Consider the following 57,671-nt stretch of genomic DNA (forward strand, 5'->3'; position numbering starts at 1 on the left):
TCCAGGAGCCCGCGCAGCATCGCGACGATGAGCGCCGAGCGGACCCCGTGGCCCATCACGTCGCAGATCAGCATGCCCACGGAATCATCGGAAATGCGCAGCACCTCGAAGAAATCCCCCGCCAGCCCGGAGATCGGCAGATAGCGCGCGCCGAAGTGCAGGGACGCCCGCTCGGTGGAGACCTCCGGAAAGGACGAGCCCGCGAGCGCGTGCTGGATCTCCCGGGCGAGTTGCAGTTCCTCCTCATACGCTTGGTTGCGTATCTGGAGCTCGCCCGCCAGATCGGTCGCGGCCTGCTTCGCGGTCACCAGCTCGGTCACGTCGCTGGACACGCCGAAGGTGCCCTTCACCCGGCCCGTGCGGTCGAACCACGGGAACTTCGACGTCAGCACCCAGGTCACCTTGCCGTCCTCGCGCACCTCGCGCTCCACCTTTTCCATGACCGCATTCCCGCTGGCCATGATCTCCTTTTCATCCGCCTCGGCCTCCTGCCAGTGGGCGGAGGCGAAGAAATCCCGGTCGTGCTTCCCTATCACCGACTCCGGGCTTGGCTGGCCGTTCCACTCGGCCATCTGGCCGTTCACCAGCACGAAGCGCGAGTCGAGGTCCTTGAAATAGACCTGCAGCGGCACGCAGTCGATGAGCGAGCGCAGGATGTGGCGCTCGTCCTCGATCTGCGCCTCGGCCTGCTTGCGCAGGGAGATGTCGATCATCGAGCCCGCGATGCGCTGAGCCTCGCCATTCCGTCCGCGGACCACGGTGCCGCGGATGCGCAGCCAGCGCCAATGCCCGCCGCCGGTCTGGAGCCGGCAGTCGATCGCGAAGAGCTCCGGGCCGGACGGGCTGAGCACATTTACCAGCGCGCGGGAGAAGCGGTCCCGGTCGTCCGCATGGATCTCCGCGTGCGGGGTGAGGAAGATATTCGGCGCGGTGCCCTCGCTGCACTCGAGGAATTCCAGGATGCGGCGCGAGTAGTGGATCTCCGTCTTACCGACCCACCAGTCCCAGATTCCCTCGTTCGAGGCCTTCAGGGCGAGCCACAGGCGCTCATTGTCCTCGGGGGTGAATCCGCTGCTATCCGGCGAGGTCATGGACCCTCAGAAAAGCACCCGTATAGTCCGGGAGCAACCTGTTTTCACGCCCGCTTGCTTTCCCGGGAGGGGGTTTCATGGTCACGGATCATGAGAGCTGCCGCCCTGCTTTGCCTGCTCGCGCTGCCCCTGTCCGCCGGGGAGACGCCGGAGGTGGTCGTGCCGCCCTGCTGCGCGGGGAACAGCCGCGCCGCTGCCATCCCGAGCGACCTCTTCACCGATCCCGCGAAGTGGACCTTCGCCGACCCGCAGGCGTGGAAATGGCGCGGCGAGGGGACTGACCGCGTGCTCCAACTCGTCGCCCAGTCGTCCGTAAAGCCGAAGTATCGCAGCCCGCTCAATCTCGCCTGGTACGAGGGCAGGGAGTGGAAGGACTTCACCCTGACCGTAGAGGTGCGGCTGACGAAATTCGACGAGGGGAACAACGACCTCTGCATCGCCTTCGGCCGCGCCGGGGAGAGCCGCTTCTACTACGCCCACCTCGGCGAAAAGGCGGATGAGCCGCACCACCAGATCCACCTCGTGGACGATGCCGACCGCAAGCCCGTCACCAGCTTCCGCACCGCCGGCACGCCGTGGAAGGAGGGCGCTTGGCACACGGTGAAGATCGTTCGCAATACCGCCACCGGCGACATCGGCGTGTGGTTCGACGACATGGAAAAGCCGGTCCTGACCGCCCGGGACAAGACGCTCGACTGGGGCAAGATCGGCCTCGGCTCCTTCGACGACCTAGGTGAATTCCGGAACGTGAAAGTGAAGGGGACGTCGAGGTGAAGCCGGGATCTCCGGGAGGCGCGGCTTTCACCCCGGCCTCAACAGCCGACCCTCAGCCCTGATGTGCTGCGGGAGACCGCGGCCGATCACGGCAGGATCATGAACAGGCCGCCGGAGCTGGCCCAGTTCGCGACGGGTGCGGGGACCCAGCGACGCTCGTAGCTGGCACCCCAGGAGTCGGAGACGGCCAGCTCGTTGGTCGCCTCGTTGTAGCCGACGATCATGCAGATGTGGTGATTGTCGTTGATGGACTCGGTCTTGAGCAGGGCCTCGGTCTCGACGGCGATGTCCTGGGTCCACTTCGTCCAGTCCTTGATGCTCTTGCGCTTCGAGGTGTTGGCGTTGGCGATCTTGTTGTAGCCTTCCAGCGAGCGCATGGTCCACATGACCGGCACGCCCTGGTCGATGTAGCGCTTCACGTCGCGCACGCGGAGTTCCTTCACGCGCTCGTCCTTCGTGCGGCGGCCCTTGCTGCGGACCTGCTGGCGCACTTCCTCGAGGAGGAATTCCACGGAGGTGCCGCCGCCCATGCCGCTCTTGCCGACCATGGCGAGGAGATACATGTCCGCCTCGATGCCCGCGGCGCGCATGGCCCGCTCGAAGGTGGCGGGCACGCAGTAGCCCTTCGGCCCCTGGTTCACCATCGGGATCTGGCCGAGGTAAACGTCGCCGTTGCTCTCCTTCACCACGTCATTGAGCATGCGCTTGCGGAGGTCTCCGTCGCGCACCTTGGCGGTCTTGCCACCGGCGTCGGCGAGTTCCAGCGGCACGATGGACAGGGAGACGTATTCGCCTTCCTGGCTGGAGAGGATCAGCGAGTGGCCGTTCCAGTCCCAGCGGCTCACCTTACGGCGGGTCGCCCGCGAGTCGCCGAAGCGTTGCGAGGTGGGCTGGCCGAGCGCGCCGGTGATGGCGGAGAGGACGGCCTTTTCATCCGCGTCCATCGCCTTGGCGAGGCTTTCGGCGTCCGCGGTCGATTTGCCCTCGAAGTGCGACTCACCTTGGCCGACGCCGCTCTTGAAGTCGCCCTTGTTCGAGTAAACGGCGGACAGCACGCTCGCGTTGCCATCCTGGTCCGCGTAAAGCGCCACCGAGTAGGGGCGGGCGCCAAAGAGCCGGTAGGAATCGCCCGTGTAGTTCCGCCAGCTCGCGCTGTGTGATGTCTTCGACTCTTGGCCGAGGCCGAGGGCGGAGGCGATCTCGTTCGCATTCCGGACTTCGAAAGGAGTGCCGGAGAAAAGCTTGTGGCCGGCCATCTTGTCCAACTTCCGCAGCTCGTCGGAGAGCGCCCACGCCTGCTTGTCAAAGCTGGTGCGATCCTCGCCCTGCAGCATGCCCGGCGCCACCTCGAAAAGCTTCCCATCCGACTCACGGCGAAGGAGATAGCGCTCGCTCTTGATGCCCTCGAAGCGTGCCCGGATCGAGCCACCCTCGCCATCCTTCAGGACCCGCCATTCGCCGATGGCGGCGTGGAGATTCAGGGAGAGTGCCAGGGGAAGGCAGACGAGCATGGATTTCATTCCGCGGAGGCAAGCCGGTTTCACGGGGATTTCAACCCCATACCTCGGTGTTAGGTTGCAGCCTCGGAGAGAAGTTTTTGCAAGTCCAGTGGACGGGTGAACATCGCGAGGCCGCCGTCGGGCTGCCGTGGCCACTCGTCTTGCGGTCGGTCGCGGTAGAGTTCCACGCCATTCTGGTCCGGGTCGCGCAGGTAGATCGCCTCGCTCACGCCGTGGTCCGCGGCCCCGTCCAGCGGGATGCCGGCCTCCAGCACGCGGCGCAGCACTTTCCCCAATTCCGGCCGGTCGGGGAAGAGGATGGCGGTGTGGTAGAGGCCCGTGCGGCCCGGCGGCGGCGGGCTGCCCCCGAGGCTTTCCCAAGTATTCAGCCCGATGTGGTGGTGATACCCGCCTGCGGAAAGGAAGGCCGCCGCGTCGCCGAAGCGCTGCATCACCTGGAAGCCGAGGACATCGCGGTAGAAGCGGATCGAGCGCTCGAGGTCGGAGACCTTCAGGTGCACGTGGCCGATGCGGACGCGCGGATCGAGGACGGTGTCATTCATGGGCACAGCCTACCGCGGCGGCCTGCCTCCCGGCCAATGCCGTCTGCTCAGGGTGAGCATGCCCGGACGGTCACGCTGGATGCGTTGACACCCGTGGCGGATTTGCTAGCGACAGCATATGATTTTGAAATCGGCAGCACTTCTCTCCCTGATAACTGGTCTGTCCCTCGCCACCGCGCATGCCCGCACCTGGACGGATACCACGGGCCGGAAGATCGAGGCGGACATCGTGCGGGTGGAGGGCGAGCAGGTGGTGCTGCAATTCAAGGGCAAGGAGGTGAAGCTCGCGCTGTCCAAGCTGAGCGAGGACGACCGGAAATTCGTCGTGGAGTGGAAGGAAACCGCGCCCGAGACGCCGGCGGCGGCACCCGCGGGCGCGCTCACCCTGTGCGGCACCGCGCTGACGGCGGGCGGCACCGTGACCACCGTGCAGGAGCCGCTTTCCGCCGCCACGCTGAAGAAATTCGCAAAGGCGGATGCCAAGCCGACGCAGTTGAAGATTGCCATCGCGCTTCCTGCCGGATTCGACCCCGCCAAGCCCCAGCACGTCATGTGGGTGAGCGCGCCAATCAACAACGAGGGCGAGCGGAAGAGCGGCAACATCGGGGCCATGGGCGGCTATGCCGAGGCCGCCACGCAGGCGGGCTGGGTGATCATCGCAGCCGACACCGACCAAGGGAATGCCCGCCTGGAGGACAACCAGCGCAGCGAGGGCGGCGACCTCGCCGTGCACAAGCAGGCCATCGAAGCGCTGGTGAAGGCATGGCCTGCCGCGAAGACATGGAAATACGCCTGCTGCGGTTTTTCCGGCGGGGCGAAGGCCAGCTTCTACCGCGTGGGCCAGTTGCTCGACTCGGACCTCGCGGTGACGGGGCTTTTCCTCGGTGGCTGCAATCAGGACCTGACGAACAGCGCGCGCGAGGAATCTGGCCTCCGCAAGTCCGGCCTGAAGAAGATCCGTGTCTATATCAGCAACGGGAAAACCGACGACATCTCCACCGTGGCGCACGCGACCAGTGTGAAGGACAGCGTGGAAGCGCAGGGATACGGCGAGGCGAAGCTGGAGGTCTTCGAAGGCGGCCACAGCATGAACCGCGAGAATTTCGTCAGCGCCATGGCTTGGTTCAAGGAAGCCCCGGCGAAGTGAATGCCGCGGCGGACGGCGGCGGGATCCTCCTTGCGCCGTCATGCATGTGGTGTCTTGGTAGCGGATAAATGAAGACCATCGCCGCCATCCTGCTCACGCTGTCCGTGCCGGTGCTCGCGCAGACACCGGCACCCGCGCCACCACCCGTGGCGAAGCCCGCCGCGAGCCCATCGCTGAAGGCTCAGCTAGCGAAGTCACCGCTTTCCGGCATCATCATCCCCGAGGTCGTCTTCGACAAGGCGACGGTGGACGACGCGATCACCGCGCTGACGAACCTGGTGGACACGCAGACGAAAGGCGGCGTGAAGCTCCAGTGGATCGACAAGGCATTCGACCGCAAGAAGTGGTCGCCTACCGTGACCATCACCGCGAAGGGCTTCTCCGCCGGCAAGCTGATGACCGAGATCCTCGATCAGGCCGGTCTGGAGGCCCGCCTCGAAGAGCACGCCATCGTCCTCAGCCCGAAGACCCGCGTCGTCGAGCGCCGGGTCATCCCCGCGGAGAAGACCGAGGCTCCGAAGCTCGACGGCGGGTCCACCCACCGCGACCAATTCCGCGATCCGCTCAAGCGGAAGTGAAAGCGTCTGGCGAAAAGGAGCCCGCGCATTCCCTCATTCACCGCTCGCCACGGGGGCTCTAGGCGGGCAGGGTCGGGGTGTCCCTGCGCCGGCGGTTCCCGGTGGCGCGGACATTTTCACCGTGAGCACGTTCCAACAACTCGGCATCCCCGCCGACCTCATCCAGGGTCTTGAAGAGCTCGGCATCACCACGCCGACGGAAGTCCAGCAGAAGGCCATCCCCTTCCTCATGCAGGATGGCGGCGATCTGGTCGCGCAGGCGCAGACCGGCACCGGGAAGACCGCGGCATTCGGCCTGCCGCTGCTGACGAAGGTGGATCCGAAGTCGAAGGAGATCCAGGGCCTCGTCATCGCGCCGACCCGCGAGCTGGCGAAGCAGATCGGCAAGCAGCTCTTCCGCTTCACGAAGCACTCGGCGAAGATCTTCACCGAGGTCGTCAGCGGCGGGGACAAGATGGACCGCCAGATCGCCGCGCTGCAGCGGCCGACCCACATCGTGGTCGCCACGCCCGGCCGGCTGGTCGAGCTGGTGAAGCAGAAGGCGCTCTCGCTGGATGCCGTGCGCCACCTGGTGCTGGATGAGGCGGACGAGATGCTGAGCATGGGCTTCAAGAAGGAGCTGGAGCAGATCATCGCCTGGACGCGCGGCCGTCGGAGCACGTGGCTCTTTTCCGCCACCTTCCCGGATGCCATCCACCAGCTCGTGCAGGGCTGCATGACCGGCACGCCGCAGCGGCTGACCATCGACCGCGCGCACGTGGTGAACCGCGATATCGACCACCGCTTCGCTGTCTGCCCGCGGGACGAGAAGGCGGAGTTCATCGCCAGCTATCTGGAGAGCCGCGGTGAAGAGCGCGGCCTCGTCTTCTGCCGCACGAAGGCCGGGGCGATCACGCTCGGCAAGGTGCTGGCAAAGCACGGCGTGCCGGTGGACGTGCTGCAGGGCGACCTGACCCAGCCGGAGCGGGACAAGGTGATGCGCTCCTTCAAGAAGGGCCGCACCCGCGTGCTCGTCGCCACGGACGTCGTCGCGCGCGGCATCGATGTCGATGGCCTCGCCTTCGTCTTCCACCACCAGCCGCCGGACCAGCTCGAGTACTATACCCACCGTAGCGGACGCACCGCGCGCGCGGGGAAGAAGGGGGTCTCCATCACGCTCATCGAGCCCCGCGAGCGGGCAAAGCTGGAGCGCATTGGCCGGGAGCTCGGCGTGCACTTCCGCGAGATGCGTTGAAGGCAGCCGCTCCATCCGGATACGAAAAGGGGCCGCACACTCATGCGGCCCCAATGAATTTCGTCATGAAATTTTCATACCCTCATGGGCCGGAGCCCCTTCGGATGAGCAGAAGGTGACCGAAAACGACGGTTTTGTCATGTCCCCAAGATTTGGGACACGGCGGGGAGGTGCCGTGGCTGCGGCATCTTGCCGCAAGCCTGCACGCTCCTAGGCCATGGGCCTCAATCTCCCAACTCTTCCAGCCACTCCAGCCGGAAGCGCAGCCGCTCCTGCCGCTCCGGGGAGGGGGCCGGGTAGAGGATGGGATACCACGCCGTCATCACCGCCGCGCGGGCGATCATGCTTTGCCACAGGGCCTTGCGATCCAGGCTGCCGCCCGCCGACTGGTAGGCCTCGAGAATGCGGTCCGCGGTATCGTCGTCCTTATCAATGATGCGGGCGTTCCAGATGATCGATCCCAGGTCCCACTCGACCGGGCCGGCGAAGGTATCCTCCCAATCCGTCCACAGCAGGCCATCGGTCGTGTTCATCAGGTTGCCGGCATGCGCGTCGCCGTGCAGCGGCCGATGAGGAAGAGGCGCGAGGACATTCACCGAGTGCGTGAGGTGACGGTCCAGCATTTCCAAGGTCGGCCTCGGGAACACGCCCCGGTGCTCCAAGGTCTCCAGCAGGTGGATCGCTTCCGTGATGATGGCAAGCTGGGGCAGCGGTTCTGCGAAGGTATCCAGCACCTTGTGGCAGTGGAAGAGGGTGCGTCCCACGGCTTCCGGCTCCGGCGCTTCATCGACGCGCGTGACGAAGCGCCAGAAATTGATCGGGTAGCCGAGATGCTCGTGCGGCCCCGGCGGAATGTCCGGGTGCATCGGGATCACCGGTGCGCCGCCCTTTGCCAGATGCTGCGCCACCGCATTCTCCCGCGCGAACCACGCCGTCCCCTGCCGCGGCCCGTCGCAATCCTGCACCACCCGCGCGACCAGCGTCTCCGTCAGGCGGAGCACCAGCGTATTCGCATCCTGCAGGATCTCACAGCGGTCCGGCACGATGCCATGGGCGATCGCCGTCTCGGTCGCGGCGCGGATGGGGAGGTCGGTGGCGGGCATGGCGTGTTGACTTGTTGCCCATCCCCTCCCAACCGTCGATTGCGATCCGACGGAATGATGGCGTCCAAATCCGTCGCTTCCTAGACGGTCGGACTATCGACGGTGCGGTAGCGGAAATTACCTTAGCCAAGCTGGAGAAAAATCGGATGGCTTCCAGTGTTGGCTACTCCCTTTTCCGCGGAACAGTGAGGCAAGCCAAACCTGTAAGGGCGCTGGTCACCAACAGTCCGGCGACATATCGAGGCCAATCCATCATAGCAGGAGTGGTCCTGAAGGTGGCAATAACATCCGGCATTCCCTCGGGTGTTGGGACAGGTTGACTATCCTCGTAAAAACCGCCGCGGAATATGAACGCTCGGTCCATTTGGGATCGTGGGAGGTTAGGAGTGCAACGGGGAGCGTACATACTTTGGAAGATCACCAACAGCAGACCCGCGATTAACACATTTTTCGTTCGTCGATCCATTGTTCATCTAACCAAGTTGATGGTGAAGAAATTTGCCATGTTTTTCGACTCGCTGTCACAAACTGCCCGCCTGCCCCGTCATCCCGGGTGTATGGAAACCAATACCACTCCCGACACGACGAAGGCCCGACTTGAACATTGGAAGGCGGCGCCGGAGGTCATGAAGGCGATGCTTGCGCTGGAGCAGACCGTGCGCGGCGCGGGGATCAATCCGGTGCAGCTCGAGTTCATCAAGCTCCGCGCCTCGCAGATCAATGGCTGCGCCTTCTGCATGAACCTGCATTTCAACGATGCGGTGAAGGCGGGCGTGAGCGCGCAGCGCCTGCATCTGCTGCCGGTGTGGCGCGAGGCGGCGCATCTCTACTCGCCGGCGGAGCGCGCGGTGCTGGCGTGGACGGAGCAGCTCACGCGCTTGCCCGGCGGCCATGTGAGCGACGGGGATTTTGCGGGGATCAAGGAGCACTTCGACGACGAGCAAGTCACCCGGATCACCCTCGCCATCGCCGCAATCAATGCGTGGAATCGCTTCGGAGTGGGATTCCGCCTGCCGGTGGAGGCTGTTGTTTGATGAATGGACGGAGCGTCATTTCTTCGCTCCCGGATCCTGAGCGTGGACGAATACGACTGAGAAGGGGATCTTCTCCTTCTCAAGTGCCATGATGGATTTGACCAAGACAGCAGACCCTTCTGGCGAAGGATTTTCACCGGCGGTCATCACCAGACGTGGAAACATTTTCTTCCGGGCAAGTTCACGAGCGAATACCAGAAAGGACTTGGTGTCCTTGAATATCCGACCTGAATCACTTTCGAGGGATCCGGTTGCCGAGATTTCAACGAGGTAGCCTTCGCCTCTCTGGTCGAGATCGGGATCCAACAACACCGCGCTGGCAAAATGAGCCGAGACAAAAAGCAGTGAAGCAAATCGGAGGATCGTGTTTTTCATGATTGGAGAGATGAAGGGATCACATTGCCTTGTCGCTATCAAAAACGACGACTTCACATGTCACGGATCGTCGCCGATTCCCGTGCCTCAGTGGTGTCACCACCACGACCACGGCGGGTGATGAGCGCCGCTCTGCATTTCCTGACCCCCGGCCCCTGAATCCCGACCCCTCGCCTTTCCCACCCATGAGCGATCCCGAGAATCACCGCCGCCTGCTCTTCCACATCGCCTACCGCATGCTCGGCCGGGTGGCGGAGGCGGAGGACATGGTGCAGGAGACGATGCTGCGTTGGCATCGCGCGGACACCTCGGCGGTCCGCGAGCCACAGGCATGGCTGACCACCACCATCACCCGCCTGTGCATCGACCAGCTCCGGCTCGCCCGTCGCCAGCGCGAAGAATACGTCGGCGTGTGGCTGCCGGAGCCGCTGCTGGAGGATCAGGCGGGCGATCCCTCGGATGACTCCGCGCTGGCGGATTCACTGGGCATCGCCTTCATGCTCATGCTGGAGGAGCTGGCCCCGGTGGACCGCGCCGTCTTCCTGCTGCGCGAGGCCTTCGGCCACGACTACGAAGCCATCGCCGCCATTGTGGGGAAGTCCGAGGCGAGCTGCCGCCAGATCGTATCGCGGGCGAAGGCGCGCATGGCCCGCAGCACGAATCCCACGCCGACGGCGACGGAGGAGGCCGAGCGGCTCGTGCGGGAATTCGTGCAGGCCACCCAGACCGGCGAGCTCGCCGACCTGATCGCGCTGCTGACTGACGATGCCGTGCTCTACAGCGACGGCGGGGGAAAGGTGCGCGCCGCCTTGTTGCCCATCCTCGGGCCGGATCGCATCGCCCGCATGTTCATCGGCCTGCGTCGCTTTCAGCCGGATGGTCCGCCGCCCGCGCGCTTCGTCATGATCAATGGCTCGCCCGGCGTGCTCGCCCGCGGCGGCGACGGGAATCTCAGCGCGATGACCTTCGCGCTCGAGGGCGGCAGGGTGAAGGCTGTCTATGTCGTGCGGAATCCCGACAAGCTCGCCGGCGTGCAGCTCTGATCGCGACGGCATCGCTTTCGTTGGACATCGTGAAATTCCGCGGCTCCTTGTAGGGTGGCCTCCATTCACCGGTGGCTGCACAACCTTGCAAACCCTCGGCCATGAACTCGATCCACCAGCAGCAACCGGAAGACACCCGCGATGACCTCCATGGCCTCGACGCGGTGGCGAAGATCCAGGAAATCGTCGGCAAGTCTCCGAATTGCTTCTTCTCCACGATGGCCGCGAACGGCACCACCGACACGCGCCCGATGAACGTGCGTCAGGTGGATGCGGAGGGGAACCTGTGGTTCCTCAGCTCCTGCGACAGCCTGAAGAACGAGGAGATCAGGCGCTTGCCCGTGGTGGAGCTGTATTTCCAAGGATCGACGCACTCCGACTTCATGCACCTGAAGGGCGAGGCCACCGTCTCCCGGGATCAGGCGAAAATCGAGGAGCTGTGGGAACCCGTCATCCGCACCTGGTTCACGGAGGGCAAGGACGACCCGCGCATCACCGTGATCAAGGTGGAGCCGGTCGATGGCTACTATTGGGATACCAAGCATGGCAATGCCATCGCGGGCATCAAGATGCTCATCGGCGCGGCGATCCAGAAGACGCTGGATGACTCGGTGGAGGGAACGCTGCGGGTGTGATTGATTTACTATTTGTCTAGTAAGTGTGTGTGAGATCCTGCCGGCCCATCGTGGCCGGCAGGCTTTTTCGTTCCGGCTTCGCGAACCTTGTCATGATTTGAAATGCGGGAGAGGTTTGGAAAAATCACGCCCGGTTCCTCGTATACCCGCGCACCGAAAACGGCACCGAACGCCTGCTGCATCCCATGAATCTCGTACATCGTCTGATCGTCCTGGCGGTCACCGTCACTTCCACGGCCTGTGCCGCGCCGCTGCGTTTCAGCCCGCTCTTTTCCCCGGGCATGGTTTTGCAGCGGGACGCGGCGATCGTCGTGACCGGCATGGGGCCGGAGAATGGCTCGGTGACCGTATCGCTCGGGAAATTTTCCCAGCCCGCAAAGGTCGGGGCGGACGGCGTCTGGCGTGTGGAATTCGCCGGGCAACCCGCGGGCGGCCCGTACGTCATGGAAGTCTCGGACGGCACGCTGACGGCCACCATCGACGACCTGCTGATGGGCGACGTATGGGTGTGCTCCGGCCAGTCGAACATGCAGATGGGTCTGGATGAAGCTGCCGGTGGTGATGCGATGCTGGCGAAGGCCGCAGCCGATCCCCGCCTGCGTCTTCTCACCGTCTCGAAGTCCGGCGCGGACAAACCGGAGACCGACCCCGGCGCGAAGTGGAGCCACGCCACCCCGCATTCGCTGAAGAAATTTTCCGCGGTCGCCGCCAGCTTCGCGCTCCACCTGCGTGACGATCCGAAGCTGAGGGACGTGCCGCTCGGCATCATCGACAGCTCCTTCGGCGGCACGTCCATCGAGGCATGGACCCCGGTGGGGACGCTGCCCCCGATTCAGGAGAGCCAGATCAGCGGCTCGATGTTCGGCATCCAGCCGGGGCATCTCTACAACCGCATGATCGCCCCGCTGACCGCCACGCCGGTGAAGGGTGCGCTGTGGTACCAGGGCGAGGCAAACGGCGGCCAGCCCGCGGTGTATTCGCAGTTGCTCGCAAACCTCGCCACGCAATGGCGCGCGCAGTGGAAGCAGCCGGAGATGCCATTCCTCATCGTGCAGCTTCCCGCATTCTCCGGCACGATGGGCGGGCTGGATTTCAGTTGGGTGCGCGAGGCGCAGGCAAAGGCCGCGGAGGCCTCGCGGCACAATCTGCTCGCCGTGAGCTACGACACCACGAATGGCTTCGACCTTCATCCCGTGGAGAAGGAAGAGATCGGCCGTCGTCTCTCGCTGCTCGCGCGGAAGGAAGTCTATGGCTCGGACATCGTGGCCACCGGGCCGCAGGTGAAGGAAGTGAGGGCAGAGGGCGGCCGCGTCGTCGTCACCTTCGAGGAGCCGGTGAAGAGTTCCGATGGGAATGCCCTGCTCGGTTTTGCCATCGCCGGTGAGGATGGCGACTACCACTACGCGGACGCCACCGTGAGCGGCAGCCGCGTCACGCTCACTTCCGGGGATGTAGCCGCGCCGAAGACGGTGCGCTTCGGCTGGGGCGGCATGCCGCAGACGAATGTGGTGAATGCCGCCGGGTTGCCACCCGTGCCATTCCGCACCGACAAGCTCGCACCGGATGCGCCCGGCTTCCAGCCTCTGCCGCAGATCTACCGGCTCTCCGGAGCGGGCTACCAGATCCAGACCGGTGAGCTCGGTCACGTCACCAGCCTCATCGTGGGCGGGAAGCAATTCCTCTCCGCGGAGCCGGGCGGTGGCACTTCTATCCCCGGTGGCTTCGGCCCGCGCGGCCTGCCGCTGGTGAAGATGACCGGGCCGAACCGCGTCGAGTGCCGTGACAATGAGGCCGCACTGGAGATCGCGTGCAAGGACGAGACCATGGAGTGGACGCTGACGAACAAGGGAAGCGGCGAGTTTTCCTACCAGATCGCCCTCTCCGACAAGGTGACCGTCACCGGCAGCGCGCCTGCGGTGGAGCTGGTCCGCGACCAGGTGAAGCTCCGCGTGGAAGGCATCGACCGGATCGAGCCCGGCAAGCTGGTCGCAAAGGTGGGTGGCAAGTCGAAGCTCAAGCTGAGGTGGACCGTGGTGGCGAAGTAGCCATCGTTCACGCGAGCGCGTCCCACAGCAGCTTCGCCGTCATGGCGAAGACGACTGCGAGGAAAACGGGGCGGATGAGCTTCGAGCCCTTCTTCACCACCAGACCCGCGCCGAGCCTCGCCCCGAGGAGCTGCCCGCCGATCATCGCGCCCGCCGCGCTGTAGTGGACGGATCCGTAGGGGAGGAAGATCGCCAGCGAGCCCAGGTTGCTCGCGAGATTCGCCGCCTTCGTGTAGCCGGTCGCGCCTCGCAAGTCGAGGCCGAGCAGGGCCACCGTCGCCAGCGTCCAGAAGGACCCCGTGCCCGGGCCGAAGAAGCCGTCGTAGAATCCGATCACGATGCCGAAGACGATCGCGAAGAGCACCGCGGGCATCTTCTGCTTGCCCGCCTCGATGCCGAAGCGGCGGTTCAGCGCGGTGTAGATCGCCACCGCCGCCAGCAGCCACGGGATGAGCTGCTTCAGCAGATCCTTGTCCAGCACGCTCACGGCCTGCGCTCCGGCCATGCTCGCGAGGAATGCCAGCACGACCGCCAGCCACAGCCCCGGAGCCTTCGTCAGGCCGGCCTGCGAGTAGCGCCACACGGCGATCGCCGTGCCGCACGAGGACTGCAGCTTGTTCGTCCCCAGCGCCACCTGCGGCGGCATGCCGGTGGCCAGCAGCGTGGGCAGCGTGACGAGGCCGCCACCGCCCGCGATGGCATCGATGAAGCCACCCGCGAATCCCGCGAGGAAGAGGAGGCCATGGGCCAGCGGCGAGATCCCGTTCATCAATCCTCCGGCTTCTTCTTTTCCTTTTCCTGCGGCGGAGTCTCGTCGTGCTTCTTCGGCAGGGTCCCGAAATTCAGCAGCTCCGAGGCGAATTCGATGTCCTCCTTCGTGACGATCTTCCCGCCCGGCGCGCCAAGTGCCGAGGGATCGATGCCCGAGGCATTCCGCAGGAGCTGGCTTTCCACGCTTCCGTCGTCCTCGGGGAAGTCCGCCAGTCCCGGCAGGTGCAGCGGCTCGGGGTCCGGCTCGCGGAAGATGTCCGCGACCGCCTCGCGATTTTCGCGGAAGCTGAAGAAGGTGATCGCCGCCACCGCGAAGATCACCAGCGAGACGCGGGTGACCTTGCTGCCGAGCCGGTTTTGCTCAGCGGCTTGTACTTCCTCGCGCTCCTCCAGCATCGACCGGAGCTCGTCCTCGGTCGGTTCGGAGGGATGATCGGGCCTTTCCTCCACGCCATTCCAGATGCCTGAAAGGCACGGAGGTGTCAAACTTCAACCCCCGGCCCGGGCGGACGCGGAGGGGGCCATCGATTTCCGCTGGCACGGATTCGGAACGTGAATTATCTGTTAGTGCTGCGGGCAGGTCCATCGGGGGCGTGTCCGGCAGCATCCAGCATTTCGAGAATCCCGGACCCCTTCCTGCCATGCGTGCCATCGCCTTCCTCCTGCCTGTCCTCTTCGCCAGTTGCGGAAACCTCGTAACCCAGCGTGAGATCCTGATCCGCGCGAAGGCCGAGGTGGCCTCGCGTGAGCCGTGGTCGGACAGCGCCGTCATCCTCGTCGAGCAAAAGCCATCCGGGGAGGAAGGCTGGTTCACCTACGACGGCCTTTATGCCTGGACCGTGAGCGCTGGCGAGTGGGACTACTCCGAGTACCCGAGCTACAAGGGGATCAACATGGTCCCCGGCACGGAGCGCCAGTTGAAGTTCACCCGCGATGGCTGCCTTATCGGCTACTTCGACAAGGGCAGTCGCTGCCCTCGCCCGGACCACGCGGCCCCGGCTCCCGTTTACACGGAGGCGGCTCCGGCGGACAAGTGAGCCCGCTCAGTTGCCGCCGGCCTCCTTCAGGCTCTTGGCCAGTTCTTCTTCGTGGGTGATGATCTCGAGGAGCACGTGCACGCCTTCCCCGGCTGCCGTGCCCTTGAGCATGTTCCGCAAGGCGGTCGCCGTTTCCCCGTTCTGACCTACGAGGATCTTCTGGTCGCCCTTCGTGACCACCAGGCGGAAGCGGATCACGCCGGAGGAAATTTCGTGCACTTGGAAGTGGGCGCGCTCGGGATCGTCGATCAGGTTCACCGAGACGTACTGGATGAAGCCCTTCAGGCGGGTCACCAGTGCATCGATGTCCGCGGGTTCCGGCTCCTTTTCAGGAGCTTTCGCTGCGATCTCGGGCAGCGGCATGTTGTCGTCCGCCAGCTTCAGGGCGTCGCGGAAGTCCCACTCCATCACCTTGTAGCTGGCGACGCGCTTTACCCAGCCGATGACGTCCACCTCCTGGTGGGCGAACTTGTGGACCGCGGGCATGGACTTCTCGATGTCCCACTTCAGCACCCTCTTGTTTCCGAGGCGGCGGAGGGATGCGGCGATTTCCAGGTCCTTGAGGTCCGTATTCAGCAGCTCGATGAAGCCGCGCTCGGTGGAGGAATCTTCCTCCGGCTCGGGTTGTCCGGTCGAGTCGCTGTCTTCGGATGGGCGCTGCGACATGGGATCTGGTAGGGTCCGGTCCGTCATGGAGGGTCGTTCAGGGGGAGAGAACTTTAGGGCAGATTAAGCTGAATGGCCGCTGGAAGGCAAGCTTGCCCGTGGGGGTCGGAAGTCCTCCGCGGCCGATGGCGTGGCTTTCGCGATTGCTCAAAAGTCTTGGATCGGCGGGCTCGTTGGGCCTAGTTGGCCACTCAACTGTCACATGAGTCACGATCCCAGCCTGAAGCCCCCACATCCGGCCGCCTCTTTCTCCCGAATCCCTGCAACCGCGGGCAATGCCGGGAGCATGCGCTCATGCGATGCCGTATCTCCGTGGTGTCGGAGGTCGATCTTCTCTTCCGCGGCGGCGGTGTTGCTCGCGCTGGCATCCACATCCTCCGCGCAGGAGGCATCCACGGGGACACGCGTGTGGACGAATACGGCGGGGAAGACGATCACCGCCGAATACCTCGGCATCCGCGGGAACGAGGTGGTCCTGGGAATGCAGGGCGGGAAGATTTCCTTCATCCCCTTGGCCAGCCTGTCCACGGCGGACAATGACTTCGTGAGGGCGAACCGCCTCGACTACCACGCGCGGTGGCGCGGATGGCCGGTGGATGCGAGCCAGGCGATGCCGGGCCTGACCGTGGCGGAGGAGGCGGGTGGCGCGCGCGAATTCGTCTATACCACGAAGAACTTCCGCTTCCACTGCGACGTGGAACTCGGGACCACCCTCATGAAGGACCTCGCCCGGACCTTCGAGCTCACGCTCCAGCTTCACTCGAAGTCCCCCTTCGGCGTCCTCGCGAAGCCGGAGAAGGACCGCTTCGAGGCGCAGCTCTTCGGCACGCTGGCCGACTACCGCAGCGCCGGCGCGCCCTCGCACTCGGCAGGCGTTTACATGCCGAAGAAGAAAATCTTCCTCGCGCCGCTGGAACTCATGGGCATCCGCCCCGGACCGGCAGGCCATCGCAAGGTCAGCGATGAGTACGACATCTCGACCATCGTCCACGAGCTGACCCACATGCTCACCCATGACATGCTGGCGAATCTGCCGCTCTGGGTGAACGAGGGCTACGCGGAGTACATCGCCACCATCCCGATCCAGGCCGGGACCTTCAGGACGGACCGGGAAAAGATCCGCGAGGGCGTGCGCGATTCCTTCGTCACCACCCATCTCAAGAGAATCACCCGGCCCGACAAGGAGCTGCCGAAATGGGGGAAGGCCCAGCGCGAGACCTTCCTGAAGACCGGAGCCCTGCCCGGGCTCCGCCGCGTGGCGGACATGCTCCAGATGACCGACGAGGAGTGGACCTCCGGCAGTCGGCAGTCGGTGCGGACACCCTTCGGCACGCAGTTCACTCCGCCGACGCCGCACGATCTGCCTCAGCTCTACCGGACCGCCCACCTGATCATCTACTACTTCATCGAGATCGAGGGGGAAAAGGGCGTGGAAAAGCTCCGCAAGTTCCTGGAGGAAAACCGCCGGAACATGGACCGCTACGAGCAATACTTCCAGGACGTGGAGGACTACGAGAAGGCGATGGTCGGCTTCCTCGCCCTGCCCGGGGTGACGAAGCTCCCCGACGGCAAATTCAGGTATCCTTCCCACCTGAAGCCACCGAAGGCCCCGGAGGGCTCCCCACCCGACCTCAAGGCGCTGAAGCTGGGTGGATTGCCCGCGTTGCTCAATGGCGAGTCCGCCGAAGCGGTGGGCAGCCGGATTGAGGAGGCCCTCCGCAAGGACCTGAATATGAACCTGCAATTCAACTGAGGTTCCGAATCGGGTCGGGGGCGGGAGTTCCGGTCTCAGCGGGGCGTTACAGAATAATCCCACCCCCGGGCTTGCGCGGGGTCGGCTGTGGTGCGATGGAAGCCGCGCGTTCAAACGGGCGCTTGAATTTCTATGGATTCCGCGCCCCGCGTTTCCGAACGCAACCTGCTGCTCCTGCTGGCCGCCGTCCAGTTCACCCACATCATGGACTTCATGGTGATGATGCCGCTGGGCCCCCAGCTCATGCGGGAGCTGGACCTCACCGCCACGCAATTCGGCCACATCATCTCCGCCTTCGCGCTGACGGCCGGGGTGGTGGGGCTGGCGATGGCACCTTTCGCCGACCGCTTTGACCGGCGGAGGCTGCTGCTGATTTGCTATGCGGGCTTTGCCCTCGGGACTCTGGCCTGCGGTCTCGCGACCACGCCGGAGATGCTGATCGTGGCCCGGGCGGTGTGCGGGGCATTCGGTGGCGTGAGCAGTGCGACCATCCTGACCATCGTGGCGGATGTCGTCCCGCCTGAACGCCGGGCGCGCGGCATGGGCATCATCATGACGGCCTTCTCCGCGGCTGCCGCGCTGGGAGTGCCGCTGGGGCTGAAGCTCGCGCAGTGGTGGAAGTGGGAGGCTCCCTTCCTGGTCATCGCCGCCATCGCCGCCGGGGTGTGGGTGCTGCTGGCGCGCGTGCTGCCGCCGGTGCGCGGTCACCTCGACCTCGTGGGCGCGGATCCGCGGAAGGACTTCCTGTCCCTGCTGAGGGACCGCAATGCCTGGACGGGCATCCTGCTCATGATGGTCTGCATCATGGGGCACTTCATGATCATTCCTTACCTCTCGCCTTACCTCGTGGGAAATGTGGGGCTGGCAGAGGAGAATCTCTTCCTCGTCTATCTCGTCGGTGGCGCGGTCACGATCTTCACCGGCCCCTATGTCGGGAAGCTGGCCGACCGGCATGGCCGCTTCCGCGTCTTCACGATCATGATCGTCATCGCGAGCGCCGTCATCCTGCACATGGCCACCTCCGGCCCGCTGCCGCTGTGGCACATCCTGCTGAATGCCGCGCTGTTCTTCGTATTCGCAAGCGGGCGCTTCATCCCCGCGCAGGCGACCATCTCGCTGGCCGTGCCGCCCGCGCGCCGGGGTGCCTACATGAGCCTGGTCTCCTGCTCGCGCGATCTCGCCTCCGGCGTCACCGCGGCCGTCGCCGGGATGGTGGTGACGCGCGCGCCCGGCGGGGCGATGCTCCACTTCGACCGCCTCGGCTTCATCGCCGTCGCCTTCAGCATCGTCAGCCTCTTCGTCTTCCGCCTGGTGAAAGTGGCGGAGTAGCCCGCGGGCATCGTCAGCCCGCGGACCGTTGGTCTAACAGATGGCTGGCATCTTCAAGCGGCCAGCACGTCGTAAACGACGACCTTGCTCCACAGGCCGGAGCATTCCTCGACGAACTTCACGTGGAGCGGATCGACCTGATAGGCGTTCTGGCCTTCCACGTCGTCAAAGCACAGCAGCTCGGAAACGTGGTAGCTCGACTCCACGACATCGCGCTTCTCCGTGGAAGCGGGCACGCCCACGTGGATGGCGCGGACCGTCTTGATCGCGCCGAGCTTCTTGATGCCCGCGATCAGCTTGGCGCGGTCTTCCTCCGACTCCGGATTCTTCAGCCAGAAGAAGACGTGGTGGAGCAGCTTTGGCAGGGCATCATTCTTCTTCTCCCCGCCTGCGGCAGCCGGTGCGGTCTCGGCGGCGGTGGCCGTGGCGGCGGAGATTCCCAGCAGCGCGCTGCCGGCGATGAATTGCCTGCGTGATTTGTGGTTCATGATGGTGGCGACCCTAGGCGGACTTCTCCCGGGCGCAACCTCGTGAGGGAAATTACCGCCGGGAGATCTACGCAGGCCGCCCCCGCTCACATCACTTCGCGCGCGACTCGATGAATTCCTGCACTTTCACCGGGACATCGGTGCAGATGGCGTCCACGCCGAGACCCAGGCCGAGGAAGTAGTCGTTGAGATCGCGGCCCGGCCATCCCGTGACGATGAAGCCCTTCTTCTGCGCATCCTTCACGACGAGGCGCGTGGTGCCTTCCATCTTGCAGGCGATGCGGCGCGCGCCGATCTCCGTGGCGGCCTTCATGAGCTCGTCATCGAGCGGGCCTCCCTTGATGAACATGATCTCGGCATTCGCATCGATCTTCTTGATCGCCTTCAGCGGACGCGCGTCGAAGGAGGTGAAGACCCAGGTGGAGCCCTCGGGGCGACGCTCCATCACCTGCTTGTAGATCTGCTTTGCATAAGCCTCGATCCGCTCGTCCGGGTAGAGCTCCTTGTTGCTCGTCTTCATCTCGAATTCGACGTAGAGACCCGGCTTGTCGGCGAGGTAGTCGAGCAGGGTGTCGAGGAAGAGCAGAGGCTCGGCCTGCTTCTTCGTGGTGATGACCTTGGCCGCCTCGGCATCGAGTGCCTCGACCGGTCCGGTGCCATTGTGGGTGCGGTCCAGCGAGTCATCGTGCAGCACCACGAGCTGGCCGTCCTTCGTCATGCGGATGTCCGTCTCGAAGCCGCGTAGGCCCTTGTCGTAGCTGCTGCGGAAGGCGAAGAGCGTGTTTTCCTCGAACTCGAAGGCCCCGCCGCGGTGGGCGAAGTGGAAGGGCTTCTTCGGCTGCGCGCCGAGCGGCGGGCAGAGGAGCGGGGCCAGCACGGTGGCGGCGAGGAGGGTGGGCGAAAACAAGCGCTTCATCGGGGTCAGCGTGGAGGATGGCATCGCGCGCGCCCGGCTCCGAGCGGCAACGATTTCGCCACCATTTTGTCTTTTGGCGATCATCCGGCCTCCTTCTGGCTGGCGCGGAAACGGTCGAAGAATGACTGGTGCGCGGCCACGATCCGGCGCGCGGCATCAGGGTCGGGCGTGGGGTCCGCCTGGCCGCGCAGGTAGGTGCCGCCGAGCACGATGCCATCGGTGCGGGGGAACATGTAGTAGTCCCCGTGGATCAGATTGTAGTCCACGCCGGGCTGGGGCATCAGGATGGAGAGCTGGCCCTTCACCGGCACCAGCGAGGTGTCACCCGTGAGGGGCGCGGCACCGAGCCCGGTGCAGTTGAAGATCATGTCGTGCGGCAGCGCGAGCATGGCCTCGCGGCTGGAGATGTCGCGGATGTCGATCGTTCCCCCGGCGACCTGCACGTCGGACAGCAGCGTTGCGAGGTAGATCGATGGCTCGATCATCATCGTGTGAAAGCGGCGCACGTGGGGCATGGGGAAGACGTGTTCGCCCGGGCCGAAGTCGCGGAAGGAAATCTGGAAGTCATGCAGCGCGCTGCCCGGTCCGCTGAGCCAGCCGTTCGCGTGGGGATTCTGGCTCAGGTAGTAGTTCGGCAGCCAGCGCACGCCCCAGCGCGGGCCGACGAGCGGCTGGAAGGCCTCAAAGGAAAGCCGCGCCGCCTCGACGAATTGCCGGCCGAAGTCCTCGGTCCTGCGCCCGCCGTCGAAAACCGAGAAGGGCCACCACTGTGCCCCGGCGACATTCGACGTGGTGTCCGGTGGCAGTGCCTTCGTGTAGATGGTCACGCGTGCGCCGCGGAGCTGGAGCAGGCGCGCGGTGCTCAGACCCATCACGCCGCCACCGACCACCGCGCAGTGCAGGCCGGAGACGGTCCCGGCGAGCCGTACCGCCTGCATGGAGCTGCCCCATGAGAGTGTCATGCCGCCGCCGCCGTGGCCGTAATTGTGGATCAGCACCTTTTGCCCCGCCTCCTCGCGCCGCACCACATAGCCCTCCGGGCGATAGGGACGCAGCCCGCCGATGGTGCGGATCACGCGCGCGGGGTCCGCATGCACGGGCATCAGCGATGCGCCCTCCAGCGGCTCGCGTGGAGCGGATGGCTCTGGCGGGGCAGGCGCGGGCTCCGGGGCGGAGGGGGCCTCGGCCGAAGGCTTGGGCTTGGGCCGGCAGCCGCCGGTCATGGCGAGGGCGGCGAGTGCTAGGGCGTGTCGGCGATCCATGGGTGTCCTTCTTGTTACGTGGCAGGTGCCGCCGGGTGTTTCCGGAAAGATGTGTCACCTGCGCCGGATTCGCGGTTGCACCGAGGCTATCGCCGGGGAAGTTGCGCCGTCATGCGCATTTCCCGCTTCATCCCGATTTTCGCGACAGCGGCGCTGGCCCTGTCGGCCTCCGCGCAGGATCAGGCCTCCGCAATGGACAAGTTTCCAGCGCTGGATGCCGGTCTAACAGATTATCGCTATCCCTTCGAGGTCCGTGAGCTGGCGATCAAGGAACAAGGCCACGACCTGAAGCTCGCCTACATGGACGTGAAGCCCGTCGGGGACGCGAACGGCCGCACGATACTGCTGCTCCACGGGAAGAATTTCTCCGGAGCCTACTGGGAGCGCACCGCAAGGGACCTCGCCGGACGGGGCTACCGCGTGGTGCTGCCGGACCAGATCGGATTTGGCAAATCCTCGAAGCCCACCGACATCCAATACTCCTTCCAGATGATGGCCGCGCACACGAAGGCGCTGCTGGATCACCTGGAGATCGGGAAGGCATCGGTGGTCGCCCACTCCATGGGAGGCATGGTCGGCACGCGCTTCGCCCTCATGTATCCCGCCTCCGCGGAGAAGCTGGTGCTGGTGAATCCCATCGGCCTCGAGGATTGGAAGCGCAAGGTGCCTTACCAGAGCATCGATGCTGCCACCGCCGCCGAGCTGAAGAAGGCACCCTCCGCGGTGAAGGACTACATGCAGACGGTGTATTTCGATGGGCAATGGAAGGAGGAATACGATCCTCTGTTAGAGATCCAGGTCGGATGGATGAAGGGGCCGGACAAGGAGCGGATGGCCCGCGTCACCGCCATCACCTCGGACATGGTGATGACCCAGCCGGTGCTCTACGAATTCCCGGATCTCAAGGTGCCCACGCTGCTCATCATCGGCGAGCGTGACCGCACGGCCATCGGGAAGAATCTTGTGTCAAAGGACATCGCGGCGACCATGGGCCAGTATCAGGATCTCGGGAAAGCCGCGGCCGTCGCGATCCCGGGCGCGAAGCTGGTGGCGCTGCCGGGAGTCGGTCACGCGCCGCAGGCCGAGGCGTATGACGACTACCTGAGGGCGCTGGTGGACTTCTTGTGAAGGCCTGGGAGCGCCGGTCATTAGACCGGCGCGAATCATCCCTCGGGCCGGTCTAATGACCGGCGCTCCCAGGGATGGCTCCCAGGGTTTACTCCGTCTTCCACTGAAGCGGGGTGCCGATGGGCAGCAGCTTCACGGCGCGGGCGATGTCCCAGTTCGTCATGCGGAATCCGCCGATGCCTTCCTGCGACTTCATCCGCGCGGGGATGCCTGTGCCGTGCAGGCCGTAGGGCAGGGGATCGGTGGTTTTTGACTTCGCGAGATTGATCCAGGCGATGCCCACGGGATTGTTCGGACCCGCGGGCAGATGCTGCGCGGCGGGCAGTGCTTCTCCCTCTGCGGGCGTTGCGGCGGGTGCCTCTCGCGGCTCGCGCGTGGTGGCCAGGCGAGGCTTGGGGATCGCTTCCAGCATCGTCCACGTCCCGCGACCTGTTAGGCCCGGGCGGGCGGAGGCGACGGGCAGCACGGCGAGGAGTTCGTCGCCGCGGGAAATTTCCAGCCGCGAGAGATTCACCACCGCCGCCGTGACCGGCTTCTCCGGATCGGCCACCGGTTGCAGCGGCTCGGCGAAGGCGCTCTCGATCTCGAAGGGGATCACATTCGGCACCTGGAAGATGGTTCCGACCTCGGGCATCTCCTTCAGCTTGGAATTCAGCTCGCGCAGGAAGCCCTCGTCGCAGTGGAAGCGCTCGGCGACGAATTCCCACGCGCTCGCATAGGCGAGGAAATCCGCGGCGACCATCTCGTCATAGGTGAGCGGAGGGATCTGCGGCGTGCCTTTCACCGGGCTGGGGGCGCCTCGCTTCGCCGGAGCTTTCTTAGCGCCCGGTGCCGCTGCCACTTCGCCGGGCTTGCGCGGCGTGATGAATTTGAAGTCCTCCGCGCGCAACACGTAGTTCGTGTAGGGCTGCTTCACCACCTCGATCGCCTTTGCCTTCAGCCGTGCGGGCTCGGAGGCGTCCGGGTGGGTGGCCTGATAGATCTGGCTCACTTTCTTGAAAGTCGGGCCGCTCTTTCCATCGATGGCTCCGGGCGAGAACATCTCGCGGTCGAGGAAGACCTGGATGAGCACCGTCTCCATCACGAGCTGCTCGTAGGTCATCGGCTCGGAGTCAAAGGAGTGCTCCGGCTTCACCTCGCCATCCTTGCCCTTGTCGCCATCCTTCTTCGCATCCGGCGGCGGTGGCGGCGGGGCCATGGCCAGCAGTTCCGCAGGGGTGGGGATGCGCAGCGATTGGCCGATGACGATGCGGTCGTTCTTCAGCTCGTTGAATTGCTTGAGCTGGTCCACGGACATGAAGAATTTCCCCGCGATCCGGGTAAGCGTGTCGCCCTTCTGGATCTCGTAGCTCGTCGGTCGCTCGGCCACCGCCGGTGCGGGCTTCGCGGGATCGTCGCCCGCCTTTGGTGCCAGTTCCTCCGGCAGCGGCATGCCCCATGCGCTGGTGGCGGAGGGCACGGCGCTCCATTTCCACTTCACGGCCTCCTCCAGACCGGGCTCTATTTTCACCGGCGCGGGCTTTGACGAGGGTTCCATCGGATTCCCCGTCACCTGGGCGAAAGCGCCGCCACAGGCGAGGAAGAGCGGGGCGATGCGCAGGAGCGGATGCACGATCGGGCAGCACATAAATCGCAACCTACCCTCCGCCGCCCGCCCGGCAACGACGAATCGCTGCGACGCCGCTCCAGCGGTGGATCTAACAGATTCGGGATTTGCGATGACATGCGCACCTTGATGGTTAGCTTGCGACGCATGAACTCCCCCGGCTTTCCTCCCCGCCGCCTGACGATCCGCCTCTGGAAAGGCGTCGTTGCCCTCGGGCTGCCGGTCCTCGCCCATGCCGAGCCGCGATTGGTGGCGGGAGCACCGTCAGGGGGAAACATCCCGCTTATATGGTCGTCCACTCCCGGGCGGATCTACCGCGTGCAGACATCGGATTCCCTCCAGACATGGAGCGCGCTGCCACCGGCGGTGGAAACTCTCCAGCCACTGCTCGCATCATCCACCACGATGTCCCTCAGCGCCCCCGCCGCGGGACCGCGGGGCTTCTACCGGGTGAGCGAGGATCTCTACATCGATCCCCCGTGGGCGGATGCGAAGCCGCTGCGGACCATCTTCCTGAGCTACAATTCCACGCAGACCGCATTGGTAAATGGAGCCACGCTGCGCACCGCGATGCTTGCTCTCATCCCGGGCGACCAACTGGTGATCGCACCGGGCACTTACTCGATCTCCAGCCTGACCGATCTGGTTCTCAATGGCACCGCGCAGAATCCCATCCGCATCGTCGCGGGCAGCGGTGGTAGCGTCGTCATCACCCGGCCGGATGCGAACCAGAATGTCCTGAACATCGGCACCGCGGCTAACGCTTCCTACCTCTCGCTGGAGGGCCTGGAGATCACCGGCGGTTCTTCCGGCCTGCGGTTTGGTACCTGTAGCAATGTCCGCGTGGACCGCTGCAAGATCCACCACACCGGGAATGACGGCATCCAGGCGAACAGTCGCCCGATCGAGAAGGCCTACTTCACCCGCAACCAGATCCACGATATCGGTGCGCCGGATGCCGGTGGAGCCGGGATCTATCTCGGCGGTGTTTCCACCGTGGCGAAGCAGTCCGTGATAGCGATGAACCGCATCGCCCGCGCGAATGGCTCGAGCCTCGGCTATGGCATCTTCGTCCGCGATGGCTCGTGGGGAAATCTGATCGCGGGAAACGTGGTGGAAGATTGCGAGCTTCCCGGCATCACCGTCTTCGGCACGGCGGGGAATCCGGTGAACGTGGTGGAGCACAATGTCTGCCTGCCCGGCGATGACTACGGGCTGCACGTGCAGAAGGAATGCATCGTGCGGAACAACGTCGTCTTCGGCGGAGAGGTCGGTGCCTTCGCCAGTATCCCCCTCAGCGGACAGAATCCCACGAAGATGACGGTGGTGAACAATACCTTCATCGCCGAGTGGCGTGCCGTGCGCCTCGGCTCTTGGTCCGCGGGCACCGACAATCTCTTCGCAAACAACGCGTGCTACTCGCAGACCGCGGATGCCATCTTCCTCGCCGGGTCCGCCGGGGCGACCGTGTTCTCGGGCTTGGTCACCTTTGGCACGAGGCCTTCCGGCGTCAGCTCCATCCCGGGCACGGGGCTCGGAGATTTCACGAATGTCACGTGGAATGGCGCGAGCCATGACGTCACGCCGACGGCAACCTCACCGCTGCGTGGCGCGGCGACTGCCAGCCACGCCTCCATGCTCGATCTCGGCTACCGGCTTCGCACGGCCCCGCATGTCACCGGGGCGTCCCGCTGATGGCGACGACTCAGTCTTTCTTCACGTCCACGCGGTAGAATCCACGTGCGGCATGCGGGCTGGTGTCCGTCACCGTTCGCTCGCTTCCCGTGGTGGTGGTCGGCGGATTGACAAGCGCTTGCCATGCCCCCGGTGTCAGCGCGGCATTCCGCTGCACGGTATAGGTGCGGCCCGTGAGGATGGGGCTGAAATGGATCTGGTATTGCCCTGCCTGCGACGGATGAGGGCGAATGCGGATGTGGAAGGTGGACAGCGGATCCACCGGGATGAGCCCCGCGTGGTATTCGAAGAGATTGTCGTAGCCGTCGCCATCCGGATCCCGGAAGGGCGCGGCATCGAAATTGTAGAGCCCGAAGTGGAGCTCCTGCCACGCGTCGTCGAGCCCGTCTCCGGCGTATCCCGGGAAGTTGTCGATGTCGCTGTTCCGCACCGTCACGGGCACCGTGGCATTGAAGCTCTTGTAACTCGCCACCACCTGGGCCGCGGCATCCTGATAGATGATGTCCGCGATGAAGCTACCATGGACTGATGGCTGCAGCGGTCCGCTGAAGACGTGCCACAGAAGGTCCTCCGCCGGCAGCGGCGTCCAGCTCTCATCATCCATCATCAGGCGGCTGGTGAAGGTGATCGTCTCCGTTTCGTTTACGAATGCCGGAGTAGGGCCGACCGAAATCGCGACCGGCTCCGTGAGCATCGCCGCGTAGCCGGTGCGCGTCACCGAGCTCTCGGCTTCCGCTTCGGCGCCGCTCGTGATCGCGGTGTCGATCGTATAGTTCCCGCTGCTGCTGCGACCGCCCGCCACCTGTGAGGAGGGTGCCTGCGAGTAGCCGGGATTTCCACTGGCGAGGACGACGCCCGCCGAGAGTGGAAGCAGCAGCGTGATGGTGAGTTTCATGACGCGGGAAGAGGGATGCTTGTTTACGGCTCGCCGGTGCCGGACTTCAGCACGGCTTTTTCCAGTGCTTCGAGGCGCGCTTCCATCGCCTTGTTCCGCTCGCGCAGCGACTCGATCTCCCGGTCCCTTTCCTCCAGCTTTTCATTCAGCCCCTTGATCGCGGCGAGCGCCACGCCGTCCGCATCCACGGTGGCGATGTGCTTGTCATCCGCACCCGCGCGGAAGGCCGCGTGGAAATCCTGAGCCATCGGTCCGATGTGATCGCTGTCCGGGTCGTCGAGATAGTTCCACCGGCTCACCGGCATGGAGACCACCTTGTCGAGCACGTCGCGGGCATTCACCTCGCGGATGTTCTCCTTCATGTGGCGGTCGCTGCTGCTGACGAAGGTGCCGCGCACGGTGAGGCCGCCGCTGTTCAGTCGCATCAGCTCCTCGCCGCCGCCGGCGTTGTACTGGCTGTCATTGTGGATGCCGCCGCGATACCACGCGAAGCCGCCCGCGGCGGTCCCGCCGATGGTGCGGAAGTAGGTGGTCCAGGCCTGCACGCCGATCGCATGCTCGTTGTTCCAGAGATTTACCATCTGGCGCAGCCCGGTATTCGTGAGGAAATTCAGGTTCCGCGTGAGCGTCGCGTTCCCCTGATGCTCCAGCGAGAGGACGTTCGCGTTCCCATTGTAGATATTCATCACGGGGGCCGCTCCCGCACTCAGCGCGATGTCCCACGCCGGGCCATCCGACTTCATCCGGATGCGCGACCAATCTCCCGCGGTCGTCTGGTTCAGCGTGAGCTGCGGATTGTCGAAGTTCCCACCGGCATTGATGGCCACTCCGGCAGTGGTTCCGGTCCCGATCTTGAGCACCTCGTTGCCGCCCGGAGCGTCGAGGAAGGAGAAGCGAGCGCCGGGAGCGCCCACATGGAAATACATCTGGGACGACCCCATCCCGATGCCGTAGTCCGCCGTGCTATTCGGCTGGTCCCACAGCGCGATCTTGGTGCCGGTGGTGTTTCCGAAGGAGAGGGGGTAAGCCGGGGCGGAAGTTCCGATGCCGACATTGCCGGTGGCGATGGACAGATTGTTACCACTCTGTGTCCATGTTCCGAGTCCACGGGTCGTGGTCCATCCGTCCGAGCCATAGACGAGCTCGACCGTCCCCGGCTGGGTCGTGGAGTGAAAGGCTCCCCCCGATGAAGTCCAGAACTGGGTGCCGCTGATAGAGTGAGCGGCGAATGCACTGCCGTCCGCAGAGCAGGTGGCTGAGGTCCATTGCCGCTGGGGGCCGGAGTAGAGCCACGTCTGTCCCCGGTCGCGGGAGATCATGAGAGGAGAGTCCGAGCGCAAACCGATCATCGTGGAGCCATTTGCCGAGATGGCCACCTTGCCCGGCCAGATAGTGGTTGGCGCCCAGGTCACGCCGCCATCCCGCGAGACGAGGGCATAGCCATCCACGGCGGCGATCACGGTGGTCCCGTCCGCCGAGCATGCCACATCATGGACGGCCGAGGTGCCGGTCGGGTGGGTCGCCCACGTCACGCCACCGTCGGTCGATACGGTGATGGAGGCATGGGGTGAGCCGGGCAGGCCGGCCACGAGTTTCATCCCGTCCGCCGAGCAGCTCAGTTTCTTCCACGGTCTGCTGGCCCCGATGGCAGCCCACGTCACGCCACCGTCGGCCGACACGTGCAGTTGGCCGGTATCTTCTGCAGCATACAGGCGGGTGCCATCGGACGAACACGCGAAATGTCTCCAGTCCCTCTGCTCCGCCGGGCCTCTCTGGACCCATGACGATCCTCCATTGCGAGTGACATTCAGCAAACGGGCCGGCGTGGTCGTGGAGATGGCCGTATTGCCATCAGCGGAGCATGCGAAGGCCACAATGTGCTGGCCACTGAATCCCACTTGATTCCACAAAGCTCCGCGATTCTCCGTGCGATGCAAGGTCAGTGAAGGACTCGACGATCCGGTATTCCGGGCAAATGCCCAATAGATCATGCCATTCCCGGTGCCGTAGAGGTCGTAGATGCCGTGCGACGGTGGGCTGAAGGAGGAGAAACCCCACACTCCACCGCCCGGGTCGGAGATCGTAATTCCGCCACCGCCTGTGCGGTCGATACGAATGACGTCTCCCAGTTGACCTCCGGATGGCAGTTGGAAACTCGTGTTGCCAGTCGCGACGTAATGCTGGTTCCCAGACATCGGGTAGCTGCCGAAGCTGCTCGTCACATGAATCGCCGGTGACTCCGCCCCCCTCGCCAGCTTCGCCGCGCTGATGCTGCCGTCCGGCAGGTAGCCATTCGGGGCGAGGCGCTGGTCGGGCGCGAGCTTCTGGTAGCCCTGCGTGCCGTCGTTGAACCAGATGCGTAGCCGCAGGTCGGCATTGGCATACACGGTCAGCGGTAGGGCAGTCATGCCGGGCACCGTGGTATCGCCCAGCATCACGGAGTAGAGGCCCTTTGTCACCGGCAGGGTGATGCCGGACAGCGGCTCGGCCCCGCCGGCGCTGCTGCCGTCATTGCTCCAGTAGGTGATGTTCCCACCACCATTCACCAGGGCGAATTTGAAATGCCCCGTTCCCGTGAAGTTCTCCCCGTTTACCGCCACCCGGCCTTGCTGCGGTACCAGGTTCGGCACCTGGGCGCGGAGCGCGGCGTGGGGGAGGAAAAGGAGAGCGAGCAGTGTGGCGACGCCGGTTCTCATGCTCATGTGTCTAACGTACCAGACGCATACGTCACCACCGGAGATCGAGATATCCTCCCGTCGTCGCCACACCTTTACTTACTCCCCCCGGAGAAATCCTCAGGCCGACCTCCGGCGGCGGACCATCAGGAGGGTGCCCAGACCTCCCAGCAGGCTCATCGCAGTCGATGGCTCGGGAATGACCGTGACAAGAACGCCTCCGCCGGTCTCCACGACATTGAAGGCTGTCGGCGCGATGGCACCCTCATACTGGATGGTGCCGTTCGTCATGAAACCGTCGCTCGTGAGATCAGCGATAGAGTAGTTCCGGAAGTAGAGCTGGCCGGAGGAGCCGGAGCTGAAGTCCAGCGCCTTCGCTCCGCCGCCGCCGTAGAAACCGCCGTAGGGACCGGCCCCGTTGACGGAGATCCGGCCTCCTTCGAAGAACAATGTGCCATCTCCGTCGGAAAACGAGACCAGCGCGGCATTCAGCTCGCCCCCGGTCATCGTGAAGGTCTCGATCGGCTTGAATTCACCGCCGAGATTGATCGTGCCGCCGGTGAAATTGAAATTACCCGCAGCGGGATCGGTGGTCAGGTCGCCGGTGAAATTCGCCACGCCCGAAGTGACCGTGATGGTCGTGCCGCTGTGGCGGGCGATGTTGCCCGAGGTCCCTTGGTTGAAGGTGCCGCCCGCGACGATCAGCGATCCGCCCGCAAGCTGGAGCCATGAGTTCGCGCCGACCTGTGTCCAGCTCCCGCCGGCGATGACGAGCTGGCCTCCATTGCTGACCGTGAGGTCGCTGCCCGCCGTGTAGATCACATCGCCGGACGTGATGAGCGCGGTGTCGCCAGCCGCGGTATTTGGCAAGACGCCGCCCACCCAATTTTCAGGAGTGAGATACTGGCCGTCAGCGCCGCTCCAGACCACGGTCGCGGCTTGGGTGGCGGCGGGAAGGAGGGTCAGCGAGACGAGTACAGCACGGAGCGCCGGGGAGGCTGATGATTTCATGGGTCGGGACTCGGGTAAGGGGAAGTCAGCGCTTCCATCTATTACACGAGTCCGGAATGTTAGCCAGAGATCACCTGTAGTTAATACTTATCCTGCGATAAACGATCTCGTACGCGCCGCTCAGGCGCTGGGGGCCGTGCTGTCTGTGAAGGTCGGGCCACCCTCGCCGTAGGTCCACGTGATCTCCTTGTAGGTGAACATCACCTCCTGGAGATCCCCCGCGCGGTCGGCGGAGAGATCGCGGGCATTCGGCTTCCAGTCGCGGACCTCGATGATGAAGCAGTCCTTCATGGAGATCGTGTAGTACTGTGTCTTCTTCCCGGTCTTCGGATCATTCCGCCAGAATTTCAGGATGATCTCGTCGCACTTCGAATTCCGGGCGAAAAGCTGGTGGATCATCGGCGTGGCCTTGTCGATGGCCTTCACGATCGACATCGGGCGATGCATCCGGCGGCCCGTTGGCAGACCCGAGGCGGGGTCACGCGGGGTGGTGATCTCGTGTTGGTAGCCCAGCACCTCGATGGCCCCGCCTTCCAGCTCTCCCTCGATCTTCGTGCCGCCACGGTCGATGGTCATGTGGATGGACTCCGCGGCGCGGACGCTGGAGAGGGCCAGCAGGCAGACGCCGGCCAGCAGGGTGAAGAGGTGTTTCATGGTGGGTCTGGGGTGGGGTATCAGGTTGGTTCTTCTCGAGTCGGTATCAGGATTGGGATCGGCGATCAGATCGGTGCAATCACGGGGCCGGGGTGATCTCGGCCTTGATGTAGTAGAAGCTCTTGTCCCCCGTCATCGGGAAATCCCGCACCAGCCGCGCGCGGGCGCTGACCGTGATGTCGCGGGAGACGATCTGCGGGGCGATGGACAGCGAGGTGAATCTCCAGATGGTGTAGGTGCGGCCCGGCATGGCCAGCCAGCCGAGGCGGACGGTCTCCGGGTCCACCTGCGCGATCTCCACGGTGAAGCGCGAGCGCGGGTCGCGGGGGTCCGTGTCCGCCTCGTATTCCTGGAAGTTCGTGAATCCGTCGCCATCGCTGTCCTCGTTCGAGTCGGTCAGCAGCGGGTTCAGCCCGTGCGCGATCTCCCAGGCGTCGGGCATGCCGTCGTTGTCATCGTCCGGGTCCGCATTGTCGCCGATGCCATCGCCATCGTGGTCGGAGTGCTCCGTCGGGTCTCCGGGGAAATCGTCCTCCTCGTCCGGGATGCCGTCCATGTCGTAGTCCGGCGGCCCGCCCGGCGTCACGCCCAGCGGATCTACCGGGTTTTCGAATGGATTCATCGAATTGCTCAGGCCCGCGTAGCGCGCCGGGGACATCTCCTCGCCCGCCGGCCAAGCGTAGTCCGCCGGTGCCGTGCGCAGCGCCCGGGCCATCGGCACGCCTGTCGTGGCGTCAAAGGCCCCCGTTAGCTCCACCGCCCAACGCACCTTCCCCGGCGGGACGAAATACCGGTCGCTCGGCCCCGCCGTCAGCGCCAGCACCGGCGCCGACACCGGATTCAGGCCCACCACCACGCCCCCGCTCGCCTGCCGGGCATAGCCCGATACCACGAATCTCTCCGCGCCCGCCAACGGCGTCGCGATGCCCAGCAACAGACAAGCGGCCCCCCCGGCAAGGCCCGGGAATCGCACGAGAGAAGACCGGAAGGGGAGCTTCATGGAAGGAGGAAGACCCCCGCCTCTACCACCCCGCCGCCCCCCGATCAAGACCGTTCAAAACATCGGGCAGGATGCACTAGCGCGCATGGGAGGTCTTACAACATCCAGCTATTAAACTCGAGGCTGAACTTGGACTTTCTCCGTAGTCGCCTTGAAGACACTGCGGGAGAGTTGAAGTTTGTCTTTGTCGAGTAACATTTACTACGATCAGAAGATCACGATCGATTTCATTATATTTTGAGGTTAAATCATGGATCAGGTTATTCAAGTGTGTTGATCTGGTGAATATTGCATTATTCCTGAATAAACGGGCGTGGTAGAGCTCCCGATGTGCTACAAATTAATTCTGTAGGCGTAAATTTTACCATTGCTGCTATGAATGTAAAACATATCTTCATCGGTGGTCAGGTGGGAATTCAATGGGGCGGCATCTTGGTTTTCCCATTTCGCAGAGTGATGGACATACTGTTCTTTAATAGAGAGAGTCTCGCTTTGTTCTTCCCCAGGAAGAATTTTCCACAAATAAACCCCTGTTTCGGCGTCGATCGCGTGTACATAGCCATCGAAACGAGGTACTAGGATAAGGCCTTTGGTGTAGTCAGGGCTGCCGTATTGGGGGAAAAACGGGGTTCCACTTTCGGCAATCCATTTCACATCTCCACTCTCATTAATACATGCGACCTCATTGCCGTAACTAATTGGTAAATATGCGCACTGATTAGCTATGCATGGGGTGGCCCTGATGTTTCCATATTGGCGCTCCATCTCAGATGGAAGCTTTGGGCTGTTCCACTTTTCCAAAATATTATTTTTGTCTATTCCGATGACGGGTAGCCCACTGTAAGTGGTTTGTCTTACATAGGGCGCAATAATTGTATCACCTAAGATAACTGGATCCCCCCAGAACTCACACTCGGATAATCCGAGTTCGGAGTATTCATCTTCAAAGTAGAAGCGATGTAACTCCTTGTGGCGGCTTTTGGAATCACTAAAAAGAGCAATTTCTGAGAATTCGTAGCACAACCCAAAAGTAGTAAATATCAATATTTTCCCATCAATTTTAAGTGGATTAGATGCTACGGGGGCATGGATTATTTCAGATTTAATGTGATGCCCACTACTAATCGCTATAATGGCGAGTTCTCCATCCATGGTGCATACCAAAACTCGATCGGAAAAGAAAAGTGGCTTCGTGATTATTGCGGATCGAAATGTATTAGTCCATTCTTCGATTCCGGTCTCTAGGTCGAAGCAGTGAATTCTTCCTCGGTCTGTGCCTACGATAACTTTAGAATCGGATATGGAAACGGCGTTAGCATCACCTTCTGTCGGGGATCTCCAAATCGTTTCTCCAGTGGCTTTCGACAAGCAAAATACCCCGTCGAACGGATCCTCCAAATTGTGAAATCTTCCTGATGATGGGATGACTAATTTTTCGCCGCTTACTATTGGCTTGTTTTTCCAAGACCCTATCCCGACATCCGCTTCCCACACGAGAAGGCACTGAGATTGATGAACAGCTTGGTTTCTTCTAGCCTCTTGTTGAGCGAGAAAATCTTTAAGTGAAGAATGCTTTATCGATTGAGTCGGTGATTGATATTTAGGTTGTGTGAGGTCGGAAGAGATCTGATCAAGCTTCGAAGGAGTATCGATTGTCTTATGATCGAAATTCATTCTTTCCAGTAGGCCTTGAATGCTGTCCTCCCATTTTATGGATCTGCTATATTCTTTTTTGAAAAAAGAAACCGAATCCAATGCCAATATAGGGTTGTCGAGAATCCATTTTATAGCTGATGCCCAAGTGAGCTTATCGGATATTTCGTCATCAACAACCGGGACCAAGAAACGATCGAATTTATCGCCAAATCGATTTCTAACTAATTCAGCGAAGCCACTGGTTTTAGAGGCTAGAAACGGAACGCCTGCTCCGAGGGCTTCTAGCGCAACTAACCCAAATCCCTCGGCGCGTGATGGCATAAGAGCGAGTACTGCTCTCTGTAGGTCATCATTTACGCGCTTATCGTCTGGAGAGTATTCTCTTACTCTTATGTCTAATCCAGGAATGCCAGCCCATTTAATTAGTTCGTTCCTTAGCTGATCGGAGGCATGTGGTAAAGCTCCTCTGACGACTAATACAGGCCTGGGTGTCCGCTCTTTCACAGCCTCGGCAAATGCGCGAGCTGCGATATCAAGGCCTTTTAAGATGGCGTCTTCGGCTCTGCCAATCAACAGGCACTGTTCTCCAGGTGGGGGGCGGCGAATTGCGGTGCTTGTTATATTTAATCCGGGATCTAGTTGATATATTCTGTCTTCTTTTTCATGGAGAAGATTGGATATTTCACGTTTTAGCAATGGCCCAACCGCTACGACTAGATCTGCCCGCGATGCTAATGTGACCTCAAGTCTCTCCCTGATTTCGGCCTTGGCGGCTGCGCGAGTTCCTTCCGAAGTAGATTTAAACCATTCGGTTGCTCCTGGAGCGACATGTACGAAATGCGCGAGTCTGGAATTCTTGAAATTGCTAAATTTTTGGATCAGGGCTGCTGGTCCTGTTACGTGGCCATGTCCAAAAATCCAATCAATTTTTACATCCGACGAAATTGTTGGAGGGAGAGAAAGGAGGGATTTATCGTCCAGTGGGGAATCCACGAATGAGTCTCCAGGGTGAAGAAGATTTACATCTGCTTCGGAAGCCGATTTGTTTTCGCGATCAGACGCCTTCCTAGGAAGGAAGCAATAAACAATCCAGCCAGCGCCCGCAATATAGCGGCATAGCGTTCTGTTGAAGCTTGAAATTCCTCCATGGCTGGATTCCCATTCTGTGGCTAACACTAAAACGGAGGGCATTTAAAAGACGTCTAAGTGGTTTTATAATGTTGCCAAGCCTGATCTAGACGCATTGAGAAAAATTTGTTAACTTTTTGTCTGGTCCGATTAGTGTTTTTAGCTATGCTATTGCATCCGTTTAGCCTCTTGTCTGGGGAGATGGTCTGTGACGATCTTTCAATTATTGGGATAGAGGTTGGAGCACACTTCCTTTGCTCACAATTTGGAACACTTGTCTCGGTGTCTTGCCTAGCGCTCGTGCTTGCCCTCCTACTCCGGCCTGGCGCGGATGCGGAAGAAGAGGCGCGCGGTTTGCTCCGGTGGGAGGTAGGTGACGGTCACGGTTTCATAGTCCGTGTCCGCGAGGGGCGTGCGGGTGACGCTGGTGATGTCGGGATCGGCGGCGGTCCAGCCGGTGAGGTCGTCGCCGACTTGCACTTGGTAGATCGCCCCGGCGGGTGCGCGGCGGGCCCGGTAGCTGAGCGTGACCGTGCCGTCCGCGGCGCGGTTGAGCGGGACGGGGAAGACGCCGGGCGAGAGCGGGTCGCCGCCGAAGGCGAATTCGCCGAAGTTCCCGGTGCCATCGTGATCCGGGTCCGCGTCGTCGCCGTGCAGGTGCGAGAGGCCCGGCAGGTGATCGGCCAGCCATTGCGCGTAGGGCGGCAGGGCGTCGCTTTCCAGAAAGAGATCCGTCACCTCGGCGGCGGCGAGAGCGCGGCCGTGGATGCGGATCTGGTCGAGATCGCCCTCATAGCTCGTCGCGGCGCTGCCCGGCGTGGCCCCGATGACGAGCACGGGGCTGGCGCCGAGCGTGTCCAGGCTGCCGGTGCGAGTGGCCTCCAGCACGCCATTGATGTAGATCTTCATCTCGCCGCTGGATTTCACGCGGGTGCAGGCGACGTGGACCCAGTCGCCGGTATTCACGGGGCTGGTGGCGTGGAGGATCATGTTCGGCGTGCCCGCGGCATTCCCGGTCTGGAAGGAGATGCGGCTGATGCCATTCTCGCGGGTGCCGGCGATGAGGTAGTCATTCGTGGGCCCGCCGCTGTCGGCATTGATGATGGCGATGCCCGAGGGTGGATTTGCCGTCACGGGGAAGGCGCGGGTGGTGCGCATCCAGAAGCTGACGGTGAAGTCATTCGGCGCGACATTCGCCATGGTGACGCGCTCGTCGGTGCTGTCGAAGCGCAGCGCGCCGCCGAATTTCCCGGGGATGCGGTCGCCCGCCTCCATGTCCACCAGGGTGGCGTGGTTTTCCTGCGGCGAGCTGTCGATGGCGGAGCTGCCCGCCGTCTCGTCGAGCTTCAGCCAGGCGAGCAGGCCCGGGTCGCTGATCGTCACGGTGTGCGTGGCGGAGGCGTAGTTGCCATGGCCATTTGCCTGCGCGGCATTTGCGGGCAGGCCGAGGGTCACCTGGCGGGCTCCGTGGCGCGGCGCGATGGTCAGCACGTAGTCCGCGCCGCTGCCGGTGAGGCCGGTGGCATCGCCCCCGCCGACCGAGAAGTCCGCGGCGGAGAGTCCGGTGACGGCTTCCGAAAACCGCACGGCCACGGTGAAGTCACCCTCCGCGCTGGCCGGGGCGACGAGCTCCACGCCGGGTGCGGCTGGCAGCGAGAGAATCCAGTCCGAGATGACCTGCGCGGCCTGCGCGTCGACGACGTTCTTCGCCAGCGGCGGCATCTTCAGCGGGCCCGTGCTGGAGTGGCGTATCCTCAGCATCGAGTGAGCGAGATCGCCCGGCATCACGATCTCCTCATCCGCGGGCTCCACAAGCGGGCCATGGATGAGTCCCTGCGAGGCGAGCTGCGTGCTGAAGCGCGCATCGAAGCGTGCCCGCACGCCGTCCGGCTGGTGGCACTGCGAGCAATTCGAGTCCAAGTACGATCTCACTCGTACTTCCAGCGAGGCGGACGTATCGTCCAGGCGGTGGCCTTTCAGGAACCACGGCAAGTGCTCCGGCCGGTAGCCGGAGTCGAACCATCCGAGCGAGCCGAGCGTCTCCAGTTGGTTCGCCGTGCGGCCGGTGCGGTCGTAGGTCGTGTCGCCATTGAGCTGCCAGGTCTTCAGGCCGAGCACGTGGCCTGCATTTGCATTGTGGCAGACGCGGCAGTCCGTGCGGCTCGGGTAGTCCCACTGCTGCACGCGTGTGCCGCCGCCCGCCTCCGCGATGGTGATGCTTTCGCTCAGGCCGCCGGGTAGCAGCTCCGCATCGCTGCCATCGGCGCGCCACTTGTAGGTCACGCCATAGGGCTCGCCGGTCTGAGGCATCACGATGAAGCGCGTCTCCAGCCGCCTCCGGATGGACGGGTCCGCATCGTCCACCGGCAGCTCGAAGTGCTTGATGAAGACGGTGCCTGCGGGGAAGGACCACGGCCCCTCGGGATCGAAGCCGATCTTCTCCTGCGGCGTGTCGTGCGTGCCGTCATTCGGCAGCGCGATCCAGCGCAGCTTCGCCGCGGCATCCGACCACAGCGGGGAATTCACATCGTAGAGGATGACGCCGGGCGCGGGCGTGAGACTTGTTAGATCAGCGAAGGCTCCTGTTTCGGAAAGCAGCCGCGGCGGATTCGCCACGACCACCACCGGTTGCCACGGCAGTGTCGCGTAGAGGAATTGGTTTTGTGGCAGGGCGACATTGGCGATGCGGACTTCGTCGAAGGTCGTGTCCGTCACCCAGTCGGCGAGGTTGCCATTGAACATCCCGCGGCCGATCGTCCAGGTGCCCGGCTGGAGATTCCCGGTGTAGCCGGTGGCTTGCCCGCGCTGCACGTAGCTGCCGTTTTCATAGGAGAAGACGGTCAGCGTGCCGGTGGAGACGCGGCCGACGATGGCGAGGTGATACCACCGGTCCGCTGTGGTGAAGGTGGAGTCGTCGAAAACCTCGATGGCGAGGGAGCGCCACTGCTGGTTCGCGGGATTCAGGACGCGGACATTGAGGAAGAGGTCGCCTTGGTCGAGCGGGACACCTGGATTCGCGAGGGCATCATTGCGGCCCCAGCGCATGAGTCGGAAGGGCTGGATGGGCGTGCCCGCCTCCGCGCCCGCAGGGGAATTTGGCACGACGCCCGTGGTGCCATCGAGCCCGAGGAAGCACTGGTAGCCGCTGCCGAGGGTGCCCGCGGCGGGCTTGAAGCTCAGCTCGATGGTGAAGTCATCCAGCCGTCCCAGATTCTCCGACATCTCCAGCGCACCGCGAGCGTTGCCGGGGTAGCCATCGGTGCCCGCCGTGCCCACGATGCGGACGCCGGCGGAGTTCGCCGTGGCTCCGGCGGGGCTCAGCCCGTTCGGGCTGGAGTAGCGGACATTCGCAGAGGTGGTGCCATTGTCGGCGGCGAGCATCGCGATGCCATTGTCGATGACATCGACGGTCGCATGGCCGGGATTGGCCGAGACGTAGCCCGAGCTGTTAGATGGATGCTGGTCCTCAAAGCGGTACCACACCGGGTTCGTGGTGGCCGCAGGCACCATAGCGAGCTTCATGAAGCGCCCGCGCGAGCCTGTGCCGTTGATCTTGATGAAGACCGGCTCGCCCGTGGTGTCCTTGCCGATGGTGGAGGTGCCGCTGTAGACGCTGCCGCTCGGCATGTCCGCGAGGCGCGTGGCGGTCGCGGCATTTCCAGCCAGCGTGAAGGACCGGATGCGGCCGCTCACATTGTCCACGGTCAGGTATTTCCCCGTGAGGTCCGGATGCGCCGCGCCGCGGTAGACGAAGCCGCCGACGAGGCATCCATCCGGCCCGGAGGAGTGGAGCACGTCCCACACCGGCTCCGTGAGCGTGCCGTGGATGACGGCGGGCTGTGCCTTCGGCCCCGCGACGCTGCCCTCGCGGAAGGGCCAGCCGTAGTTCGCGCCGGGTGCCAGGATGCACAGCTCCTCGCTAGTGTCCTGGCCGCTCTCGCCGATCCACGTCGTATTACTAGAGGCATCGTAGGAGATGCGGTAGGGCTGGCGCAGGCCGAGCGCGTAGAATTCCTCCAGGTAGTCCTTTCCTTCCGTGATGAAGGGATTGTCCGCCGGGATCGAGTAGCCGGTGGTGTAGCTCACCGGCCAGCCGGTGGGTCTGGCGATCTGCAGCGGCTGGCGGCGCGTGGTCACGGGCTGGTTGCCCGGCTTGTTGTCCACGTCGATGCGCAGGATGCCGGAGAAGAGGCGCTCGTTGATCTTCTGGCCGACGTTGTACTGGTCGTTCGCGCCGCCTTCATCGCCCACCGCGACGTAGAGGTAGCCGTCCGGGCCGAAGAGCATGCAGCCGCTGTCGTGGAATTCCTGGCGGTCGTACTGCTGGATCATCACCAGCTCGCTCGCCGGGTCCGCGGCCTGCGAGCCATCCGGCACGGTGAAGCGGGACAGCCGCCAGTAGGCCTGATGCCCGTCCCCGCCGGTGGAGGGCGCCCACTTGTAGGTGACGTAGACGTAGCCGCGGTTCGGATTTCCCGCCGTGCCGAATTGCGGGTGGAAGACCAGCCACGTCATCCCGCAATCGCTGGAGGTGAAGGTCCGCGTGCGCAGGTCGAGGAAGGTCTCCGTGGTGCTCGCCGCGGCATTGTCCTCGAAAAGGAAGATCCGGCCCTCTTTCGCCACGCACAGCAGCTTGTTCGTCCCCGGATACGGGGTCAGGTGCATCGGCAGGTTGATATTGATGCCGGTGTAGGTCTCCTGCACGGCCCACTCGCCGGCATTGCTCGGCTCGGTGGCGGGGAAGTTGCCATTGAGGTACGGGCCGATGGCCTCGGGAGCATCGAGCCCGGGCTGGGCGTGGATGCTTCCGAGCACGATGAGGCTCGCGGTCGCACAAACAAGGGACGTCGCGGACAAGGACCGACCTGCCCGGACGAGGGCGCTGAGGGACATGGGTTTTTGGGAATTCGCCGTTGGGTGCGGCAAATCAAACCCTTAGAGATGCCTGTTTGAATTGGCAAACAGGTTTTATCCGCGCGCGGCGGGGTGATCTACGCGGACCGGGAGTGAATCAGCCGCCGTCTCCGGCTACACCCCGAGTCCAAGCCCACAGCCGGTCCCGGAATACCGCGAAGCTGGCAATCAGGCCGTGATAGTCCGTCACCCCGGCTTCATAGACACCGAGATAGACGGGCTCGTCCGGGAGGGTGGCGGACAGGAGGTCTTGCAGCAGCCGGACGAAGTCTCCGTCGAAATGCTTGGCGGAAATCGTGGCCATGAAGGCCGACACATCGCGGTGCATTGTCAGGACGCACCATTCCGTGTCCCGGCCCGCCGGTCCGAAGCGGTGCTCGAAAGCCGCGTCGAAAAGATCCTCGTGTCGCCAGAAGGGATCTTCCGTCCTGTCACGCGGAGTCCGCGCCAGCAGTGCCTCCCAGATCTCCTCCGTGCTATCGAAACGGCGGTCGATCCGGAGCGAGCCGATCGCGGAGGAGAGTGGATACATGACCGGAGTGCAGCCGGTGATCTACGGCAGCCGGTGGACGTCCTTGCAGTAGAGGTAGCTCGCCGGTTCATCCCCGGTGGCGACGAACCACTGCGGGCAATACGGGGCGACCCAGATGGCATCGCCGGCGGCGACGGGGTAGTGGCTTTCGTCGAGGCGGTAGAGGCCCTGGCCGGTGAGGATCTGCACGCAGTGCTCCATGACCTGGGTCTCCACGGCGGGGAGGGCCGAGCCGGGCGGGCAGGTGACGATGTTCAGCGCGAGGTCGTAGCGCGCGTCGAGCGGCAGCAGCGTTTTCACGAGGATGCTTTCGTTGCCGGGGTGGGGCTCACCGGGGAGGTCCTCGGCATTGCCATGGGCGGCGGGCGGAGCCTCGAGATTCTCCACGGGCTCGAAGAGCTTGCGGAAGACGAGCAGCCGGGTGCCCTCGCTGCCATGAAGGGCGAGCACGTTTTCCGCGGGGACGAAGAGGAAGCCACCGGGCGTAAGGGTCACGTCGCCATCGTCCCACACCGCGCGACAGTCGCCGCTCTCCACATAGACGACATGCTCGTTTTCATCCGCGGGGAACCACGCGGTGCCGCCGCCGGATTCATAGACGACGAGGATCTGCGAGAGATCCGAGCCCATGGCGGGGGAGACGAGCACGTAGGCGCTGGCGCCATCCCAGCCGGGGAAGGTGCCGGGCACATGACCATCGGGCGAGATGAGGGCGTGGCGGAGTGCGACGCGGGTGCGGGTGTGGCCGGAAAGAGGAGTCATGGGAGAAATCAGGAATCGTCGGGAAGGAGGAAGCGCCCGTGCGTCGCGGGCGAGACCGGGTGGCCGCGCAGCCAGGTCGCCGCCACCTGCCATGCGCTGCGCATGCCGAGGTAGGGCGAGAGGGAGTGGCGGGTCAGCAGGTCGCCCGCGTCGATGGTGGATTCCTCCGGAACCAGCAAGCAGAAGTCGGCATCGAGCCCGGGTGCGATGCGGCCTTTCCGGCCATCCAGGCGGAAGCGCCGGGCGGGATTCGTGGAAAACAGGGCGGCAAGCCGTTGCCACGTCGTCTCCTGCAGTGCGCGCTCGACGAGCAGCGGGAAGCCATGCTGGCACCCCGCGATGCCCGCCCACATCGAGAAGATGTCGCCGCCATCCTTTAGCTCGGGCGGTGCGGGCGAGTGGGCGGAGCTGATCGAGTCGATCTCCCCGGCGGCGAGCACGCGCCAGAGCCCGTCGAGCGTGCCGGTGCAGCGCAGCGGCGGCGCGCACTTCGCGGCGGGGCCGATGCCTTCCGCGGCCGCGCGGTCGAGCAGCAGGTAGTGCGGGCTGGTCTCCGCGGTCACATTGATGCCCTCGCGCCTGGCGGCATGGATCAGGTCGATGCTTTCCGGCGCGCTCACGTGGATGACGTGCAGCGCGCAGCCGGTGTCCCGTGCGCAGGCGAGCGCCATCTCGATCGCCGCGATCTCCGCCGCCACCGGTCGCGATGCCAGCCAGTCCGCCATGGTGCCGGGGCGGGGGACGGGGAACTCCCGCTGGTGAGCGGCGATCACCGCCTGGCTCTCCGCGTGGACGGCCACGGGCAGGTGGAATTCCGCTGCGACATGCATGCCCTTGCGGAGCGTCCCTTCATTCGCGGCGGAGAAATCATCGAGCCCGCTGGGGCAGAGGATGGCCTTGAAGCCGGTGACGCCGGCACGGGCGAGGTTTGCCAGGTGCGGCAGGGAGTCTGGCGTGAGCCCGCCCCACAGCGCGAAGTCGAGGCGGCTGTGGGCCTCGCCCGCCCGCCGCTTTGCCGCGAAGCTGGCGAGATCCAGCACCGGCGGCGAGGAATTCACCGGCATGTCGATGAAGGACGTGCCGCCCCCTGCGGCGAGGGCGGCGGAGCCGGTGGCAAAGCCCTCCCACTCGGTGCGGCCGGGCTCGTTGAAGCGGACATTCGCATCCACCAGTCCGGGGAAGAGCACCTTGCCCGTGGCATCGATCTCCAGTTCGCAGGAGCCCGCCAGATTCTCGGCGATTTCGGCGAAGATTTCCCCGGAGATCCCCACGTCGAGCGTCCGCACGCCATCGTCCGTGACGACGGAGGCTTGGCGCAGGATCGTATCGAACTCGCTCATCGGAGGCACCCAAGAAAGGCTACCGCCCCTCCCTGTGCCACGGCAAATCTCTCCGGGCGGCTCAGTTTCTCGTCACCGCAGTGCCCGTGGGGATCAGCGGCTAGTTGAATTGCTTTGCACAACGCGGTCTTTGTGAAAGCAAAGGAGGCAGTTACTTTGGCGTGCAATCGATGTTCAGAAGAGCTCCGTTCATGGAGATAGCAGCCTTGAGAAGGCGAGAGTTTCCGCGTTCCAATCTGAGCCGCGCCATCGCTGGCGCAACGCCCTTTGCCTTCAGTCGGACGGTTGCTTCGTCACTGGAATCCAGTGATGCTTTTCCAGAGTAGCGGACCCCGGCCACGATCAGGCTTACATTGCATTTATTCCCGGCACCGACAGTGATGGCCATCTGACCGGTATGACTTCCGCTGGATGCGGTGCCAGCATAGGAGCCTCTTCCCGACGAAAGAAGGTGAAGCGTGCCGGTGGATTCGCCACCCTTGCCATCAGCCACCTGATAAACAATTTTTCTGCTTTGAGGGTCGATTTCTTCGGTTGCGAACAGCAGGGATTGTTTTCCCTTGATATGGGTAATTTCGATTTTTCCGGCTCCGCCTCCGCTCACTCCGGTCAAGCTCAGTGGGTCTCGATCAGGATCACGGTCGTTGGCCAGGACTTGGACAACCACCTTTCGTACGCCGTTCTTTGCCTTCTCAGGAAGTATCACCGTTTCATCCTCGGTGAGAGGAAAGAAATTGGAAGTGGACGCGGCAGGGTTGCGGAGCCGGAATGACTGGCCACTTGCTTTGGTTTTTTGAGCACCCTTCGCCTTCTCATCGCGAGAGGTCACCTCGTGCGCTTCCGAGGAGGCCATGCGGGAGCCGGCAGATCTCTCGATTAGGGGAGCTAGGCCATAAATCGTTCCATCATGGCTCTGACCGAGCGTGCATACTGTCGAATTGAACTCTGGTCCAAGTTGATAGAGATATCTCATGCCTTGTCCTGGGACATGGCTGTAAATGAATCCGTTATCGTGCTCTCCTCCTTGGTAGGTGATGCCGATCAGACCGTGAGGAGTTGCAAAGCTGGTTACCGGGTGAATGTCGTCTCCCATGTTGTCTTCCTCGAAATCGCCCAAAATGGTCTTTTCTCCGGTGAGACTAACGTGAAGGAGTTGCCAATTGGTCGTAACATAGAAGCCGTCGAACGTGGGAGTGAATTGTGGCGTGGAGCGGAGCCCTCTCTCCCAAACGTTTGCGATTTGACTTATCTTATTGTCTCCGTCATAGCGATATAAGGTTCCTCCAATGGTCATCCCATAGAGCTTGCCTCCGGGGCCAAAACGGATGGATCTCGGCCCGGACGGTTCGACATGCGCAGGGAAGTCATAGAGATTCTCAAAATTGCCTCCCAAGCTAACGCGAAAAAGTCTTCCTCCGTTGTAGAGGCCGCCATAGTTCCCGGCTCCGTAAAGAAATCCGTCGGGACCAGCGATCAGGTGATCGATTCCATTGGCATGGGTGTCACTGACATCCAGGATGACACTGAAGTCCCCTTCGCGGGTGATACGGTAAATAACTCCCCAGCCGTAAGCTCCGCCACCTTGGGTGACTCCGTAAAATGCACCGTCTGCACCTTTTGTCAGACCAGTTGTAGGGCTCGATCCCCCGCTATTTGGCACAGGCCATGACTGCTGAAACGAAAATGCGTGGATAATTTCCACGGGTTGTTGTGGTGCTACCCGGATGATTGCTCCGCCTCTATACTGGTCTGCCCAGCGAACTGCTCCGTAGAAGTAGCCGTCGCCGCCGCTTACTATGTCTCCTATCGGATTGAATTTGGTTTTGATCGTCTCGATGATCTCAAATACAGGCTCATCAGCACGCAAAGTCTGGATTAAGGGAGCCAAGGTCACAAAAAGAAGGGATAACAGAATCTGCGTGCGCATGCGCCGGGAGGTTAGGGGGCGGAGGTGAGCTAACAAGAAATTTATTGATCCTCTAAAAGAGGTTTTTCCGATGGATTTACGTGCCAGATTGAATTAACTCTCTTTGAGTTAAAGTGTAACAGTGTTTTGCTCGAAGTTGTGATTTTGGTCCAAGGTCATAAATAACGATGGGTGAGTGAATTATCGCTGCCGAGTGGAGAGAAATCCTGAGAGGGAGCAGGCGCGACTTGAGTTGGAACTGCCCCGATTTGTTGTTGAGGTTGGGCGAGGTTTTACATGGGTTAGGATTCCTTGCTAGAGGAGTTTGAAATCCTAGTGAAGCAAAGCACCTCCATCGATCAATAGCCTTGATAGCGGGAGCCTCATGGTGGAGAGGGGGAACAATTGTAGCCGCCAATCGCGCTGGTTCGGGGGCTGAAAGCTATGAGCTTCGGAAGCAGGCTTCGGATATCGTAGGACTTTGGAAGAGGATCACGATCCGGAAAGGCTGGAAAGCGTTAGTCCAATCCGACCTTTCTATAAAGAGCTTCGGCGCATTTGATCGTCCCGTTGCTCCTGCTCCATGCGACGGATGTTTTGCTCCGATTGCTTGTATTGGTCCGCGATGGCCTTTCCCTGCTCGCCGGTCAGGCGGAGGATGGCGGGCAGTTCCGCATAGCACACGCCGCAGACCTTTGCCCTGCGGCTGTAAATGACTGACCCACAGGATGGACAGTGCTTTGCCATGACTCCATGTATCGTCTGGAGGCGGGCCGGATCAATGGAAGAAGCGGCCTTTTATTCCACCGGCCATTCGCCGCGGTCCTCCAGCAGCTTGCGGAGGAAGATGCGATCCACCGCGTCCTTTTCACGGTGGGTTTGCTTGGTTTTCCAAAGTAGCTTCGGCGAAGCGAATGGAATTCTCACTCCCAAGTGATCCCGGTACTCGATGAGATGGGCGACCTCCCGATAGCTGAGGCCGCATGCCTTTGCCATGAGATCCACGGTGAATTCGTCACACACACGGACGACCACGTAATCCGCTACCTCGCCGGGACGAAGTTCCGCAGCGGCTCTTTCGGGTAGATCGGACAATGCCTCGATCACACGCTGTTCGTTTTCTTCGCCGACATCGATCAACAGGTCGATGTCCATGGTGGCACGAACATAGCCGGCGGAGATGATCGCAAATCCACCCACGACGACGTAGTCCACACCGAGTTCATTCAGCCGCGCGGCCAGGCGGGCCAGATCGTCGTCGGTCGGGGGACGCGTCTCATTCAGCGGATCTGAATCTCCATCATCCATGAGTCAGCATCCTCGTGCGATCGGAAGCGGTAGACACCGTGTTTCACCCGGAGCGGCCGCTGGCGCAGTCTCGCGGCCATACGGTTGAGTTGCCCTCCTGCCGCAAGGCACTCCGAGCCCGGCTGGCGCTTCTTGGGCTTCCCCACGACCTTTGCCCGCGGATCACCGGATTCGATCAGCTCGTTCACTGGATGAAGCTACCCGACGAGCTGATCGCGCGCGAGGAGGAATTCGTGAGGCATTTTCGCCTCACTCCTTCTCCGGTGCGGGGATCACCAGTGTGGGCACCACGGCCTTGCGGACCATGCCCTCGGCCACGCTGCCGAGCAGCAGGGCGGCCACGGCTCCGTGACCGTGCGCGCCCACGATGACGAGGTCGGCACCGGTCTTTTCCACGTAGTCGAGGATGGCGTGGAGCGGGCTGCCTTCGGAAAGGTGGACCCCGGCCGCCGGGACATCGCTGGCCACCTGGGCAAGGGCATCCTGCAGGCGGGCGGTGGCGCGCTTGCGGGCTTCTTCCTGGAAGAGGTGGATGGCGGGAAACTCGTCCGGCGTGAAGCCGTAGGCGGTGTAGCTGGGCTCCGGCTCCACCACGTGGAGCAGGTGCAGCGACGAGTCAAAGGCCCGCGCGATCTTCACGGCAGCCTCCAGCACGCCCGGGGTGGAGTTCGAGAAATCGACAGCGGCAACGATGGTTTTCATGGCGAGTCACCTGTTAGCACGGGATCCGGGGAAATGCCACCGACGGATGTTCCGCGCGCCGGATTTGGGAGTTCATGCGGATGATCGATCCCGTGCGATCCGCGGATGACAGCCGCCCGCTCCGCGTCCATGCTCGCGCCGTCATGATCAAGTTTCTCCACACCCGCATCCGCGTCGCCGACATCGAAGCCTCCGTCGCCTTCTACAAGAAGCTCGGCTACACCGACGCGCGCCGCCAGGACTCGCCGCAGGGAAACAAGCTCGCCTTCCTCGAACTGCCGGGAAATGACGTCTTCCTCGAGCTCTGCTACTCGCCCGACTACACGGAGAAGTGCCCGGAAGACCTGATGCACACCTGCCTCGGCGTGCCGGACATCATCGAATACTGCGACTCCGTGGAAAAGGCCGGCATCGAGATCTGGCCCGGCGGCTGGCGTGAGAAATTCTCCTCCGGCGAGCGGAAGATGGCCTTCGTCACCGACCCGGACGGCTACGAGGTGGAGATTCTGGAGCGCGCATAAGGTTCGCTGCTTGCAGCGCCCTGCCCGTCCCGGCAACTTGGATGCCATGGCTCGGATCCTATGGGCGCTGCTTTTTCTTTCCGCCTGCGTGGAGGCCTCAATCACGGCGGCTTGGAAAATTCCGGTCGAACACTTCGCACCGGATTACAAGACCAACGACAGGATCCGGAAGCTGGAGAAGCCACCGGGAGATTCCGATTTCCTCCAGCCCGGGGATGAGCTTTGGGATCTTTCCAAGGGCCTGACGTACTTGGTCTCACCACCGTTTCGGGAAGGGGATGATCCGTTTGCGGAGCCGCAGAAGACCAAACTCGATCAGCCTTGGTATGGCGAGTGGCTGGTCTGGAACGCCCGCTCCGGGATGGTGGTGGCCTGTGGCTCTTGGAACGATATTTTAGCCGCCCAAAGGCTGATCCGTTTCGACGAGCTGCCGATGATGGTCGAGACCCGCATCGAACTTGTTACTGCGGGGAAAGAACCGCTGTCCCTTGCAACCAAGGTCAACAGTGGTGAAAGGGCTTCAGCGGAGGATAAAATCTTGGGGGCGGACCTAGACGCACTTTGCGCTCCCTCCGGTGTGGTGGACTTGCGATTTCATGTTTCGTGGCCGGGTCCGGACAAGGAGTCGCCTTGGGCGGTGGCTTCCGCAGTCACCTTCAAAGATGGTGAGCGGAAGAAGTTGGCCTGTCATGGCCAGGGGGAAGGGCGCTGGGAGTTGTTCGCCACTGCAAAATCCGAATATTCCAATGGGGTTCCCGTTAAGGAGGCACGTTGGATCGAAAACGAGGGAACTGTGCAGGTCTGGCCTGTATTGTCTGGGGGCGATCCAAAGGAAGGCCGCATTGGAGACGACTTGGTCGTGCGGAGCTATCTTCTTTCACCCTATCTGCTCGATGGAATCGGTGTCGGCTCTGATTTCACGAAGTTACCTTTGATCGAGGCTCCGGCGACCCATGCAGACTGGGTGAGAGGCCGCGTCATCAATCTGCATGGAATTTTGGCGGGTGATGTACTCAAGTTTGAAGAACAAGGCTCCCTGGTCGTTTTCGATCCGGGAAGCGGCAGGCTGACTGTTGTGGCAGCGGCTGAAGATCAAGACGCCATGGGCAGCTACCTTGCGGGGCTTTGGGATCGCTCCGTGCCGATGACTCTTTGGATAGAAACCAATCCAGAGGTGGGTGGTTGGGGATTAACCTGCCGCAGCGGAGAGGAGGCTCTGATTACTCTTGGGAAAGGCGATAAGGACGGAGGTCCTTCATTCAAGATCGAACCGCTGGCTGGGGATCGTGACGAGATCGCCGAACTTAGCTATGACTTCGATGTTTTCATCAAAGGCGTTCGAACTGGTCACCTGAAGTCCTCGACCACACTGGAACTCGGCAAACCGCAGGAAATCGCGGGCCAGTTGGCAGACGGAAAGAGAGCGAAGGCGATCCTAACCGTCTTGGAGAATTGACCGCCCCGCCTTCCCACGGGGGCAGATGGGCGCATCAAGGATGCCATGCTCGCCATCCTCAAGCTGCGGGGAAATGACGTCTTCCTCGAGCGCTGATTGGCGTCCTTCTCAGTTCTTGTGGCACCCGGGCTGATGAGTCAGCCTCGATGCCATGGTCCGTATTTTTGTTTGGGCGCTGCTGGTCTTCTGCGCATGCGCGGACGCATCCATCACCGTGGCGTGGAAGGTGCCGGTCGAGCACTTCGCCCCGGACTATCAGGCCAACGACAAGGTCCGGAAGCTGGAGCAGCAGCCCGGGGAGTCAGGGTTCTTCGAGCCCGGGGATGAGCTTTGGGATGTGTCGAACCTGCTTTGGGGCGGTGGTGACCTTCAGGATCCCTTTGACGAAAAGGACAAGGACGCGGAAAGCAAGAAGCCATGGGGCGGGGACTGGGCGGTTTGGAATTCGCGCTCCGGGATGCTGGTGGCGCGGGGTGGATACTTCGAGATCCTCGAGGCACAGCGGACGTGCGGCTATGACATGCTGCCGAGGCGGTGGCTGACGAAGTTCGAGCTGAAGCGAGGACCAGCCACCACGGTGCTGCCGGTGCATTCACAGGCGTTTGGCGACATGATCAAAACCCGGATCGAGGACGTGGATATCGAGCTTGATCCTGCTCTCCGTCCAGAGTCCTCCTACCTGCGTTATTCAATCTCCTGGAAGCAGCCGGGAGGAGATCTGACTTGGTATGTCGTAGGCGAATTCGAAGGGAGAAACGATCAAGAGTACTTGATCGCCCGACATGGCAGCGGAGACAGTGGCTGGGAGATTCGCGCCACTGTTAGCCAGGACACCATTGGTGATGCTCGCCCTACCGAGGCCCGCTGGATCGAGATCGGAGGAAAAGCGCCGCAGCCGTGGAGCGAGGTGGAGATGGGGCAGCCCATGTTCGGGCGTCAGCGCTTGGCGGAGGATCTGTCGATTGCGGTCTATCAGGCTCCACCCCCTTTTTCCAAGGTGTCGCCGCCCGCGGATCTGCAGGCACCCGAGCATCTGCGGGAGTGGATCCATGGCTCCTTTTGTGATGTTAGAGACGAAGTCTTGGAAGAGCTCGGGATCGATCCGAAGGCTCCGGGGTTTTTCGTCGGGATCGAAACGAGAACCGGGCAACTGGTCTTCGTCGGTCCGGAGGCGGCTCATCAGGTGATCGCACGCGAGCTCGAGTCGATGATCCCCGGTCCTCCGTTGACCATTCTTTGCGAGACGGATGAGCGCTCGGGAAACTGGGCCTTGCGCGCTGGCGATGGCTTCAAATCCATGATCGCGCTGACCCGGCCGGGAAAGGACGGGGAGGAGGACGTGCAGACCTTTCAGATCGCGCCTGAGGTGGAAGGGGAGGAGGCGAGTGTGAAGGTCAGCTACCATGGGAGTTTCAAGGGCAGGGGTCACGAGCCATGGAAAGGCGTCATCACCTTGAAGCCGGGAGATTGGCAGGAGCTCGATGCGCCGGGAGATCAGCCGTCAGCGGGGGCCAAGCCGAAGATGCGCGTCACGCTGGACGCACCATGACCGGCGGGCATCCCAGCTTGCATGGGTCCGATAATCAGGGCATCTAAAGCGCCATGCTCGCCCGGATCGCCGCCCTGACTTGCTTGCTCGCCTCCTTCGCAGCCGCCCAGACCTACCGTCCGTCGGGGGAAAAGGCCCCGATGCCGGCGCGGGAATTCCGCGGTGCCTGGGCGGCGGTGGTTCACAATATCGACTGGCCGAGCAAGAAGGGCCTCTCCGCCGGGGCGCAGCAGGCGGAGATGCGCGCCATCCTGGACAAGATGGCGTCGCTGAACATGAACGCGCTGATCCTGCAGGTGCGCCCGCATTGCGATGCGGTCTACAAGTCCTCGCGGGAGCCGTGGAGCCCGTGGCTGACCGGCACGATGGGCCAGTCGCCGGGCTACGATCCCTTGGAATACGCGATCCACCAGGCGCATGCCCGGGGCATCGAAGTTCATGCGTGGTTCAATCCCTTCCGCGCGCTTTCCAATGCCAGCCAGGCATGCAGCTCGAATCACGTGACGAAGGCCGCGCCGCACATCACGAAGCGCTTCGGGAACTTGGTCTGGTGCGATCCCGCGCAGACCGAGACCCGCGCCCGCGCCTTCGCCGCGATCCTCGATGTGGTGCAGCGCTACGATGTGGATGGCGTCCATCTCGACGACTACTTCTACCCCTACCCCGAGGGCGGACGCACCTTCCCGGACGGCCGCTCGCCCGCCACGCGGCGGAAGATCGTGGATGACTTCGTGCAGAAGCTCTACTCGGACGTGAAGCGGGCGAAGCCATGGGTGCGCGTGGGCATCTCGCCCTTTGGCATCTGGCGGCCGGGCGTGCCGAGCGGCATCGAGGCGGGCATCGACTCCTACGAGCAGCTCGGCTGCGACGCGCGGAAGTGGCTGGCGAATGGCTGGGTGGACTACCTTGCCCCGCAGCTCTACTGGCGCGACCAGCCGCGGAAGCAGAGCTTCTCCGCGCTGCTCTCCTGGTGGCGGGCGCAGGGCAGCAGGCCGGTGTGGCCGGGCATCGCCACCACCCGCATCGGCGGCCCGGAGGACGGCCGCCCCGCCTCCGAGATCACGAAGCAGATCGACCTCTCCCGCCGCATCGGGAAGAACTGGGCCGGGCACATGCACTGGAGCGTGAAGGGCCTGACGAAGAACCAGGGCGGCATCTCGAACATGCTGGCAAAGGGCGCCTACTCGCAGCCCGCGCTGGTCCCGCCGATGCCGTGGCTCAGCCAGAAGGCCCCGGGCCGCCCGTCAGCGAGCGCGAGCGGCAGCGGCTCCGGCGTGACGGTCAATGTGCAGAGCGGTGACCGCTCGACCGCCCGCTTCGCCGTGCAGGCGCGCTTTGGCAACCAATGGCGGATGGCGAAGGTGGTGTCCGCCGGGACGAGAAGCGTGCAGGTCGCCGGGCAACCGGATGCCGTGGCGGTCAGCGCCGTGGATCGCTTCGGAAATGTGAGCGCGCCGACGGTGCTTGCGAGGTGATCGGGCGGGGGAAGAAGGAGGGCATTTGGCGCCTTCGGTGGCACCTTCTTCATTTCCACTTGTCGGGCGGCACCGGACCTGCTGGAACCCCGCGCGCGCCGACGCAAGACGCTGAAAGTCCTTTACTTTCCCAAAGCATCTAACGCATAAGACGCGCGCGTTCATTAACCATCTGGCGGCCCCCAGCGCTGCACTCCGACCTCCTTGATGAAAGTTCGCTTTTTCGTAATGGGTTCCGCCTCACTGCTGGCGGTCTGGCTTGGAGCCACCTTCCTGACCGACGTCCCGGCGGACCGCTATCAGGGGTATGGAAAGGCCATCGCGCCTGCGCAGGGCAAGACCACGGCCGCTAAGCCGCACGTGGACAAGCCCGTGGCGAGCGCCGAGACCGGCGAGAAGCCGGTCGCCACGCTCGAGTGAGCGGAAGGATCGCTCGCTTTCCGGCGGGCCACTTCCCACGGTGACCGCATGGCGGACGCACCGCGCATTTGCGATACGAAGCCGCTGGTCTTGGAGGTCGAGGCTGGCGTGCATTTCTGGTGTTCCTGCGGGCTGACTTCCTTCCCGCCTTTTTGTGACGGCAGCCATAAGGGCACGGGCCTGCGGCCTGTGAGATTCGAGTGCACGGAGCCGACCACCATCCGCTGGTGCCAGTGCAAGCATACCGGCACGCCGCCGTATTGTGACGGCAGCCACCATCAATTCCTCAAATGAACGCCCCCATCCACGCCGGTAGTGAAGAAGAGTATCGCGCGCTGGAGGAGACCCGGCTGGATGTCCAGCGCTGGCGCTTTTATTGCCTGGTGAAGCATCTGTGCCGGAATAAGGGCCCGCTGGCCTGGTGGCGGGTCCACCGGGCATGGCGTCGCATCGCTGCACGGCACGGCAAGTCGCGGGCGGTGTGGGCGAAGGGCTGATCGGAAGTCAGCGCAGCTCCTTCATCGTCCACGGTGCATTCCGGTCCTTCGTGGCGGCGCGGACCTTGGTCACCTCGTCCACGCGCACGGGGGCGGCGTCGTTTGTCCACGAGTGGCGGACGTAGGTGAGCACGTCGGCGATGTCGGCGTCATTCAGGCCGGCCACCGGGGGCATGAGGGAATTGACCACGGGCTTGCCGGGGATTTCCACCGGGCCGGTGAGGCCGTGGAGGATGATGCGGATGGAGGCTGCCGTGTCGCCGGTGGCGATCTGCGAGGCATCGAGCGGGGGGAAGGCGGTATCGACACCCGCGCCATTGCTCTGGTGGCAGGCGGCGCAGGTGCGCGCGTAAATCGCCTCGCCGCGGGTGAGCTGGTCGGCGGGCGGGGTGTGCTTTTTCGCGACGGCCTTGGCGGCGAGGGCTTCCTTGAGCGCCTTGGCCAAGGGAGAGTCATCCGTCTGGAGACGGGCGAGCACCGCGGCTGGGCGGGTCTCGGTGCAGGCGTGGATGGCGGCGGGATAGATGCGCTCCTTCAGCACCGAGGGATCGGGCGGAGTCTCCAGCGAGGCGAGCAGGAAGCCCTCCGAGTGGCGCGCGGCGGCGGCAGCGTAGCAGCGGTCCAGCACCACGCCGCGGCGGAGTTCCTGGCGGCTGCGGTGCCAGTCACGGAGCTTCCGGCCGAGGGCTTCGTCAGGAGCTGACCTCGCAGCTTGGAGCAGCCATTCGCGGACTATGAACGGGTCGGACTCGTAGTCTGGATTGAATGCGTAGGGAGGTTCGCTTGCCGGCCAAACGGCTAGCGCGGCCCGTCGGGATCCGGATGTCGGAGATGCTTGATAAATGTCCCGCAGCAGAGTCACCCGCTTGCCGGATTCCTGCGAAAAGAAACCCAAATTGTTGAGCGCGTAGAGAGCGTGGATGTTTCTCGAACGTCGAACTAGTTCGGGCACGAGATCGCCGCTGCCCTTTTCCACGATCAACCGTTGGGCGTGGAGCCTGCGGACCAGGGATGGGTCGGAGAGGCCTTTGAGCAGCGAGTCCGGATTGGCAGGGTCGAGCGGTTCGAGCTTTGGTTCCTCATACTTTGGATGGGATGGAGGCTCATTCTTCCCTTCGACTCTGAAAATGATCCTGTTGAAGTTGTATATCGGAGTCACCCGGTAGATCCGCCCCATGCGCTTGTCGCGCAGCGGCGTGACGTAGGCCGCGCCCTTGCCACGCTCCACCTTTGTCTGCTCGAAGGGCGCGCCGGGGCGGTTGTGCTGCACGATGATCTTGTACCAATCCGCGATCCACACCGCGCCATCGGGGCCGGTTTCCGCGGCGACGGGGGCCGACCAGGCGTCCGAACTGGCGTAGAGGTTATTGCCGTCGAAGTCCGCTGCGAAGTCCGCATTTTCCGTGCGCAGCCAACCGATGGAGACGAGGTGGCCGGTCGGCTCGCAGACGAAGGCGGCCTTGTCGCGCCATTCCGCCGGGAAGCGGTCGGCGGTATAGACCCCGTGGCCGGAGGCGGCGGTGTAGTGACGGGATTTCGCGCGGATGCGGCCGTCGCCCAGGAGCTCCACGGGGGGCTCCCAGCCGTCCGAGCCCTGCACGTCCAGCGTGGTGGGAAAGACGCGCGTCCCCTTGTCGGCGCGATGCACCGGGCCGTGATCTCCGATGACCTGCCAGCTCGCTTGACGGTTCGCGGTGGAGCCCAGCACGTCGAAGCTCTCCGTGAAGCCGAGGCCCCAGGTGTTGTTCGTCGTCTTGCCCAGGAATTCCAGGCGCGAGCCATCCGGCAGGAAGCGGAAAACCCCGGTGTCGAATTTCACCGGCTGCCCCCCGACCGTGCCGTCGAAGCCCGCATAGCCGACCGTGCCGTAGATCCAGCCGTCGAAGCCCTGGCGCAGGTTCGAGACGCCCGCGTGGGTGTCGTAGGTCTTGAAGCCATCGAGCAAGACAGTGCGCTGGTCAGCGCGGCCGTCGCCGTCCGTGTCCTTCAGCAGGAGCACCTGAGGGCCGCTCGTGACGATTGCCCCGTCCGTGACGCAAACCACGGACGTGGCGATGGAGAGCTGGTCGGCGAAGACGGTGAACTTGTCCGCCTTCCCGTCGCCATCGGTGTCCTCGCAGATCTTCACACGGTCATTGCCGGGTGTCTGGAGGCTGTTCGGGTAGTCCAGCGCCTCCACCACCCACAGCCGGTCGCGGTGGTCCCAGGCGATGGCGATGGGGTTCTCGATCTCCGGTTCGGAGGCGTAGAGCGAGAGCTCGAAGCCCGGCGGCACCTGTGCCCGCTTCATCGACTCGGCGGGAGAAAGCGGCTGCTGGATCTTTGGCACCGGCAGCTTCGTCTCGTAGCGTGCCGGCAGCATGGGCACCTCGTATTTCAGTTCCGGCAGGTCGAGCAGCGGGACATTCTCGCCGACGGCCCAGCGGATGCCGCGCTCCAGCAGATCGTGGAAGCCCTCCTGCTTCCAGCAGCGCTCATCATGGCCGTGCGCGGTGTAGAAGACGCGGCCCTTTCCCTGCTGGCGGACCCACGTCCACGGCTCCTCGCCGTGCCGCTGCAGCACCGTGATGTCATCGGACAGCCGGTGGTGGCGGTAGGTCTCGTCCCAGGTCTCGAAGGGCTGGTAGCCCTTCATCGCCGGGTGATCCGGTGCCACCACGTCGGCGGTGAAGACGCCGTCGCCGTGCCCCTCGATCTGCCCGCCCACGAGCTGGATGTAGCCGTCCGTTTTCTTGAAGCACGCCGACCCGCAATGCACCGGCACGAAGCCGCCGCCATCCTCGACGAAGCCCTTCACCGCCGCGAGCTGGTCCGGCGTGATTTCCTGGTGGTTCGCGTAAACGAGCAGCGCGTCGTACTTCGCCAGATTCTCCCGCGTCAGTGCCTCCATCCGCTTCTCGTAGGTCAGGTGGATGCCGCGGTTCCCTGCCACTTCCTTGAAGATCGCATAGCGATCCAGCGGCCGGTGATGCCCGTCATCACCGAAAAACAGCACCTCCAGCGCCCGCGGCTGGTCCGCCGCCTTCCGCTCGACGGCGAACAACAATGACCCCAAGAAAAGCAGTGGAAGGAGGATGCGAACCAACGGCATGAGCACCCTCATACGCGTTCGACTGGTCAAATCCATCGGATTTCCACGGCAGCGCGGGAATAGAGGAGAGATGGATGGGTGAAGGACCGCCTCATCCCTTCACCCATTCGTCGGCATTCAGCAGATGATCGAAGTAGTCCGTCGGCTCGATGGACGGGTCCAATTGGCCGGAATGGATCAGGACGGTGCGGACGGTCTGGGCCTTCGGAAGCTTTAGGCGGGAAACCTTTTCGGTGACTTCCTCGATCACGCCGGGGCCGATGTGGCGGCAGAATTTCGTCTCACAGACATAGACCGCCTGGCGGGTGCGGATCATGAGGTCGATCTGGCAGGCTTCCTGTCGCAGGGTTTTCCCCTGCGAATAGGGACCCGCATTGAGGACCGTGCGATTCTTCAGGCCTAGCCCTTCGAAGACCTGGTCGAAGCTATCGAGTACGAGCGTCTCGAACTGATAGCCCATGATGGTGTCCCAGGCTTCCAGCGTTTCGAGGGGCTGGCGCTGATAGAGACCCTTGAGGATGCGCTCCTTGGCGGGCTCGATGTATTTCAGGTAGAAGCGCAGGTAGTTGTCCGCGATGCGGTAGCGATGGTCCCGGGCGCGGGTTTTGCCCGTTGCCGGGTCGAAGAAGCGGTCCTTGCGGAGGAAGCCGGCGAGCTCCAGATCGGTGAGTGCTTCGCCGAGGCTGCCACCTCGCTCCCGGCCAAGTATCGAGCTGATCTGCTGGAGGGATTTTGGCCCACTCACCAGGGTTTTGACGATGTCCCGGCAGGTTTCCGCCCGACGGGTGAAGATGTCGTGGAAGATGCGCTCGAACTCGTTGAACAGCATGCCGCCCTGATGGAAGCAGAGGCGCTCGATATTCTCCTCCGCGCTGCGGTTGGTCAGGATCTGCTCCAGATAGCCAGGCACGCCGCCTGTCACGGCGAGCGTCCGCCACTTGTCGGCCGCGGCTACCCGGGTGCCGCGCTTGCCCCAGAAGGCGGCTCACTCGGCGAGTGGCAGCGGCTTGAGATGAAACTGCCACGAGCAGCGTCCGACGAAGCCGGTGCTATTGAGGATGTTTTCCTCGATCCACGAGGAAACCGACCCGCACAGGACGAGGGTCAGGCCGGGGACCTTTGAGAAAAGCTGGTCCCAAGCGGTCTTGAGGTGGCCGGCGAAGTCCTTGTCGCCGATGGCCATCCAGGAGATCTCGTCTAGCAGCACGACCACCGAGCCCTTTGCCGGGAGCTGGCTGGCGAGCAATTGGAAGGCGGTGGGCCAGTCCGGCAAGAGCACGCTCGGGGCTGCGGTCTGCTTCGCAAGGTGCCCGGAAAAGGAGTTGAGCTGCTCTTGCTTCGTGATTCCTTCGCGGGGCGGCAGGCCGATGAAGGACAGGAAGAGGTCGGCAGCAGCGGCGCATTCCTCGATGAAACGGCTCTTGCCGATTCTCCGGCGGCCCTGGCAGGTCACCAGCGATGCGGTCTTTTTCTTCAGGAGTTCCGCGAACTCCCGCCGCTCAGCCTGCCTGCCGATGTAGCCATCCATGTCGATTTGGTGCCGGAAAATCCCGGAACTTTTCTGGCACGAGATCGACGTAATGTCAATTTGGTGCCGGAAAATCCGTCGATAGTTTTGGCACGAGATCGACAAAATGTCGATTTGGGGCCCGAAAAGTTCTGGGATTTTCTGGCACGAGATCGACGGGAAGATCTTAAAAGCCTTGTCCGAAAAGGGTTTCCGGCTGCGGTCTAGCGCGGGCCGCCGAGGTGGGAGCGGAAGAAGTCCACGCGGCGGCGTTGGGCATAGCGCTCCTCTCCGGCACCGTGATTGCGGCCGGTCATGGGCAGGAATTCGAAGTCCTTGTCCGCGGCGATCAGCGCGTTGATGACCTGATAGGTGGAGGAGGGGTCCACGTTCGTATCCACCTCGCCCACGGTCAGCAGCAGCGCGCCCTTGAGATTCTTCGCGTGGGTGACGTTCGAGTTGTCGGCGTATTCCGGGCCGACGGGCCAGTCCATCCACTGCTCGTTCCACCAGATCTTGTCCATGCGGTTGTCATGGCAGCCGCAGTCCGCCACCGCGGCCTTGTAGAAGTCCCCGTGGAAAAGCATCGCGCCGAGGGCATTCTGGCCACCGGCAGAGCCGCCGAAGATGCCGACCCGCTCGAGATCCATCTGCGGCCACTTCTTCGCGGCTTCCTTCAGCCATGCGATGCGGTCGGGGAAGCCGGCGTCCTTCAGGTTCTTGTAGCAAAAGTGGTGGAATTCCTTGCTGCGGTTCGCGGTGCCCTTGCCATCGATCTGCACGACGATGAAGCCATGCACGGCGATCTCGTGCTTCGGCTGCATCCACGGGTTCCAGGCCTTGGGCACGAAGGAGTCCTGCGGGCCGGCATAGATATTCTCGATCACGGGATACTTCTTC

At 63.2% G+C, this 57,671-nt stretch carries 48 protein-coding genes (2 of these 48 cut by a window edge); 19 read left to right on the forward strand and 29 right to left on the reverse strand.

The features are described from left to right. A protein-coding gene (locus OKA04_RS05430; RefSeq protein WP_264500119.1) for a SpoIIE family protein phosphatase crosses the window boundary here: on the reverse strand, window positions 1–1,091 show its 5' portion. 529 nt of this gene lie to the left of the window's left edge; the window shows 1,091 of its 1,620 coding nt (coding positions 1–1,091); its start codon is at window positions 1,089–1,091; its stop codon lies beyond the left edge, outside the window. A 90-nt stretch (window positions 1,092–1,181) separates the two neighbouring features. Here OKA04_RS05430 and OKA04_RS05435 point away from each other — a divergent pair, with 90 nt between their 5' ends. Next, on the forward strand, window positions 1,182–1,865 hold the full coding sequence (locus OKA04_RS05435) for a 3-keto-alpha-glucoside-1,2-lyase-like domain-containing protein (protein WP_264500120.1): 684 nt from the start codon (window positions 1,182–1,184) through the stop codon (window positions 1,863–1,865). A gap of 86 nt (window positions 1,866–1,951) precedes the next feature. On the opposite strand, the gene OKA04_RS05440 is transcribed toward OKA04_RS05435, so the two are convergent. Then, window positions 1,952–3,385 carry a C39 family peptidase gene (locus OKA04_RS05440; RefSeq protein ID WP_264500121.1) on the reverse strand — a complete coding sequence of 478 codons (1,434 nt, stop codon included), beginning with the start codon at window positions 3,383–3,385 and terminating at the stop codon, window positions 1,952–1,954. A gap of 50 nt (window positions 3,386–3,435) precedes the next feature. After that, the gene (locus OKA04_RS05445; RefSeq protein WP_264500122.1) at window positions 3,436–3,927 is read right to left on the reverse strand and encodes a VOC family protein; all 492 of its coding nucleotides are present in this window, start codon (window positions 3,925–3,927) and stop codon (window positions 3,436–3,438) included. Window positions 3,928–4,045: 118 nt separating this feature from the next. Here OKA04_RS05445 and OKA04_RS05450 point away from each other — a divergent pair, with 118 nt between their 5' ends. From OKA04_RS05450 to OKA04_RS05460, 3 genes are all read left to right on the forward strand, one after another. After that, entirely contained in the window at window positions 4,046–5,074 is a 1,029-nt protein-coding gene (locus OKA04_RS05450) for an SHD1 domain-containing protein (protein WP_264500123.1), read from the forward strand. Window positions 5,075–5,142: 68 nt separating this feature from the next. Beyond that, window positions 5,143–5,652 carry a hypothetical protein gene (locus OKA04_RS05455; protein WP_264500124.1) on the forward strand — a complete coding sequence of 170 codons (510 nt, stop codon included), beginning with the start codon at window positions 5,143–5,145 and terminating at the stop codon, window positions 5,650–5,652. 121 nt (window positions 5,653–5,773) lie between these two features. Then, on the forward strand, window positions 5,774–6,886 hold the full coding sequence (locus OKA04_RS05460) for a DEAD/DEAH box helicase (protein WP_264500125.1): 1,113 nt from the start codon (window positions 5,774–5,776) through the stop codon (window positions 6,884–6,886). Between the two features lie 224 nt (window positions 6,887–7,110). On the opposite strand, the gene OKA04_RS05465 is transcribed toward OKA04_RS05460, so the two are convergent. After that, window positions 7,111–7,989, reverse strand: a complete 879-nt coding sequence (locus tag OKA04_RS05465; RefSeq protein WP_264500126.1) for an aminoglycoside phosphotransferase family protein — start codon at window positions 7,987–7,989, stop codon at window positions 7,111–7,113. A gap of 557 nt (window positions 7,990–8,546) precedes the next feature. Here OKA04_RS05465 and OKA04_RS05470 point away from each other — a divergent pair. Beyond that, a complete protein-coding gene (locus OKA04_RS05470) occupies window positions 8,547–9,023 on the forward strand; it encodes a carboxymuconolactone decarboxylase family protein (RefSeq protein ID WP_264500127.1) in 477 nt (158 codons plus the stop codon). A gap of 15 nt (window positions 9,024–9,038) precedes the next feature. On the opposite strand, the gene OKA04_RS05475 is transcribed toward OKA04_RS05470, so the two are convergent. Continuing rightward, window positions 9,039–9,398: a hypothetical protein gene (locus tag OKA04_RS05475; protein WP_264500128.1), complete on the reverse strand. Its 360-nt coding sequence runs from the start codon at window positions 9,396–9,398 to the stop codon at window positions 9,039–9,041. 185 nt (window positions 9,399–9,583) lie between these two features. Between OKA04_RS05475 and OKA04_RS05480 the strand changes: the two genes are divergently transcribed. From OKA04_RS05480 to OKA04_RS05490, 3 genes are all read left to right on the forward strand, one after another. After that, window positions 9,584–10,441 (forward strand): RNA polymerase sigma-70 factor, encoded by an 858-nt coding sequence (locus OKA04_RS05480; RefSeq protein ID WP_264500129.1) that lies wholly within the window; start codon window positions 9,584–9,586, stop codon window positions 10,439–10,441. A 101-nt stretch (window positions 10,442–10,542) separates the two neighbouring features. Continuing rightward, window positions 10,543–11,076 carry a pyridoxamine 5'-phosphate oxidase family protein gene (locus OKA04_RS05485; protein WP_264500130.1) on the forward strand — a complete coding sequence of 178 codons (534 nt, stop codon included), beginning with the start codon at window positions 10,543–10,545 and terminating at the stop codon, window positions 11,074–11,076. A 185-nt stretch (window positions 11,077–11,261) separates the two neighbouring features. Then, complete coding sequence (locus OKA04_RS05490; RefSeq protein ID WP_264500131.1) at window positions 11,262–13,121, forward strand: sialate O-acetylesterase; 1,860 nt, start codon at window positions 11,262–11,264, stop codon at window positions 13,119–13,121. A gap of 7 nt (window positions 13,122–13,128) precedes the next feature. Here OKA04_RS05490 and OKA04_RS05495 read toward each other — a convergent pair whose 3' ends face one another. Continuing rightward, complete coding sequence (locus tag OKA04_RS05495; RefSeq protein ID WP_264500132.1) at window positions 13,129–13,890, reverse strand: TSUP family transporter; 762 nt, start codon at window positions 13,888–13,890, stop codon at window positions 13,129–13,131. After that, complete coding sequence (locus OKA04_RS05500; RefSeq protein WP_264500133.1) at window positions 13,890–14,342, reverse strand: hypothetical protein; 453 nt, start codon at window positions 14,340–14,342, stop codon at window positions 13,890–13,892. Before OKA04_RS05500 ends, OKA04_RS05495 begins: the two co-directional genes overlap by 1 nt. Window positions 14,343–14,485: 143 nt before the next feature. On the opposite strand from OKA04_RS05500, the gene OKA04_RS05505 reads away from it, so the two are divergent. Then, on the forward strand, window positions 14,486–14,929 hold the full coding sequence (locus OKA04_RS05505) for a hypothetical protein (protein WP_264500134.1): 444 nt from the start codon (window positions 14,486–14,488) through the stop codon (window positions 14,927–14,929). 6 nt (window positions 14,930–14,935) lie between these two features. Here OKA04_RS05505 and OKA04_RS05510 read toward each other — a convergent pair whose 3' ends face one another. Further along, the gene (locus tag OKA04_RS05510; protein WP_264500135.1) at window positions 14,936–15,595 is read right to left on the reverse strand and encodes a KH domain-containing protein; all 660 of its coding nucleotides are present in this window, start codon (window positions 15,593–15,595) and stop codon (window positions 14,936–14,938) included. A 286-nt stretch (window positions 15,596–15,881) separates the two neighbouring features. Between OKA04_RS05510 and OKA04_RS05515 the strand changes: the two genes are divergently transcribed. Together OKA04_RS05515 and OKA04_RS05520 are read left to right on the forward strand one after the other, a co-directional pair. After that, window positions 15,882–17,348 (forward strand): hypothetical protein, encoded by a 1,467-nt coding sequence (locus OKA04_RS05515; protein ID WP_264500136.1) that lies wholly within the window; start codon window positions 15,882–15,884, stop codon window positions 17,346–17,348. Window positions 17,349–17,480: 132 nt separating this feature from the next. Beyond that, window positions 17,481–18,677 carry an MFS transporter gene (locus tag OKA04_RS05520; protein ID WP_264500137.1) on the forward strand — a complete coding sequence of 399 codons (1,197 nt, stop codon included), beginning with the start codon at window positions 17,481–17,483 and terminating at the stop codon, window positions 18,675–18,677. 53 nt (window positions 18,678–18,730) lie between these two features. Here the strand turns inward: OKA04_RS05520 and OKA04_RS05525 are convergent, their stop codons facing one another. From OKA04_RS05525 to OKA04_RS05535, 3 genes are all read right to left on the reverse strand, one after another. Further along, window positions 18,731–19,165 carry a Dabb family protein gene (locus OKA04_RS05525; protein ID WP_264500138.1) on the reverse strand — a complete coding sequence of 145 codons (435 nt, stop codon included), beginning with the start codon at window positions 19,163–19,165 and terminating at the stop codon, window positions 18,731–18,733. A gap of 91 nt (window positions 19,166–19,256) precedes the next feature. Further along, entirely contained in the window at window positions 19,257–20,081 is an 825-nt protein-coding gene (locus OKA04_RS05530; protein ID WP_264500139.1) for a glycerophosphodiester phosphodiesterase, read from the reverse strand. Window positions 20,082–20,161: 80 nt separating this feature from the next. Continuing rightward, window positions 20,162–21,343: an FAD-dependent oxidoreductase gene (locus tag OKA04_RS05535; RefSeq protein ID WP_264500140.1), complete on the reverse strand. Its 1,182-nt coding sequence runs from the start codon at window positions 21,341–21,343 to the stop codon at window positions 20,162–20,164. Window positions 21,344–21,454: 111 nt separating this feature from the next. Between OKA04_RS05535 and OKA04_RS05540 the strand changes: the two genes are divergently transcribed. Continuing rightward, window positions 21,455–22,471, forward strand: coding sequence for an alpha/beta fold hydrolase (locus tag OKA04_RS05540; RefSeq protein ID WP_264500141.1), 1,017 nt, complete (start codon window positions 21,455–21,457; stop codon window positions 22,469–22,471). An 88-nt stretch (window positions 22,472–22,559) separates the two neighbouring features. On the opposite strand, the gene OKA04_RS05545 is transcribed toward OKA04_RS05540, so the two are convergent. Beyond that, the gene (locus OKA04_RS05545) at window positions 22,560–24,083 is read right to left on the reverse strand and encodes a L,D-transpeptidase family protein (protein ID WP_264500142.1); all 1,524 of its coding nucleotides are present in this window, start codon (window positions 24,081–24,083) and stop codon (window positions 22,560–22,562) included. Window positions 24,084–24,224: 141 nt separating this feature from the next. Between OKA04_RS05545 and OKA04_RS05550 the strand changes: the two genes are divergently transcribed. After that, window positions 24,225–25,772: a right-handed parallel beta-helix repeat-containing protein gene (locus OKA04_RS05550; protein ID WP_264500143.1), complete on the forward strand. Its 1,548-nt coding sequence runs from the start codon at window positions 24,225–24,227 to the stop codon at window positions 25,770–25,772. 10 nt (window positions 25,773–25,782) lie between these two features. Here the strand turns inward: OKA04_RS05550 and OKA04_RS05555 are convergent, their stop codons facing one another. From OKA04_RS05555 to OKA04_RS05615, 13 genes are all read right to left on the reverse strand, one after another. Further along, the gene (locus OKA04_RS05555) at window positions 25,783–26,667 is read right to left on the reverse strand and encodes a hypothetical protein (protein WP_264500144.1); all 885 of its coding nucleotides are present in this window, start codon (window positions 26,665–26,667) and stop codon (window positions 25,783–25,785) included. A gap of 23 nt (window positions 26,668–26,690) precedes the next feature. Continuing rightward, a complete protein-coding gene (locus OKA04_RS05560) occupies window positions 26,691–29,363 on the reverse strand; it encodes a tail fiber domain-containing protein (RefSeq protein ID WP_264500145.1) in 2,673 nt (890 codons plus the stop codon). A 99-nt stretch (window positions 29,364–29,462) separates the two neighbouring features. Beyond that, the gene (locus OKA04_RS05565; RefSeq protein ID WP_264500146.1) at window positions 29,463–30,353 is read right to left on the reverse strand and encodes a PEP-CTERM sorting domain-containing protein; all 891 of its coding nucleotides are present in this window, start codon (window positions 30,351–30,353) and stop codon (window positions 29,463–29,465) included. 120 nt (window positions 30,354–30,473) lie between these two features. Then, complete coding sequence (gene tssD / locus OKA04_RS05570; RefSeq protein WP_264500147.1) at window positions 30,474–31,007, reverse strand: type VI secretion system tube protein TssD; 534 nt, start codon at window positions 31,005–31,007, stop codon at window positions 30,474–30,476. Between the two features lie 79 nt (window positions 31,008–31,086). Further along, window positions 31,087–32,007, reverse strand: coding sequence for a hypothetical protein (locus OKA04_RS05575; RefSeq protein WP_264500148.1), 921 nt, complete (start codon window positions 32,005–32,007; stop codon window positions 31,087–31,089). Between the two features lie 333 nt (window positions 32,008–32,340). Next, complete coding sequence (locus OKA04_RS05580; RefSeq protein WP_264500149.1) at window positions 32,341–34,854, reverse strand: outer membrane protein assembly factor BamB family protein; 2,514 nt, start codon at window positions 34,852–34,854, stop codon at window positions 32,341–32,343. 249 nt (window positions 34,855–35,103) lie between these two features. Then, on the reverse strand, window positions 35,104–39,684 hold the full coding sequence (locus tag OKA04_RS05585; protein ID WP_264500150.1) for a LamG-like jellyroll fold domain-containing protein: 4,581 nt from the start codon (window positions 39,682–39,684) through the stop codon (window positions 35,104–35,106). Between the two features lie 118 nt (window positions 39,685–39,802). Further along, window positions 39,803–40,237 carry a hypothetical protein gene (locus OKA04_RS05590; protein ID WP_264500151.1) on the reverse strand — a complete coding sequence of 145 codons (435 nt, stop codon included), beginning with the start codon at window positions 40,235–40,237 and terminating at the stop codon, window positions 39,803–39,805. Window positions 40,238–40,258: 21 nt separating this feature from the next. Beyond that, the gene (gene allE, locus OKA04_RS05595; protein WP_264500152.1) at window positions 40,259–40,999 is read right to left on the reverse strand and encodes a (S)-ureidoglycine aminohydrolase; all 741 of its coding nucleotides are present in this window, start codon (window positions 40,997–40,999) and stop codon (window positions 40,259–40,261) included. Window positions 41,000–41,007: 8 nt separating this feature from the next. Beyond that, complete coding sequence (gene allB, locus OKA04_RS05600; protein WP_264500153.1) at window positions 41,008–42,339, reverse strand: allantoinase AllB; 1,332 nt, start codon at window positions 42,337–42,339, stop codon at window positions 41,008–41,010. Window positions 42,340–42,490: 151 nt separating this feature from the next. Further along, a complete protein-coding gene (locus OKA04_RS05605; protein ID WP_264500154.1) occupies window positions 42,491–44,266 on the reverse strand; it encodes a choice-of-anchor tandem repeat GloVer-containing protein in 1,776 nt (591 codons plus the stop codon). 777 nt (window positions 44,267–45,043) lie between these two features. Next, window positions 45,044–45,553: a hypothetical protein gene (locus OKA04_RS05610; protein WP_264500155.1), complete on the reverse strand. Its 510-nt coding sequence runs from the start codon at window positions 45,551–45,553 to the stop codon at window positions 45,044–45,046. 249 nt (window positions 45,554–45,802) lie between these two features. Further along, window positions 45,803–46,255 carry a universal stress protein gene (locus tag OKA04_RS05615; RefSeq protein WP_264500156.1) on the reverse strand — a complete coding sequence of 151 codons (453 nt, stop codon included), beginning with the start codon at window positions 46,253–46,255 and terminating at the stop codon, window positions 45,803–45,805. Between the two features lie 143 nt (window positions 46,256–46,398). On the opposite strand from OKA04_RS05615, the gene OKA04_RS05620 reads away from it, so the two are divergent. The 6 genes from OKA04_RS05620 to OKA04_RS05645 all read left to right on the forward strand — a co-directional run bounded on the left by OKA04_RS05620 (window position 46,399) and on the right by OKA04_RS05645 (window position 52,173). Continuing rightward, a complete protein-coding gene (locus OKA04_RS05620; RefSeq protein ID WP_264500157.1) occupies window positions 46,399–46,776 on the forward strand; it encodes a VOC family protein in 378 nt (125 codons plus the stop codon). Window positions 46,777–46,822: 46 nt separating this feature from the next. After that, window positions 46,823–48,232: a hypothetical protein gene (locus tag OKA04_RS05625; protein WP_264500158.1), complete on the forward strand. Its 1,410-nt coding sequence runs from the start codon at window positions 46,823–46,825 to the stop codon at window positions 48,230–48,232. 151 nt (window positions 48,233–48,383) lie between these two features. Next, window positions 48,384–49,781, forward strand: coding sequence for a hypothetical protein (locus OKA04_RS05630; protein WP_264500159.1), 1,398 nt, complete (start codon window positions 48,384–48,386; stop codon window positions 49,779–49,781). Between the two features lie 53 nt (window positions 49,782–49,834). Beyond that, window positions 49,835–51,256, forward strand: a complete 1,422-nt coding sequence (locus tag OKA04_RS05635; RefSeq protein WP_264500160.1) for a glycoside hydrolase family 10-like protein — start codon at window positions 49,835–49,837, stop codon at window positions 51,254–51,256. A gap of 228 nt (window positions 51,257–51,484) precedes the next feature. Then, window positions 51,485–51,676 (forward strand): hypothetical protein, encoded by a 192-nt coding sequence (locus tag OKA04_RS05640; protein ID WP_264500161.1) that lies wholly within the window; start codon window positions 51,485–51,487, stop codon window positions 51,674–51,676. Between the two features lie 290 nt (window positions 51,677–51,966). Further along, window positions 51,967–52,173, forward strand: coding sequence for a hypothetical protein (locus tag OKA04_RS05645; protein ID WP_264500162.1), 207 nt, complete (start codon window positions 51,967–51,969; stop codon window positions 52,171–52,173). Between the two features lie 7 nt (window positions 52,174–52,180). Here OKA04_RS05645 and OKA04_RS05650 read toward each other — a convergent pair whose 3' ends face one another. The 4 genes from OKA04_RS05650 to OKA04_RS05665 form a co-directional block, all read right to left on the reverse strand. Continuing rightward, window positions 52,181–55,264 (reverse strand): PVC-type heme-binding CxxCH protein, encoded by a 3,084-nt coding sequence (locus OKA04_RS05650; RefSeq protein ID WP_264500163.1) that lies wholly within the window; start codon window positions 55,262–55,264, stop codon window positions 52,181–52,183. Between the two features lie 91 nt (window positions 55,265–55,355). Next, a complete protein-coding gene (locus OKA04_RS05655; RefSeq protein WP_264500164.1) occupies window positions 55,356–56,174 on the reverse strand; it encodes an AAA family ATPase in 819 nt (272 codons plus the stop codon). Between the two features lie 75 nt (window positions 56,175–56,249). Further along, a complete protein-coding gene (locus OKA04_RS05660; protein WP_264500165.1) occupies window positions 56,250–56,792 on the reverse strand; it encodes an AAA family ATPase in 543 nt (180 codons plus the stop codon). Between the two features lie 203 nt (window positions 56,793–56,995). Beyond that, on the reverse strand, window positions 56,996–57,671 hold the final stretch of the coding sequence (locus OKA04_RS05665; RefSeq protein ID WP_264500166.1) for a S9 family peptidase. 1,397 nt of this gene lie beyond the right edge of the window; 676 of the gene's 2,073 nt are visible here — the last part of the coding sequence; its start codon lies beyond the right edge, outside the window; the stop codon is at window positions 56,996–56,998.

Origin of the sequence: Luteolibacter flavescens, assembly GCF_025950085.1 — a bacterium.
Classification (GTDB): domain Bacteria; phylum Verrucomicrobiota; class Verrucomicrobiia; order Verrucomicrobiales; family Akkermansiaceae; genus Haloferula; species Haloferula flavescens.

Excerpts from the sequence above, each read along its gene's own strand:
- OKA04_RS05435 (WP_264500120.1), top strand. The coding sequence starts at position 1,182 with ATGAGAGCTGCCGCCCTGCTTTGCCTGCTCGCGCTGCCCCTGTCCGCC.
- OKA04_RS05440 (WP_264500121.1), bottom strand. The coding sequence starts at position 3,385 with ATGAAATCCATGCTCGTCTGCCTTCCCCTGGCACTCTCCCTGAATCTC.
- OKA04_RS05445 (WP_264500122.1), bottom strand. The coding sequence starts at position 3,927 with ATGAATGACACCGTCCTCGATCCGCGCGTCCGCATCGGCCACGTGCAC.
- OKA04_RS05450 (WP_264500123.1), top strand. The coding sequence starts at position 4,046 with ATGATTTTGAAATCGGCAGCACTTCTCTCCCTGATAACTGGTCTGTCC.
- OKA04_RS05455 (WP_264500124.1), top strand. The coding sequence starts at position 5,143 with ATGAAGACCATCGCCGCCATCCTGCTCACGCTGTCCGTGCCGGTGCTC.
- OKA04_RS05465 (WP_264500126.1), bottom strand. The coding sequence starts at position 7,989 with ATGCCCGCCACCGACCTCCCCATCCGCGCCGCGACCGAGACGGCGATC.
- OKA04_RS05470 (WP_264500127.1), top strand. The coding sequence starts at position 8,547 with ATGGAAACCAATACCACTCCCGACACGACGAAGGCCCGACTTGAACAT.
- OKA04_RS05475 (WP_264500128.1), bottom strand. The coding sequence starts at position 9,398 with ATGAAAAACACGATCCTCCGATTTGCTTCACTGCTTTTTGTCTCGGCT.
- OKA04_RS05480 (WP_264500129.1), top strand. The coding sequence starts at position 9,584 with ATGAGCGATCCCGAGAATCACCGCCGCCTGCTCTTCCACATCGCCTAC.
- OKA04_RS05485 (WP_264500130.1), top strand. The coding sequence starts at position 10,543 with ATGAACTCGATCCACCAGCAGCAACCGGAAGACACCCGCGATGACCTC.
- OKA04_RS05490 (WP_264500131.1), top strand. The coding sequence starts at position 11,262 with ATGAATCTCGTACATCGTCTGATCGTCCTGGCGGTCACCGTCACTTCC.
- OKA04_RS05495 (WP_264500132.1), bottom strand. The coding sequence starts at position 13,890 with ATGAACGGGATCTCGCCGCTGGCCCATGGCCTCCTCTTCCTCGCGGGA.
- OKA04_RS05510 (WP_264500135.1), bottom strand. The coding sequence starts at position 15,595 with ATGTCGCAGCGCCCATCCGAAGACAGCGACTCGACCGGACAACCCGAG.
- OKA04_RS05515 (WP_264500136.1), top strand. The coding sequence starts at position 15,882 with ATGCGCTCATGCGATGCCGTATCTCCGTGGTGTCGGAGGTCGATCTTC.
- OKA04_RS05520 (WP_264500137.1), top strand. The coding sequence starts at position 17,481 with ATGGATTCCGCGCCCCGCGTTTCCGAACGCAACCTGCTGCTCCTGCTG.
- OKA04_RS05525 (WP_264500138.1), bottom strand. The coding sequence starts at position 19,165 with ATGAACCACAAATCACGCAGGCAATTCATCGCCGGCAGCGCGCTGCTG.
- OKA04_RS05530 (WP_264500139.1), bottom strand. The coding sequence starts at position 20,081 with ATGAAGCGCTTGTTTTCGCCCACCCTCCTCGCCGCCACCGTGCTGGCC.
- OKA04_RS05535 (WP_264500140.1), bottom strand. The coding sequence starts at position 21,343 with ATGGATCGCCGACACGCCCTAGCACTCGCCGCCCTCGCCATGACCGGC.
- OKA04_RS05540 (WP_264500141.1), top strand. The coding sequence starts at position 21,455 with ATGCGCATTTCCCGCTTCATCCCGATTTTCGCGACAGCGGCGCTGGCC.
- OKA04_RS05550 (WP_264500143.1), top strand. The coding sequence starts at position 24,225 with ATGAACTCCCCCGGCTTTCCTCCCCGCCGCCTGACGATCCGCCTCTGG.
- OKA04_RS05555 (WP_264500144.1), bottom strand. The coding sequence starts at position 26,667 with ATGAAACTCACCATCACGCTGCTGCTTCCACTCTCGGCGGGCGTCGTC.
- OKA04_RS05560 (WP_264500145.1), bottom strand. The coding sequence starts at position 29,363 with ATGAGAACCGGCGTCGCCACACTGCTCGCTCTCCTTTTCCTCCCCCAC.
- OKA04_RS05565 (WP_264500146.1), bottom strand. The coding sequence starts at position 30,353 with ATGAAATCATCAGCCTCCCCGGCGCTCCGTGCTGTACTCGTCTCGCTG.
- tssD (WP_264500147.1), bottom strand. The coding sequence starts at position 31,007 with ATGAAACACCTCTTCACCCTGCTGGCCGGCGTCTGCCTGCTGGCCCTC.
- OKA04_RS05575 (WP_264500148.1), bottom strand. The coding sequence starts at position 32,007 with ATGAAGCTCCCCTTCCGGTCTTCTCTCGTGCGATTCCCGGGCCTTGCC.
- OKA04_RS05580 (WP_264500149.1), bottom strand. The coding sequence starts at position 34,854 with ATGCCCTCCGTTTTAGTGTTAGCCACAGAATGGGAATCCAGCCATGGA.
- OKA04_RS05585 (WP_264500150.1), bottom strand. The coding sequence starts at position 39,684 with ATGTCCCTCAGCGCCCTCGTCCGGGCAGGTCGGTCCTTGTCCGCGACG.
- OKA04_RS05590 (WP_264500151.1), bottom strand. The coding sequence starts at position 40,237 with ATGTATCCACTCTCCTCCGCGATCGGCTCGCTCCGGATCGACCGCCGT.
- allE (WP_264500152.1), bottom strand. The coding sequence starts at position 40,999 with ATGACTCCTCTTTCCGGCCACACCCGCACCCGCGTCGCACTCCGCCAC.
- allB (WP_264500153.1), bottom strand. The coding sequence starts at position 42,339 with ATGAGCGAGTTCGATACGATCCTGCGCCAAGCCTCCGTCGTCACGGAC.
- OKA04_RS05605 (WP_264500154.1), bottom strand. The coding sequence starts at position 44,266 with ATGCGCACGCAGATTCTGTTATCCCTTCTTTTTGTGACCTTGGCTCCC.
- OKA04_RS05610 (WP_264500155.1), bottom strand. The coding sequence starts at position 45,553 with ATGGATGATGGAGATTCAGATCCGCTGAATGAGACGCGTCCCCCGACC.
- OKA04_RS05615 (WP_264500156.1), bottom strand. The coding sequence starts at position 46,255 with ATGAAAACCATCGTTGCCGCTGTCGATTTCTCGAACTCCACCCCGGGC.
- OKA04_RS05620 (WP_264500157.1), top strand. The coding sequence starts at position 46,399 with ATGATCAAGTTTCTCCACACCCGCATCCGCGTCGCCGACATCGAAGCC.
- OKA04_RS05625 (WP_264500158.1), top strand. The coding sequence starts at position 46,823 with ATGGCTCGGATCCTATGGGCGCTGCTTTTTCTTTCCGCCTGCGTGGAG.
- OKA04_RS05630 (WP_264500159.1), top strand. The coding sequence starts at position 48,384 with ATGGTCCGTATTTTTGTTTGGGCGCTGCTGGTCTTCTGCGCATGCGCG.
- OKA04_RS05635 (WP_264500160.1), top strand. The coding sequence starts at position 49,835 with ATGCTCGCCCGGATCGCCGCCCTGACTTGCTTGCTCGCCTCCTTCGCA.
- OKA04_RS05640 (WP_264500161.1), top strand. The coding sequence starts at position 51,485 with ATGGGTTCCGCCTCACTGCTGGCGGTCTGGCTTGGAGCCACCTTCCTG.
- OKA04_RS05645 (WP_264500162.1), top strand. The coding sequence starts at position 51,967 with ATGAACGCCCCCATCCACGCCGGTAGTGAAGAAGAGTATCGCGCGCTG.
- OKA04_RS05650 (WP_264500163.1), bottom strand. The coding sequence starts at position 55,264 with ATGCCGTTGGTTCGCATCCTCCTTCCACTGCTTTTCTTGGGGTCATTG.
- OKA04_RS05660 (WP_264500165.1), bottom strand. The coding sequence starts at position 56,792 with ATGGATGGCTACATCGGCAGGCAGGCTGAGCGGCGGGAGTTCGCGGAA.